This is a genomic window from Marinomonas transparens (assembly GCF_016463975.1).
In the GTDB taxonomy this organism is placed as follows: domain Bacteria; phylum Pseudomonadota; class Gammaproteobacteria; order Pseudomonadales; family Marinomonadaceae; genus Marinomonas; species Marinomonas transparens.
This window is the reverse complement of sequence record NZ_JAEMNX010000021.1, coordinates 56,686-107,526: the sequence shown is the minus strand read 5'-3', so window position 1 is coordinate 107,526 and position 50,841 is coordinate 56,686. Positions and strand designations below refer to the sequence as shown.

At 43.0% G+C, this 50,841-nt stretch carries 46 protein-coding genes and 1 riboswitch (1 of these 47 only partly in view); of the genes, 36 read left to right on the top strand and 10 right to left on the bottom strand.

What is annotated here, in order from left to right:
- Positions 1-236: 236 nt before the first annotated feature.
- The gene (locus tag I8J31_RS16100) at positions 237-1,400 is read left to right on the top strand and encodes an IS256 family transposase (protein ID WP_199469603.1); all 1,164 of its coding nucleotides are present in this window, start codon (positions 237-239) and stop codon (positions 1,398-1,400) included.
- A gap of 101 nt (positions 1,401-1,501) precedes the next feature.
- Here I8J31_RS16100 and I8J31_RS16095 read toward each other — a convergent pair whose 3' ends face one another.
- A complete protein-coding gene (locus I8J31_RS16095) occupies positions 1,502-2,113 on the bottom strand; it encodes a TetR/AcrR family transcriptional regulator (protein WP_199469602.1) in 612 nt (203 codons plus the stop codon).
- A gap of 113 nt (positions 2,114-2,226) precedes the next feature.
- Here I8J31_RS16095 and I8J31_RS16090 point away from each other — a divergent pair, with 113 nt between their 5' ends.
- Entirely contained in the window at positions 2,227-4,248 is a 2,022-nt protein-coding gene (locus I8J31_RS16090) for an oxidoreductase (protein WP_199469601.1), read from the top strand.
- A gap of 44 nt (positions 4,249-4,292) precedes the next feature.
- On the opposite strand, the gene I8J31_RS16085 is transcribed toward I8J31_RS16090, so the two are convergent.
- Positions 4,293-4,817 carry a hypothetical protein gene (locus I8J31_RS16085; RefSeq protein ID WP_199469600.1) on the bottom strand — a complete coding sequence of 175 codons (525 nt, stop codon included), beginning with the start codon at positions 4,815-4,817 and terminating at the stop codon, positions 4,293-4,295.
- A gap of 115 nt (positions 4,818-4,932) precedes the next feature.
- Entirely contained in the window at positions 4,933-5,247 is a 315-nt protein-coding gene (locus I8J31_RS16080) for an Lrp/AsnC ligand binding domain-containing protein (RefSeq protein WP_199469599.1), read from the bottom strand.
- A gap of 301 nt (positions 5,248-5,548) precedes the next feature.
- Here I8J31_RS16080 and iscR point away from each other — a divergent pair, with 301 nt between their 5' ends.
- From iscR to I8J31_RS15985, 19 genes are all read left to right on the top strand, one after another.
- Positions 5,549-6,037, top strand: a complete 489-nt coding sequence (gene iscR, locus I8J31_RS16075) for a Fe-S cluster assembly transcriptional regulator IscR (RefSeq protein ID WP_199469598.1) — start codon at positions 5,549-5,551, stop codon at positions 6,035-6,037.
- A 74-nt stretch (positions 6,038-6,111) separates the two neighbouring features.
- Entirely contained in the window at positions 6,112-7,548 is a 1,437-nt protein-coding gene (gene sufB, locus I8J31_RS16070; protein WP_199469597.1) for a Fe-S cluster assembly protein SufB, read from the top strand.
- A gap of 13 nt (positions 7,549-7,561) precedes the next feature.
- Complete coding sequence (gene sufC, locus I8J31_RS16065; protein WP_199469596.1) at positions 7,562-8,347, top strand: Fe-S cluster assembly ATPase SufC; 786 nt, start codon at positions 7,562-7,564, stop codon at positions 8,345-8,347.
- Positions 8,348-8,350: 3 nt separating this feature from the next.
- Positions 8,351-9,610, top strand: coding sequence for a Fe-S cluster assembly protein SufD (sufD, locus tag I8J31_RS16060; protein WP_199469595.1), 1,260 nt, complete (start codon positions 8,351-8,353; stop codon positions 9,608-9,610).
- A gap of 11 nt (positions 9,611-9,621) precedes the next feature.
- Positions 9,622-10,839, top strand: coding sequence for an aminotransferase class V-fold PLP-dependent enzyme (locus tag I8J31_RS16055; RefSeq protein WP_199469594.1), 1,218 nt, complete (start codon positions 9,622-9,624; stop codon positions 10,837-10,839).
- Between the two features lie 9 nt (positions 10,840-10,848).
- A complete protein-coding gene (locus I8J31_RS16050) occupies positions 10,849-11,199 on the top strand; it encodes a HesB/IscA family protein (protein WP_199469593.1) in 351 nt (116 codons plus the stop codon).
- Between the two features lie 6 nt (positions 11,200-11,205).
- Positions 11,206-11,736, top strand: a complete 531-nt coding sequence (sufT, locus tag I8J31_RS16045; protein ID WP_199469592.1) for a putative Fe-S cluster assembly protein SufT — start codon at positions 11,206-11,208, stop codon at positions 11,734-11,736.
- 98 nt (positions 11,737-11,834) lie between these two features.
- The gene (locus tag I8J31_RS16040) at positions 11,835-12,260 is read left to right on the top strand and encodes a SufE family protein (protein ID WP_199469591.1); all 426 of its coding nucleotides are present in this window, start codon (positions 11,835-11,837) and stop codon (positions 12,258-12,260) included.
- Positions 12,261-12,319: 59 nt separating this feature from the next.
- Entirely contained in the window at positions 12,320-13,474 is a 1,155-nt protein-coding gene (locus I8J31_RS16035) for an IscS subfamily cysteine desulfurase (protein ID WP_199469590.1), read from the top strand.
- Positions 13,475-13,628: 154 nt separating this feature from the next.
- Positions 13,629-14,036: a nucleoside-diphosphate kinase gene (gene ndk, locus I8J31_RS16030; RefSeq protein ID WP_199469589.1), complete on the top strand. Its 408-nt coding sequence runs from the start codon at positions 13,629-13,631 to the stop codon at positions 14,034-14,036.
- Between the two features lie 145 nt (positions 14,037-14,181).
- Positions 14,182-15,297 carry a dual-specificity RNA methyltransferase RlmN gene (gene rlmN / locus I8J31_RS16025; protein ID WP_199469588.1) on the top strand — a complete coding sequence of 372 codons (1,116 nt, stop codon included), beginning with the start codon at positions 14,182-14,184 and terminating at the stop codon, positions 15,295-15,297.
- 169 nt (positions 15,298-15,466) lie between these two features.
- Positions 15,467-16,045, top strand: coding sequence for a hypothetical protein (locus tag I8J31_RS16020; RefSeq protein ID WP_233402844.1), 579 nt, complete (start codon positions 15,467-15,469; stop codon positions 16,043-16,045).
- Position 16,046: 1 nt separating this feature from the next.
- Positions 16,047-17,108 carry a RodZ domain-containing protein gene (locus tag I8J31_RS16015; RefSeq protein WP_199469586.1) on the top strand — a complete coding sequence of 354 codons (1,062 nt, stop codon included), beginning with the start codon at positions 16,047-16,049 and terminating at the stop codon, positions 17,106-17,108.
- A gap of 8 nt (positions 17,109-17,116) precedes the next feature.
- The gene (gene ispG / locus I8J31_RS16010; protein WP_199469585.1) at positions 17,117-18,229 is read left to right on the top strand and encodes a flavodoxin-dependent (E)-4-hydroxy-3-methylbut-2-enyl-diphosphate synthase; all 1,113 of its coding nucleotides are present in this window, start codon (positions 17,117-17,119) and stop codon (positions 18,227-18,229) included.
- A 9-nt stretch (positions 18,230-18,238) separates the two neighbouring features.
- Entirely contained in the window at positions 18,239-19,540 is a 1,302-nt protein-coding gene (gene hisS / locus I8J31_RS16005) for a histidine--tRNA ligase (protein ID WP_199469584.1), read from the top strand.
- 52 nt (positions 19,541-19,592) lie between these two features.
- On the top strand, positions 19,593-20,234 hold the full coding sequence (locus I8J31_RS16000; RefSeq protein WP_199469583.1) for a YfgM family protein: 642 nt from the start codon (positions 19,593-19,595) through the stop codon (positions 20,232-20,234).
- A 2-nt stretch (positions 20,235-20,236) separates the two neighbouring features.
- Positions 20,237-21,370, top strand: a complete 1,134-nt coding sequence (gene bamB, locus I8J31_RS15995) for an outer membrane protein assembly factor BamB (protein ID WP_199469582.1) — start codon at positions 20,237-20,239, stop codon at positions 21,368-21,370.
- An 89-nt stretch (positions 21,371-21,459) separates the two neighbouring features.
- The gene (gene der / locus I8J31_RS15990; protein ID WP_199469581.1) at positions 21,460-22,800 is read left to right on the top strand and encodes a ribosome biogenesis GTPase Der; all 1,341 of its coding nucleotides are present in this window, start codon (positions 21,460-21,462) and stop codon (positions 22,798-22,800) included.
- Positions 22,801-23,025: 225 nt separating this feature from the next.
- A complete protein-coding gene (locus I8J31_RS15985; protein WP_199469580.1) occupies positions 23,026-23,646 on the top strand; it encodes a hypothetical protein in 621 nt (206 codons plus the stop codon).
- A gap of 79 nt (positions 23,647-23,725) precedes the next feature.
- Here the strand turns inward: I8J31_RS15985 and I8J31_RS15980 are convergent, their stop codons facing one another.
- Both I8J31_RS15980 and I8J31_RS15975 read right to left on the bottom strand, forming a co-directional pair.
- Complete coding sequence (locus I8J31_RS15980; RefSeq protein WP_199469579.1) at positions 23,726-25,993, bottom strand: YgiQ family radical SAM protein; 2,268 nt, start codon at positions 25,991-25,993, stop codon at positions 23,726-23,728.
- A 149-nt stretch (positions 25,994-26,142) separates the two neighbouring features.
- Positions 26,143-26,781, bottom strand: coding sequence for a class I SAM-dependent methyltransferase (locus I8J31_RS15975; protein WP_199469578.1), 639 nt, complete (start codon positions 26,779-26,781; stop codon positions 26,143-26,145).
- Between the two features lie 162 nt (positions 26,782-26,943).
- On the opposite strand from I8J31_RS15975, the gene I8J31_RS15970 reads away from it, so the two are divergent.
- The 3 genes from I8J31_RS15970 (at position 26,944) to I8J31_RS15960 (ending at position 29,076) form a co-directional block, all read left to right on the top strand.
- Positions 26,944-27,111: a DUF2496 domain-containing protein gene (locus tag I8J31_RS15970; protein ID WP_199469577.1), complete on the top strand. Its 168-nt coding sequence runs from the start codon at positions 26,944-26,946 to the stop codon at positions 27,109-27,111.
- Positions 27,112-27,219: 108 nt separating this feature from the next.
- A complete protein-coding gene (locus I8J31_RS15965; RefSeq protein WP_199469576.1) occupies positions 27,220-27,762 on the top strand; it encodes a DinB family protein in 543 nt (180 codons plus the stop codon).
- 72 nt (positions 27,763-27,834) lie between these two features.
- A complete protein-coding gene (locus I8J31_RS15960) occupies positions 27,835-29,076 on the top strand; it encodes a leucine-rich repeat-containing protein kinase family protein (RefSeq protein ID WP_199469575.1) in 1,242 nt (413 codons plus the stop codon).
- Between the two features lie 75 nt (positions 29,077-29,151).
- Here the strand turns inward: I8J31_RS15960 and I8J31_RS15955 are convergent, their stop codons facing one another.
- Positions 29,152-29,640 carry a 6,7-dimethyl-8-ribityllumazine synthase gene (locus I8J31_RS15955; protein ID WP_199469574.1) on the bottom strand — a complete coding sequence of 163 codons (489 nt, stop codon included), beginning with the start codon at positions 29,638-29,640 and terminating at the stop codon, positions 29,152-29,154.
- A gap of 120 nt (positions 29,641-29,760) precedes the next feature.
- Positions 29,761-29,914, bottom strand: a riboswitch (FMN riboswitch).
- Between the two features lie 185 nt (positions 29,915-30,099).
- Between I8J31_RS15955 and I8J31_RS15950 the strand changes: the two genes are divergently transcribed.
- The 8 genes from I8J31_RS15950 to I8J31_RS15915 all read left to right on the top strand — a co-directional run bounded on the left by I8J31_RS15950 (position 30,100) and on the right by I8J31_RS15915 (position 41,078).
- Positions 30,100-30,474, top strand: coding sequence for an MliC family protein (locus tag I8J31_RS15950; protein WP_199469573.1), 375 nt, complete (start codon positions 30,100-30,102; stop codon positions 30,472-30,474).
- A gap of 110 nt (positions 30,475-30,584) precedes the next feature.
- Entirely contained in the window at positions 30,585-31,361 is a 777-nt protein-coding gene (cobJ, locus tag I8J31_RS15945) for a precorrin-3B C(17)-methyltransferase (RefSeq protein WP_199469572.1), read from the top strand.
- A 28-nt stretch (positions 31,362-31,389) separates the two neighbouring features.
- Positions 31,390-32,163, top strand: a complete 774-nt coding sequence (cobM, locus tag I8J31_RS15940) for a precorrin-4 C(11)-methyltransferase (protein WP_199469571.1) — start codon at positions 31,390-31,392, stop codon at positions 32,161-32,163.
- A 3-nt stretch (positions 32,164-32,166) separates the two neighbouring features.
- Positions 32,167-33,249 carry a cobalamin biosynthesis protein CobW gene (gene cobW / locus I8J31_RS15935; RefSeq protein WP_199469570.1) on the top strand — a complete coding sequence of 361 codons (1,083 nt, stop codon included), beginning with the start codon at positions 32,167-32,169 and terminating at the stop codon, positions 33,247-33,249.
- A 30-nt stretch (positions 33,250-33,279) separates the two neighbouring features.
- Positions 33,280-37,173 carry a cobaltochelatase subunit CobN gene (gene cobN, locus I8J31_RS15930; protein ID WP_199469569.1) on the top strand — a complete coding sequence of 1,298 codons (3,894 nt, stop codon included), beginning with the start codon at positions 33,280-33,282 and terminating at the stop codon, positions 37,171-37,173.
- Between the two features lie 99 nt (positions 37,174-37,272).
- Entirely contained in the window at positions 37,273-38,469 is a 1,197-nt protein-coding gene (locus tag I8J31_RS15925) for a sirohydrochlorin chelatase (RefSeq protein WP_199469568.1), read from the top strand.
- 115 nt (positions 38,470-38,584) lie between these two features.
- On the top strand, positions 38,585-38,734 hold the full coding sequence (locus I8J31_RS15920; protein WP_199469567.1) for a hypothetical protein: 150 nt from the start codon (positions 38,585-38,587) through the stop codon (positions 38,732-38,734).
- A gap of 295 nt (positions 38,735-39,029) precedes the next feature.
- A complete protein-coding gene (locus tag I8J31_RS15915; protein WP_199469566.1) occupies positions 39,030-41,078 on the top strand; it encodes an EAL domain-containing protein in 2,049 nt (682 codons plus the stop codon).
- Positions 41,079-41,133: 55 nt separating this feature from the next.
- Here I8J31_RS15915 and I8J31_RS15910 read toward each other — a convergent pair whose 3' ends face one another.
- The 3 genes from I8J31_RS15910 to nspC form a co-directional block, all read right to left on the bottom strand.
- Positions 41,134-41,904 (bottom strand): SHOCT domain-containing protein, encoded by a 771-nt coding sequence (locus tag I8J31_RS15910; protein ID WP_199469565.1) that lies wholly within the window; start codon positions 41,902-41,904, stop codon positions 41,134-41,136.
- Between the two features lie 279 nt (positions 41,905-42,183).
- Entirely contained in the window at positions 42,184-43,422 is a 1,239-nt protein-coding gene (locus tag I8J31_RS15905) for a saccharopine dehydrogenase family protein (RefSeq protein ID WP_199469564.1), read from the bottom strand.
- Between the two features lie 40 nt (positions 43,423-43,462).
- Positions 43,463-44,560, bottom strand: coding sequence for a carboxynorspermidine decarboxylase (nspC, locus tag I8J31_RS15900; RefSeq protein WP_199469563.1), 1,098 nt, complete (start codon positions 44,558-44,560; stop codon positions 43,463-43,465).
- Between the two features lie 205 nt (positions 44,561-44,765).
- Here nspC and I8J31_RS15895 point away from each other — a divergent pair, with 205 nt between their 5' ends.
- On the top strand, positions 44,766-45,353 hold the full coding sequence (locus I8J31_RS15895; RefSeq protein ID WP_199469562.1) for an NnrU family protein: 588 nt from the start codon (positions 44,766-44,768) through the stop codon (positions 45,351-45,353).
- A 315-nt stretch (positions 45,354-45,668) separates the two neighbouring features.
- Here I8J31_RS15895 and I8J31_RS15890 read toward each other — a convergent pair whose 3' ends face one another.
- Positions 45,669-47,579, bottom strand: coding sequence for a methyl-accepting chemotaxis protein (locus I8J31_RS15890; RefSeq protein ID WP_199469561.1), 1,911 nt, complete (start codon positions 47,577-47,579; stop codon positions 45,669-45,671).
- Between the two features lie 224 nt (positions 47,580-47,803).
- Between I8J31_RS15890 and yegD the strand changes: the two genes are divergently transcribed.
- From yegD to I8J31_RS15875, 3 genes are all read left to right on the top strand, one after another.
- Positions 47,804-49,168: a molecular chaperone gene (yegD, locus tag I8J31_RS15885; RefSeq protein ID WP_199469560.1), complete on the top strand. Its 1,365-nt coding sequence runs from the start codon at positions 47,804-47,806 to the stop codon at positions 49,166-49,168.
- Positions 49,169-49,424: 256 nt separating this feature from the next.
- Positions 49,425-50,417 carry a lipid A deacylase LpxR family protein gene (locus I8J31_RS15880; RefSeq protein WP_199469559.1) on the top strand — a complete coding sequence of 331 codons (993 nt, stop codon included), beginning with the start codon at positions 49,425-49,427 and terminating at the stop codon, positions 50,415-50,417.
- 60 nt (positions 50,418-50,477) lie between these two features.
- A protein-coding gene (locus tag I8J31_RS15875) for a VOC family protein (protein ID WP_199469558.1) crosses the window boundary here: on the top strand, positions 50,478-50,841 show its 5' portion. Its footprint extends 17 nt past the window's final position; 364 of the gene's 381 nt are visible here — the first part of the coding sequence; its start codon is at positions 50,478-50,480; its stop codon lies off the right edge, out of view.

Below are 50,841 nucleotides of genomic sequence, written 5' to 3'. Positions count from 1 at the left end.
TGAAAAGAGCCCCATCCTGCGAAGCAGGGTGGGGTTTTTTCATTTTGGAACCACGATACCTGACTCTACACTACTTCTGGATCCATTTTTATTCCATTGCTATATCTAACCCATTGCGATGCAAAAGCATACCGCCCCAAGAAGTGTGTCTAGTAGGAGCTTTAATAAGCGCCTCTCTTTCGTTAAATTTATTTTGTTCCGATCAAAAAACAAACGAAATAAACAAAAGAGAGACTATGGATACTTTAAAGCTAAATTCTAAACAAATACAAGTCGCGATTGATCAACTCACGGTTCAACCTGATGGCTTAAATAAGCTAATGGAGATGGCGCTTAATAGTCTGATGAAAGCAGAACGCTCTACCTATCTTGAAGCGGCTCAGTCTGGTAATAAAGCCAATGGCTATCGTAATGTAAGCGGTTTTGGCATTGGTGATTCATTGGCTTTGCAAGTACCAAGAGATCGTTTAGGTCTATTTAAGCCAATGTTACTCAATATTATGAAGGATCAAAGTGATACGTTAAATGAGCTCTGTTTTGATCTTTATGCCAAAGGGTTAACTACTCGTGACATAGAATCGATTACCCATCGTATCTATGGTCAGCAGCTCTCTAAAAGCCAGGTATCTCGTATTACGACGAGTTTGTGCGATGCGATGGCTTCTTTTCGAGAGCGAACGTTAGCGGACTACTATCCTATTGTTTATTTAGATGCCACTTTCGTAAAAACAAAACGAGAGCGAGTATCCAGCGAAGCGTATTATATTGTTTTAGCGGTTTTGCCAGACATGACGCGAGAAGTTATTGGTATCTATAATGCACCAACAGAGTCGGCAGGATGCTGGAATGATATATGTTTGGACTTAAAAAAGCGGGGCTTACAGCAAGTTGACCTCTTTGTGGCTGACAATTTAACCGAGCTAGACAGTGCCATAGAGCGTCATTTTGATAGCGCGATCCAAAAATGTGTTCTGCACTTAAAACGTTCTATTCTAAGAAAAACTAAGAAGCAACACCGATCAGAACTGGTTGAAGACTTAGCGACTATTTTCCAACTAGACAACAGGGAAGATACAAGAGAGAGTTTATATCTCAGGGCACAGCACACTTCTGAAAAGTGGTATAAACGCTACCCAGACCTCATTAAGCTCAGTGATCCAGAGTTTATGAGTTATTATGCCACCTATCTAGAATTTGAGTACGAGATTCGAAATATGATCTACACAACAAACTGGATTGAGCGACTGAATAAAGCGTTCAAACGAACCTTAAAAATCCGGAATTCGATGCCCAGTGTAGAATCAGTGTTAACGTTATTAAGTAAAGTGGCTATTGATATCAACAGCTCAACTTATCAATATCCGGTGAGTCGACTATCGAAAAGCCACCTGTTTAATTAACGGATAAGAAAAGTGAATTTATCGGAAGAAGACACACTTTATGGGACGGTACCTGCAAAAGGTTACGCAAAGACTAATTGTTATATAATACTCGTTCAAGCTTAAACGCGGGTTGATGAGTGCGAGCAAAGGTTCTTAATCATTTGCTCGCTCATTTGCGATAAATCTGTTTTATCAAGATATATTCCATCTATAAAAAGCCTCGCGAGACCATGTAGGCTTGCCCAAGTTGTTTGTCCTATTCTTAATGGTGTGTTGTTAGTTGCTAGAATATGCTGACCTTGTAGCTTGCTAACCCAGTCAATCCAGCATTTGAAGGTTTGTTTTGATGCTTCTTTAAGTGATTCACTCGGATAACCTGCTTTCCATATTGCTCTACCGTACATGAGGTCATATATCTCGCTGTGTTCTAGGGCATAGCTTAGGTATAAGTGTACATATTGTTTGAAGCCATCTTGCGCTGAAAGGTTTTGCTTTATTAGGCTAGTAAGCATTTTTTGTTGATCATGAAAGCCTTTTTCGGCTAGTACGCAAAGTAAGGCGTTTTTGTCTTTGAAGTGATGGTATGGTGCTGTTCTAGATACTCCTACCTTGTCGGCTAGTTTGCGCATGCTGAGATTTTCAACCCCTTCTTCTCTGATGATTTGAGAGGCTGAATCAAGTAGTGATTTGGTTAAATTACCATGATGGTAATGTTGTTTTGATGATTTCATGAGGGGATTAAATACTTTTATCTTGACAGTGTCAAAATTGAATTCTATCTTGACGCTGTCCATATCGTAATGGACGACTATATTTAACAATAATAATCACGGTGAGTCGTTTTATGAGCCATTCAAAGTACCCTCATTTATTTGAACCATTGGATCTTGGTTTTACTCAACTTAAGAACCGTATACTCATGGGGTCAATGCATCTTGGGTTAGAGGAGATGAAAGGTGGCTTTGAACGAATGGCTGCTTTTTATGCGGAACGGGCGAAAGGCGGTGTGGCACTGATTGTGACTGGAGGAATTGCTCCTAATCAAGAGGGGGCTGTTCATGCTGGTGCCGCAGTTATGGAGTCAGTGCAAGATGCTCATCATCATAGTGTTATTACCAATGCAGTACATGCGGCTGGCGGAAAGATCTGTATGCAGATATTGCATACAGGGCGTTATGCCTACAATGCTAAAGCGGTTGCCCCTTCTGCGATACAGGCGCCGATCAATTCTATCAAACCGATTGCATTAACCTCTGAAGATATTGAAAAGCAAATCTCAGATTTTGTGAATGCTGCTACCTTAGCTAAAGAAGCAGGGTACGATGGCGTTGAGGTGATGGGTTCAGAAGGTTATCTACTTAATCAGTTTATTGCTGCAAGAACCAATCATAGAGAGGATGAATGGGGGGGAGAGTATCCTAATAGAGTAAGACTGCCTATTGAGATAGTTAGGCGTATTAGGGAGGCTGTTGGTCATGATTTTATCATTATTTATCGTCTTTCTATGTTGGATCTGGTTGAGGGTGGCAGTGATTTAGGTGAAATAGTTTCTCTCGGTTTAGAGATCGAAAAAGCCGGAGCAAGCATTATTAATACAGGTATTGGTTGGCATGAAGCTCGAGTTCCTACCATTGCTACGAAAGTTCCGAGAGCGGCTTTTACTTGGGTTACAGCCATTTTAAGAAAGTCTTTGTCTGTACCCTTGATTACTTCTAATCGGATTAATATGCCGGAAGTTGCAGAGCAGGTACTTGCTCGCGGCGATGCAGATATGGTGTCTATGGCACGCCCATTTCTTGCTGACCCTGAATTTGTAGTAAAAGCTGAGCAAGAAAGATCGGATGAAATCAATACATGCATAGGCTGTAATCAGGCTTGTTTGGATCATATTTTTGTAGGAAAGCTTACTTCTTGTTTAGTAAACCCAAGAGCCTGCCATGAAACTGAGCTAGTTATTATTCCAGCAGAGGAGCCGAAACGAATTGCTGTGGTAGGAGCGGGTCCTGCTGGGCTGGCTTTTGCCACGACAGCAGCAAAAAGAGGCCATCAGGTGACCTTGTATGATGCGGCTAATGAAGTGGGTGGGCAATTTAATATTGCTAAGCGAATTCCCGGTAAAGGCGAATTTTATGAAACTATTCGGTATTTTAATCGGCAGGTTGAACTCACAGGTGTTGAGCTCGTATTAAATACTAAGGTTAATGCTAAAATGCTGAAAAAAATGGCTTTTGATGAAGTGGTATTAGCCACAGGAATTTTACCTCGAATTCCTCAGATTGAGGGTGTTAATCACCCTAAAGTATTAAGCTACTTAGATGTTATGAATGGTGCAAAAGTAGGCCGTCGTGTTGCTGTTATTGGCGCTGGAGGAATAGGCTTTGATATCAGTGAATACTTGATTCATGAAACCACTCAAAAACCGCAAACTATTGAGGCGTTCATGACTCAATGGGGGGTTGATATGACCTTAGGAGCTCGTGGTGGTGTCGAGGGTATGAAGCCGAACTTTGACCGATCCATTCGTGAAGTGTATTTGCTACAACGCAAAGAAAGTAAGGTTGGGGCAAATTTAGGGAAAACCACGGGGTGGATTCATCGTACTGAACTGTTGAAGAAAGGAGTTACTTTTTTATCGGGGTGTGATTATCAAAGAATAGATGATCAGGGGCTGCATTTAATGGTAAATGGTAAGGCAGAATGTTTAGAGGTGGATAATATTATTATCTGTGCTGGGCAAGAGTCTAATCGAACTCTTGAAGCAGAAATCGGTCAAGCTGTTCATCTGATTGGCGGAGCTGATGTGGCATCTGAGTTAGATGCCAAGCGGGCGATAAAGCAAGGGACTATTTTAGCGGCGAGTATTTGAAATTGGTTTAATATTTGAGTGAAGAGTCTTGCTGATATCAGATGTCATGGTGAGGCTTTTTCGTTTGGCTCGCCTGTTTTTAGAAGCTTTAACAAATTTTCTCTGTCCATACTTCCTTTTAATGCTAAGTCTAGCTGGTATTGGTATTTATTGTTCCAGTCTGTTGTTCTTGGATTTAGGTTAGACAGGTCATCTATAGCAGATTTCATCACTCTCAAGTAGGCCTGAATATTAAGTTCTTGGTCTAATAAAATGTTTTTGAGGGCTGTGGCACTGCTGTGCCTTAAATAAAGTTTAAGTACATCGCCTTCATCCTTGATCGCTTTTATTTTCTGGTCCTGTTCTAGGACTGTTTTTTCTATATCTGCTAATAAGGTTTTTGTTTCCGTGCTTTGTTTAACTAGGTCTTGGTCTGGTTGAGAGCTTAAAACGAAAAAATAGGTGATGCCAGATGAAAGGAATACGCTGATCATACAGCATAAAACAAAGGCGATAGGAAGCTTCCAAGCTTTTTTACTGGGAGCTGTTTCTTGAGCGTCTTCTTTTTTAGGTTCTTTGTTTGCTGGCATATTCGCTCCAGAACAAGCGCTTAATGAACAAAATCCTATCTATAGGTAATTTTGCCTATTTAGCAAGAAAGGGCAAGTGTTTAACTTTGAAAGATAGAGCTAAGCTCTCGTTCTTTTATTGTTCTTTCGGTTTGCCTCCAAGCGCTCTTTTTTCTAAGTCTGCTGTTTTAAATAGGCTAATTAGGTCGAATTGAGAGAAAGCTTGGAAGGCAATGAGTGTTTCTGTGTGGGTGATTCTGGTGTCATTGGCAATATCTATGTGAATCAGGTCAGCCAGGTCTTCATTACACGTGACACGACAAATGACCACAAGATCAACCTTCCCTCCTACTGAAAATACTTCTGATACACCTTCTAGAGATGCTAAAGATTGTGCGACGTGGTTTGTTTTTGTTCTTTCTACATTGAGTAATATGATGCCGGTGACCATTTGTGATTCCTTTTACTTAGTGGTTTAGGCGTTTTTTATAATCAACATTAAGTTATAGGTGGAATTTATAAAAAATGCTCGTTTTTCTTACTTATTAGGTGGTGATTATTTGGGGAATAAATGAGGTGCTAGGCGTTATTCGCTTGTTCAAAGGTTTAGTTTTGTGGCGACTACACGTAAAATATGCGCGAATTCATAGGATTGGCTAATAACCTACTAAAATAGTCGGGTAAATACTTGATCAAAACAGTAGGTTTTGTGTACTATCTGCTATCAAATAATTGTCTTAATTGGATAGCTTATGCGCCTGACAACAAAAGGTCGTTATGCGGTCACCGCCATGCTGGATTTGGCATTGCATTCAGATCACGGCCCTGTGTCGTTATCGGACATTTCAACGCGGCAGGAAATTTCTTTATCTTATCTTGAGCAGTTGTTCTCCAAGCTTCGAAAACAGGCATTGGTGACCAGTGTTCGCGGTCCTGGTGGTGGCTATCGCCTTAGTCGCTCGCACAATGAAATATTTGTTGCGCAAATAGTGGATGCGGTAAATGAGTCGGTTGATGCGACGGGGTGTAAAGGGCGAAGTGATTGCCAAAGTGGCAGCACCTGTTTGACCCATCATCTTTGGTGTGACCTTAGTGATCAAATACATGACTTTCTAAGCCAGATTAGTTTAGAGCAATTGGTCATGCGTAATGATGTACGACAAGTGGCTGAGCGTCAGAATTTTGAAGTTCAGTTGGGCTGTTCAGAGAAAGATAAGATCAGCGCGGCGATGGTTGATTAAAGAAGCAATGAAATTAGTAAGACTCAGTGCATCGATGCGCGGTGTACCTGTTCCAATAATGAGTGAGTTTTTATATGACTGAGCAGATAGATAAGGCGCTGGCACGGGAATACGAAGCCGGTTTTGTGTCTGATGTAGAATCAGAAACCTTTTTGCCTGGCTTGGATGAGGATGTCATCCGACGTATTTCTGCAATGAAAGATGAGCCTGAATGGATGCTCGAATGGCGTCTTAATGCATTTCGTATTTGGTCTGAGATGGAAGAACCTACTTGGGCTCATGTACATTATCCAGAAATTGATTTCCAATCTATTTCCTATTATTCAGCGCCTAAGAGTATGAAAGACAAGCCAAAGTCTTTGGATGAGGTCGATCCTGAATTACTCCGTACTTATGAAAAACTAGGGATTCCACTGATTGAGCAGCAAATGTTGGCAGGTATTGCGGTTGATGCTGTGTTTGACTCTGTTTCTGTGGTGACGACATTCCGCGAAAAGCTTTCAGAAGCCGGCGTTATTTTTTGCCCTATTTCAGAGGCTATTCAGAGGTACCCCGATTTGGTGAAAAAATATTTGGGTAGTGTGGTTCCAACAAAAGATAATTATTATGCGGCGCTAAATTGTGCGGTTTTTACTGATGGGTCTTTTGTTTTCATTCCTAAAAACACTCGTTGCCCAATGGAGCTGTCTACTTATTTCCGTATTAATGAGCAAAATACTGGTCAGTTTGAACGCACCTTGATTATTGCGGAAGAAGGTAGTCATGTGAGCTATTTAGAAGGGTGTACCGCCCCTCAGCGTGATGAAAACCAACTTCATGCTGCGGTGGTTGAGCTAGTGGCCATGGATAATGCTGAAATTAAATATTCTACCGTACAGAACTGGTATCCGGGTGATGAGAATGGCAAAGGTGGTATTTATAACTTCGTGACTAAGCGTGGTATCTGTCATACCAATGCCAAAATTTCTTGGACTCAGGTAGAGACAGGCTCTTCTGTTACTTGGAAGTACCCAAGTTGTATTTTGAAAGGGGATAACAGCATCGGGGAGTTCTATTCCGTTGCATTAACTCGTGGTCGTCAACAGGCTGATACTGGTACCAAGATGATTCATTTGGGCAAGAATACTCGCTCAACAATTATCTCTAAAGGTATTTCTGCCGGTAAGAGTAATAATAGCTACCGTGGCCTTGTACGAATGAACCCCGGAGCCCAAGGGGCACGTAACTTTACCCAGTGTGACTCTCTGCTGATCGGCGATCAGTGTGGCGCACATACTTTTCCCTATGTTGAAAGCCGTAACCCATCCGCGATTGTGGAACATGAAGCGACCACTTCTAAGGTAAGTGATGAGCAGATGTTTCTATGTCAGCAGCGTGGATTGGATCCTGAAAAAGCCGTTTCTATGATAGTGAATGGCTTCTGTAAGGAAGTGTTTAAAGAATTACCGATGGAATTTGCCGTGGAAGCGGGCAAGTTACTAGAAATTAGCCTTGAAGGCTCTGTAGGTTAAGGAATTGAGTGAAATGTCGAACACCAAAAGTTTGTTGACGATTAAGAATTTGCACGCCAGCGTTGAAGAAAAAAATATTATTAAAGGTTTAAGTCTAGATATTAAACCGGGTGAAGTGCATGCCATCATGGGACCAAATGGTGCTGGTAAAAGTACCATGGGGTATGTTTTATCTGGCCGTGATGGTTACTCTGTGGAAAGCGGTAGCGTGACCTTAGATGGTGAAGATCTATTAGAAATGGAAACCGAAGAGCGTGCTCGTGCGGGTTTATTTCTTGCTTTCCAATACCCAGTAGAAATTCCAGGTGTTAGTAATCTTGAGTTTTTAAAAGCTTCTGTGGACGCGCAGCGTCTTGCCCGTGGAGAAGAAGCCATTACATCGGCGAACTTCCTTAAAGAAGCCAAGGCGGCTTGTAAACAAGTTAACTTGCCGATTGCCTTTTTAAAGCGTGGTGTCAATGAAGGCTTTTCCGGTGGTGAGAAAAAGCGTAACGAGTTGATGCAAATGTTACTGCTTAAACCAAAGCTTTGCATCCTTGATGAAACGGATTCAGGTCTAGATATCGATGCCATGCAGGTGGTTGCGGCGGGGGTAAATAGTCAACGTACTGAAGATCGTAGTTTTATCGTGGTGACTCATTACCAACGTCTTTTGGATTATATTAAACCCGATTTTGTACATGTGCTTTCTGATGGGAAAATTGTCAAAAGCGGTGATGCTTCTTTGGCGCAAGAATTGGAAGCACAGGGTTATGCTTGGTTGCAGAGTGAACCTACGGAAGATGAGCTTGAGGGGTAATTCATGAGTGAATGGTTAACAGGTGCCATCGCCCGTGGGCAAGGTATTAGTGATTGGCTAGCACCAAAGCGAGCTCAAGCACTAGAGCTATTATCTCAAACTGCTTGGCCAACACGTAGAACAGAGGCATGGCGATATACGCCACTGCGTTCAGTGGAGCGTTCGATTGCAAAGGATCAAGTTCAAACAACTGGCTTGTCTCCTGTTGATATTGCTGACTTACACATGACCGAGTTGGTGTTTGTAAATGGTCGGTTTGATGTGCAGCAGTCAAGCAGTGAGCTACCAACAGGTCTTTCTATTGTCTTAGGTAGCGAGCTGAATAATGCCGATCAGGCTTTGGCGATCGAGCAATTTTCAAGCATTAAACCAAGTCGTCATTTATTTGGTTTGGTGAATGATGCGCTAGCAAGCGATGTCGTGGTGGTTGCTATTGCAGCTGGTGCAGACATTGAGAAGCCGATTCGCATTAGCTCATTGCTAAGCAGCGGAGCAGAGGCTCATACCCGAGTTCAAGTGAAGCTTGGTGATGGTGCGAAAGCGACGGTTATCGAAGATGTTCAGGCACAAGGCGATACCTTAAGCACGGCTTTTGTTGAATATGATATTGCTGATAATGCTCGACTTGAACATTACCGCTTTGCCCTACAAACCAACACCAATGTTGCCATTGGTGGTAGTCATTTCAACCTGAATAACAAGTCAAAAATGCACAGTACTATCGTGGCTTTTGGTAGTGATTTGTCGCGTTTAGATACCGATATTATCCATGCTGGTGAGTTCGCAGATGCTAAGCTGAATGCCATGTATTTATTGGATGGTAAAGAGCTGTTTGACCTTCACGCAACGGTTGAGCACGCTATGCCAAATGGCACCACAGAAGAAAATGTACGAGGCATTGTTGCTGACCGTGCTCGTGCGGTATTTAACGGTAGAATTCATATTCACCGTGATGCTCAAAAAACCTTGGCAGAGCTGAATAATCGTAACTTGCTGATGTCTGATAAAGCAGAAATTAATACCAAACCTGAGTTGGAAATTTACGCTGACGATGTGAAATGTGCCCATGGTGCGACCATTGCAGAAATTGATAAACAAGCTTTGTATTATTTGCAGACGCGTGGTGTTAGCCGTTCTAAAGCTCAGGTTATGCTCAACTTTGGGTTCATTAACGAGTTGATTGATTTAATGCCAAATGCGGCTCTTGCTGAGTGGGTTCGTCCTATTATTCGTGAGCGTTTTGCGCAGATGGAAGTAAAGTAAGCGAGAAAAAAATGAGCTTTGATGTAGCGGCGATCCGTGAGCAATTTCCGATTTTAAAGCGTGAAATCGATGGTAATCCATTAGTTTATCTCGATAATGCGGCGACGACTCAGAAACCACAATGTGTAATTGATGCCTTAGTTGATTATTACACGACATGTAATTCTAATGTGCATCGTGGGGCGCATCGTCTTGCGGATGAAGCAACACGGCGATTTGAAGCGGCGCGGGATATTGTCAAAGATTTCATTCATGCGCCGAAACGCGAAGAAGTGATTTGGACAACAGGCACAACAGAAGGCATTAATATTATTGCTAATGGCTTGAGTCAGCTTTTGTCTACAGGCGATGAAGTGATTGCCACTGGTATGGAGCATCACGCGAATTTGGTGACTTGGCAGCAGGCTTGCAAAGCGTCTGGTGCAACACTAAAAACGGTTCCTGTGACCGATGATGGTGAGCTGGATCAGACAGCGTATGAGGCCTTGTTAAATGAGCGGACTAAATTTGTTGCTTTTCCTCATGTTTCCAATGCATTAGGTACGGTTAATCCAGTTAAAGCCATGACGGCTAAAGCCAAAGAGTTTGGCGCTTGGGTGTTGATTGATGGTGCTCAAGGTGCGGCTCACTGTAAGGTGGACGTACAGGATATTGGCTGTGACTTCTATGTGTTTTCTGGCCATAAAATTTATGCTCCTATGGGTATTGGCGTGCTTTGGGGGCAGGCGTCTTTGCTAGAAAATTGGCCTGTTTGGCGTACTGGTGGCGAGATGATAGCTACTGTGACCTTGCAAAATGCCACATGGAATGTATTGCCTTATCGCTTTGAAGCGGGAACGCCTAACGTGGGTGATGCTATCGCGCTGGGCGAAGCAATTCGTTGGTTTAGTGCTCTAGATCACCATGCTGTTGTGGCTCATGAAAAGGCTTTATTAGATTACGCGACTGAATTGGCCGAGAACTTTGACGGTTTGACCATTATTGGTAATGCAAAGCATAAGATCGGTGTATTAAGCTTTGTAATGGATCAAGGACATCCAGCGGATATTGGCTTCTTGCTTGATCGGCAAGGGATTGCCATTCGAACGGGAGACCATTGTGCGCAGCCTTTAATGACGCGTTTTGGTGTCCCTGGAACCGCTCGTGCTTCTTTTTCTCTCTATAATACATTAGAAGAAGTTGATATTTTATTTGCCGCACTTAAAAAAGTGCGGTCCATGTTGGCTTAGGAGGTAGTGATGACAGCAACAACATTTGATCCTGTATCAAGCGTTTCTTTAACCGCTTCAGCGCAAAAATATTTTGCCTCTAAGTTAGTTAAGCAACCGGGTAAATTGATTCGTCTGAGTACTAAAGAAAGCGGTTGTACGGGCTTTGCTTATGTTTTGGATATGGTCGATAAAGCGGCCGATGATGATACTGTGCTGTCCTTTGGGAGTGTGATCTTTGCGGTCGATGCCCAGTCTTCGGTTATTCTTAAAGGCACTGAAATCGACCTTGTTCGCGAAGGCGTAAATGAAGTAGTGAAATTTAATAACCCTAACGTTGTGGCCGAGTGTGGTTGTGGCGAAAGCTTTAGTGTGAGTTAGTTCTGCATGCAAACAATGGTAGTAACACAGCGTGCATGTCCTGCGCGAAGGGTGCCGAGTGGCGAGCCTGTGAGTATTCCTGAAGGGCAGTTTATTACAATTAATCAAAGCTTGGGTGGAAATTATACCGTCACTTGGCAAGGTAACATGTTGCGAATTGATGGTACTGATGGAGAAGCAATAGGCCAGCAGCCAGAAGTTCTTGAGTTTGAAGATCTTGGCTCGGATTTAATTAGCGAAGAACAGGTTTGGCAGGCGATTGATACCGTATATGACCCAGAGATTCCAATTAGTTTAGTGTCCTTGGGGTTGGTTTATAAGGTGTCTTTAGATCAAGTAACTAAGTCTGTGCAAATTGATATGACCTTGACCGCACCGGGTTGTGGCATGGGGCCCGTCTTGGTTGGTGATGTGACATATCGTGTTGCTAAGGTTCCTAATGTGAAATCTGTGAAGGTCGAATTGGTATTTGATCCACCTTGGTCTAGAGAAATGATGAGTGAAGAAGCTCAATTAGAAGCCGGTTTGTTTTTTTAAGCGCTTCGCCTTATTGATATTTTTTTATACAATAGACTAATGCAGCAACGACTTTAGTGAATCCATTAAGGTCGTTTTCTTTTTTATAGCGAGGCCTTATGTCTTTACCTAGTACAGATGACATTATTGATGACATTTCTTTTTTTGATGATTGGGAAGATAAGTACAAATACATCATTGATCTTGGTAAGTCTTTGCCTGAGTTTGATGATGCATGGCGCACGCCAGAGCGATTAGTTAAAGGTTGTCAGAGTAGTGTGTGGATTCAGCCTAGCAGTCAGCAAGATGAACGTTATGGTGAAGTGTTAACTTTTTCAGTGGATAGTGATGCCATTATTGTGCGTGGCTTATTAGGGCTAGTATTGGCTGCTTATGATCAGAAAACACCGCAGCAAATTCTTGATTTTGATATTTCTAATTATTTTTCTGAGTTGGATTTGGAGCGCCATTTGAGTCCGACTCGTGGTAATGGCTTGCGTTCTATTGTTGGGCGTATTCAGAATATTGCACAGGCAGCGGCTTAGTTGTTGCTGGTGTTAGACGCTTCTGCTTTTTGTAAGACTCCCTTTTTATGGAGAAAGTAATGAACATTCCTGTCTATTTAGACAACTCGGCCACCACTCCTGTGGATCCAAGAGTGGCTGAAAAAATGATGGCTTGTCTAACTCAAGATGGTAATTTTGGGAACCCTGCTTCTCGTTCTCATTTATTTGGTTGGCGTGCAGAAGAGGCCGTTGAAGAAGCTCGACTTCAGGTGGCTCAGCTTATTGGTGCGGATACTCGTGAAATTGTTTGGACTTCTGGCGCAACAGAAGCGAATAATTTGGCTTTAAAGGGGGTGGCTTATGCTTATCGTCAAAAAGGCCGGCATATTGTTACCTCCATGATTGAGCACAAAGCTGTATTGGATCCTTGTAAGCAACTTGAAAAAGAAGGCTTTGAAGTTACCTATTTACAGCCGGATTCCCATGGGATGATTTCTCCTGCACAACTGGAAGAGGTGTTGCGTGAAGATACTATTTTAGTGTCTTTAATGCATGGCAATAACGAGTTAGGGGTATTGACGGATATTGCCGCGATTGGTGAGTTAACACGTCCACGAGGCATTTTTCTGCATGTCGATGCTGCGCAGACGACGGGGAAAACCGCTATTGATATAAATGCGATGAAAGTTGATCTGATGTCTTTAACGGCACATAAGACCTATGGGCCGAAAGGCATTGGGGCTTTGTTTGTAAGGCGTTCACCAAAAATCAAATTGGAAGCGCAAATTCACGGTGGCGGTCATGAACGTGGCATGCGCTCTGGTACTTTGGCGACGCATCAAATTGTCGGTATGGGGGAAGCCTTTCATTTGGCCGGTCAGGAAATGGCAACGGATTGCGCGCGAATAGTAGAGCTACGTAAACGCTTGTGGTCATCTTTGAGTGAGCTATCTGGTGTGTACTTAAACGGTGATTCAGATAATAGGGTTGCAGGGGTGATTAACGTTGGTTTTGCGGATGTAGATGGTGAAGTTTTGTTGATGTCTTTGAGCGATATTGCTGTCTCGTCTGGATCCGCTTGTACTTCGGCAAGTTTAGAGCCTTCTTATGTATTACGTGCGATTGGTTTATCAGATGATTTGGCGCACAGTTCGTTGAGGTTATCAGTTGGGCGCTTTACTACCCAAGAAGAGGTCGATTTTGCGGCAGAGACGATTAAAAATGCCGTCAAGCTTTTGAGATCTTCTGTATAAATTAGAAAAACCTCTCTTTTATAGAATTATGCCTAATTAATGTTCGTTTGAGCATACAATTTTAGCGAATTGATGGGTATAATCCACGCGCTGAACTTTTATGTCTCGGGCCATGTAGAACATCGCCCATTTTAATTAATTTTGGAGTTATACCATGGCGTTAGAACGCACTTTATCTATCATCAAACCTGATGCTGTTGCAAAAAATGTAATTGGCGAAATCTACACTCGTTTTGAACGTGCAGGCTTCAAAATTGTTGAAGCTAAAATGATTCAACTGGATGACGAATTGGCTGGCGGTTTCTACGCCGAGCATAAAGAGCGCCCTTTTTATAAAGATTTGGTTGCTTTCATGACTTCAGGTCCTGTGGTTGTTTCTGTTCTTGAAGGGGAAGGCGCTGTTCTTCGTCACCGTGAACTAATGGGGGCTACTAACCCTAAAGAAGCCGCTGCTGGTACTTTGCGTGCAGATTACGCTGAGTCTATTGATGCTAATGCTGTACACGGTTCTGATTCTGTGGAATCCGCTGCACGTGAAATTGCTTACTACTTCGGTAAGTAATTGACAGAAAGGACTTTTATGTCCATCTGATATTGTAAAAGCGGGCTTAAGCCCGCTTTTTGTCAGAGGCTTCTGAAAAGGTTTGGCTTTTTCAGAAGCTTTTTTCGTTTACACTTAATGCTATTAACGGCAAGTGATCTTTACTATGACAGACATTAAAAAAGTAAACCTGTTGGGTTTATCTCCAGAGAAATTAATTGAATTCTTCGAGTCTATTAACGAGAAGAAATTCCGTGCGACTCAAGTGATGAAATGGATTCATCAAAAGGGCGCGGAAAGCTTTGAGGAGATGACCGATGTTAGTAAAGTTTTGCGAGCTAAGTTAGAGCAGGTTTGTGAGATTCGAGCGCCAGAAATTGTTTCGCAAAATATTTCCTCTGATGGTACGAGAAAATGGATTATTCGTACTGAAGGTGGCAATAATGATTGTGTTGAAGCGGTACTTATTCCGGATGGCAATAGGGCGACTTTATGCGTTTCTTCACAGGTGGGTTGTTCTTTGGATTGTAGTTTTTGCTCAACAGGTAAGCAGGGTTTTAATCGTAATCTAACCCCAGCAGAAATTATTGGTCAGGTTTGGATTGCGATCAAATCATTTGGCCCTATGGATCCCAATGGTCCTCGTCGTGTGACCAATGTTGTGATGATGGGGATGGGTGAACCTTTAATGAACTTTGAACCTGTTGTTGATGCCATGATTTTGATGATGCATGACCATGCTTATGGCTTGTCGAAGCGTCGTGTTACCTTGAGTACATCAGGTGTCGTTCCTAAGATATACGAATTGGTGAAGCGTACTGATGTTTCGCTGGCGATCTCGTTGCATGCACCAAATAATGCTTTACGTGATCAGTTGGTGCCCATTAATAAAAAATATCCAATCGCTGAGTTACTTGAAGCCTGTCAGCACTATTTAGTTAACTTGCCTGATAAGCGTCATATCACCATAGAATACACCATGATGTCTGGCGTGAATGATATGGAAGAGCAGGCTTATGAACTGGCTGAGTTGCTTAAAGATTTGGAATGCAAGATTAACTTGATCCCATTTAATCCATTTCCACATTCAGGTTATGAGAAACCCTCTAATAATCGTGTACGTCGTTTTCAGAAAGTCTTGGCGGATGCTGGTTATACCGTGACAGTTCGAACCACTCGTGGGGATGACATCGATGCAGCTTGTGGGCAGCTGGTAGGGGATTTCCATGATAAAACCCGCCGTAGCCAAAAATATATCGAGCTACGTGAAATTAAAAGCTAATGATTAAGCTTTTATATATGACATGGATGTCTGTATGCGCTTATTGTTATTTTGTGTTCTTATTTTTGTGGCCGCTTGTTCTTATCGGTCATCACCAACATCGGCTGTCTTTTCTGATTCGCAGCGCTTACTTCTGATCCAAACTCATCTTTTATTAGGTCAATGGCCCTTGGCTAAGGGGCAGCTTGAGCAAATTAGAGAATCGGCTCGGGGGATAGAATATTGGCGATTACTGAGCTTGTATTGGTTGAGCATTGATCATATTGAACAGGCTTTGTTAATCCATAAGGAAGCGCTAATTGAGTTTCCTGATGATGATTTTTTGCTGAATAATTATGGTGTTTTGTTAGGGCAAAAAGAGCATTGGAAGGAGGCTTGTGAGTCGTTTAAAAAAGCATATCAAAACGGTGTTTCGAAACGTCAGTCTGTAAGTGTTAACCTCTCTAGATGTGCGATACGTCAGAATGATGTAAATTTAGCGAAGATCTACCTAAAACAGGCAAAAGAAATTGATGATTTGCCTCTGATTGGTTTGATGACAGAGCTCAATCTTGTTTTAATACAGGGTAACAAGGATAAGGCTCGCCTAATTTTTAATAATATTCAGGCCAATGAAAAAAATGTCCGAAAATCAGGATATTTTGATGAATACAATTGTCTGTCGCGGCATTTAACTGCACGCGAGATTGACCCTACACTGTATCCATCTGCGAGCAATTTTACCTGCCTGAATAATTCAAGGTATTGACATGACAACTGAACTTCAAACTGATGCTCCTGAGAATGTAATTGACGTTTCTGATAACATTGCTGACGCTCCTGAAAACACAACCAGCGTAGAAAAAATTAATGTTGGGGAGAGATTAAAAGCTAAACGGATAGAGCTAGGGTTTGATGAGAGACGTGTTGCTAATGAATTGAAAATCACGATTGAACAGGTTAGAGCGTTAGAGGCTAATAATTTTAGCTATTTTCGTTCAGTAACTTTTTCAAGAGGTTTTCTGAAAAGCTATTGCCGTCTATTGGAACTAGATGCAGCAGAAATCATTAATGCTTTTGACAATGAACAGATGGCGGTCGAGCCCACCATTAAACCTATCAATAAAGTGAATAGGCAAACCCATCTTGGTGACCCTATTATTATCGTTATATCCGTTGTGATTGTTGCTGTTTTAATATTTCTTGCCTTTTGGTGGCCCGCAACCTCGATTGACGGTGTAACGACGGTTGCTAAGCATGACGTTGTTGAGGTAACTGAACCTGCCGCAACAGCAACTGAGGCGGGGCCCCCTGAAGCGCTCGAAGCCCCTATTGTTGATTCAGTGAGTTCAGAGACGAATGCTTCGGCTTCTGAAGAGCTTGTGTCCACACCTAAATCTATATTGGAAATTGAAACTGCGACAGCTGAAGCACCTCAGGTAACTTCATCTACTAATGATGTTGTGACTGGGCTTTCTGCAGAAACTAAGGCGATTTTTGAAGACGCTGGCGTGAATGTGGATGATGTTGTTCGAGCAACAGAAGAAGCGGAGACTAAAGGCGTTGTGTTAGCACCTCAAGAGCCTGCTTATGGTGATGATATTGTGATTGCTTTTGATGCCGATTGTTGGAGTGAGATTCGCGACAGTACAGGTAAGATTTTGTATTCTGGAGTGAAATCCGCAGGCACTAGATTAGAGCTGACTGGAATTGCGCCATACCGTGTGGTACTGGGTTTTGCTAAAGGCGTGTCATCTTTGCAATACAAAGGTAAAGCGTTCGATTTTTCTTCTTTTACACGTCAAGATTTGGCTCGATTTGAGCTCAAGTAGAGATTTTTATGCATTTTGAATCACCTATAAAACGCCGCCAGTCTCGCCAAATTATGGTGGGCGACGTCCCTGTTGGCGGTGGTGCGCCAATTAGTGTTCAAAGTATGACGAACACAGAGACCTGTGATGTTGATGCGACAGTGGCTCAAATACGTGCCATAGCAGATGCTGGTGCAGACATAGTGCGTGTATCTATTCCCTCTATGGATGCGGCAGAAGCGTTTAAAAAAATACGTGAAGAAGTATCTATCCCCTTAGTTGCTGATATTCATTTTGATTATAAAATTGCCCTAAAAGTCGCCGAGTATGGTGTCGATTGTCTGCGAATTAACCCAGGTAATATTGGTAACAAGGACCGGGTGCGTGCGGTTGTTGATTGCGCACGAGATAAAAATATCCCTATTCGCATTGGTGTAAATGCTGGGTCATTGGAAAAAGATCTACAGAAAAAATATGGCGAGCCAACACCTGATGCCTTAGTTGAGTCCGCTTTTCGTCAAATTGAATATTTTGACGAATTAGATTTTCATGAATATAAATTGAGTCTAAAAGCGTCTGATATTTTTATGACGGTAGAGGCTTACCGAAAAATTGCGAGCCAAATAGATAACCCACTCCACTTAGGTATTACAGAAGCGGGTGGTTTGCGCTCTGGTACTGTGAAGTCTTCTATTGGTCTTGGCTTGTTGTTAATGGATGGCATAGGCGATACTTTGCGTGTCTCTTTGGCCGCCGACCCAGTTCAAGAAATTAAAGTCGGTTGGGATATGTTACGCAGTCTCAAACTGCGTAATCGTGGTATTAACTTTATCGCTTGCCCTAGTTGTTCACGGCAGAACTTTGATGTCATTAAAACCATGAACCAGCTAGAAGAGCGTCTTGAAGATGTGGTTATTCCTATGGATGTGGCGGTGATTGGCTGTGTAGTGAATGGACCTGGTGAAGCGAAAGAAGCTGATATTGGTTTGGCAGGTGGCTCGCCGAATAATTTGATTTATCAAGATGGTAAACCAAACAATAAAACGAAAAATGAAACATTAGTCGATGATTTAGAAAAAATGATTCGAGATAAAGCCGCTATTAAAGAGCGTGAGCTGGCAAATATCATCGCAAAAGTTTAAGGATCCATTGTGGCACGTAAAATTCAGGCGATTAGGGGGATGAACGATATTCTTCCTGAGCAATCTTCAGTTTGGCAGTATTTAGAAAAAACTGTTGCTGATGTAGTTAAATCTTATGGTTATCAACAGATTCGCTTTCCTATTGTAGAGAATACGGACTTATTTAAACGCGGTGTCGGTGAGACCACTGATATTGTTGAAAAAGAAATGTATACCTTTGATGATCGTAATGGCGAGTCTTTAACGTTACGTCCAGAGGGAACGGCAAGTTGTGTCCGTGCAGCCGATCAAGCTGGCTTGTTATTTAACCAAGTACAGCGTCTATGGTATACCGGCCCTATGTTTCGTTATGAACGTCCTCAAAAAGGCCGCTATCGTCAGTTTCATCAGATTGGCGTTGAATCCTTCGGTATGGCAAGCGCTGATATTGATGCAGAGCTCATTCTTCTGTCCGCCCACTTGTGGAAAAAACTGGGTTTGCTTGAGCATGTTGAGTTGCAACTGAATACCATTGGTCTGGCTTCCGAGAGAGAAACCTATAAAGCGGCATTAGTCGAATACTTAACGCAATTTAAGCAAGAGTTGGATGAAGACAGTCAGCGCCGCTTGATTACCAATCCGTTGCGCATCTTAGATTCAAAAGATGAGAAAACGCAAGCTGTGTTGCAAGGGGCTCCTAGTCTTGAGGATTTTATTGGTGACGAATCTCAAAGCCATTTTGAGCGTTTGAAAGCGATTTTGACGGCAAATGGCATTTCTTATGTGGTCAATTATCGTCTTGTTCGTGGTTTGGATTATTACGGCAAAACCGTCTTTGAATGGGTAACCCGTCACCTTGGTTCGCAAGCAACGGTTTGTGCTGGTGGTCGCTATGATGGCCTAGTTGAACAATTAGGCGGCAAAGCGACACCTGCGGTTGGTTTTGCGATGGGAGTAGAACGTTTAATCCTATTGCTTGAAACTTTGAACCTAGTTCCTGATGACGCGAAGTTTTCAATCGACATATTTGTTGTCAGCTTTGGTGATGAAGCCGACGTCGCCTCTTCTGTTTTAGCGGAACAACTAAGAGCAGCAGATAATGATTGGGTTGTATTACGCCACTGTGGCGGTGGTAGCTTTAAGAATCAAATGAAAAAAGCTAATAATTCTGCGGCCCGTTTGACTGTGATTTTAGGTCAGGAAGAAGTAGAGCAGGGCATTTGCCAAATAAAAGACATGTTATCTGGTGAGCAGGAGTCCCGCCAGCTTGAGTCTGTTGCTGATTATATTAGTGCAAAACTAGAAAACTTGAATAAAAAACAATCGAATTAAAAGTAGCGCTGTTCTCTATAGGTAGAGAAGGTGCCTGAATAAGGAATGAAAAGTGTCGGAATTAAAGACTGAAGAAGAACAAATTGAAGCCTTTAAAGCTTGGTGGAAAAAGAACGGTGTTGCCTTGATTTTGGCCGTTGGTGTCGGTGTTGGTGGCTATTTTGGTTGGCAAGCTTGGAAAACTAACGAAGCAAATCATACGGCGGAAGCGTCTGCTTTGTACCAAGATTTAGTGCAAGCCGCAGCGGATTTGAAAGATGAAAATAATCTTAAAACGGTTACCTTTATTGCTAAGCAATTAAGCGATGAATATAGCGATACCGGTTATGCTATGTTTGGGCAGCTATTTGTTGCTCGTGTGGATGCTTATCAGGGAAATTACGATGAGGCAATTAAAGCATTAGATAAGGCCATCGCGGAAACTGAAGATACTTCTTTTATTGCTATTGCCAATTTGCGTATCGCTCGTTTGATGCTGCAAAAGCAAGATTTTACGGCGGCGATGGCGCAATTGGAAAAAGTTTCTGAAGATGAATTTTCTGTTCAAAAACAGGAACTTATAGGTGATATTTCATTGGCACAAGGTAAGCGTGACGATGCCCGTGTTGCCTATGAAAAAGCCAGTGAAGCATTGGGAGCGGGTGCAAATCATCCGTTGCTTGATATTAAATTGAAGGACTTGGTGAAAGGCTAACTATGAGTAAGTCATTTTTCGCAAGCATGTTGTTAGCTGTCTTGATTATTCAAGGCTGTTCTAATGCTCGTCCCGCTTTGCCCTCTCCACCCGCGATTGATAGTGAAGTAGATTTACGAACCTCATGGCGTACCAGTGTAGATAGTAACTTCGGTGAGTCCAGTGAACGTTTTAATTTGGTTGCTGGAAATGGGTCTGTATTTTTTGTGACTGATAAAGGTTCGGTTTATCAAGTTTCTCAAGAAAATGGAAAAAAACAGTCCCATATTGAAACTGACTATGAGCCAAGTGCAGGCGTGACGTTAAATGGTGATACGCTTTATTTCGGCACTTATAACGCCGAGTTAGTGGCAATATCATTGTCGAAGAAGGCCGTATTGTGGGAAGTGCCATTAAGTTCAGAAGTGCTTGCTGAAGCGGCTTATGCAGCAGGTAAATTAGCGGTACAAACAACAGACGGTTGGTTAAGTGTTCATGATGCTGTAACGGGTGATAGCTTATGGCGTGCTAAAGAAGACTTACCTTCTTTGACCGTGCGTGGTACCAGTGCACCTGTTATTAGTAATGGTAAGGTGATTGCTGGCTATGCTGATGGTAAGGTTAAGGCATTTGATTTGCAGACGGGTAATAACCTCTGGTCTTACGAAGTTGGCAAAGCAGAAGGGCGCTATGAAATTGAGCGTTTGAGCGATGTCGATGGTCGTCTAGTGGTAAAAGGTGGCATTGTCTATGCTGCTGCTTATAATGGCACCCTGGTAGCGCTTTCTGTGGCAACAGGTCAGTTGGCTTGGCAGCGAAATATTCCAAGTTCTGTTGGTGTGGCTGTGCAAGATGATTTATTGGTTGTGACTGATATGAGCAGTAAAGTGATTGCTTTAAATGCTAAAAATGGGTCGCAGGTATGGGAAAATGATACACTGGTTGACCGTGATCTTATTACCCCAGAATTCTTTCAAGATTATGTCGCTGTGATGGATCGTGGTGGTTATGTCCATCTACTTGATCTGAAAACGGGTGAAGTGAAGGGCCGTAGATTAGCGGATAATGATGTCCCACCAGGTGGTCGTATGCTCTCCATTGGTGAGCAGTTATTTATATTGACGCCCAATGATGATGTGACTGCATTACATTACTGAAATCGATTTCCGACTTCTTTTAGCGATTTTAAAAGGCTGCCATCCCCATAGTGGGGATGGCAGCCATTTTGTATTTTATAGGTAAAAAAATGATTCCAGTTATTGCATTGGTAGGTAGACCCAATGTTGGCAAATCAACTCTCTTCAATCAATTGACGAGATCTCGTGATGCTTTAGTTGCCGATTATCCAGGCTTAACTCGTGACCGTAAATACGGTGACGGCAAGCTTGGTGAGCATGAATTTATCGTTATTGATACTGGTGGTATTAGTGGCGATGAACAAGGTATAGATGAAAAAATGGCGCGTCAGTCATTGTTGGCGATTGAAGAGGCGGATGCCGTTTTGTTTCTGGTTGATGGTCGCCATGGTTTAAATCCTGCGGATGAAATGATTGCTAATCATTTGCGCCGTTCAAATAAGCCAGTCTCTTTGGTGGTGAATAAAACCGATGGGATTAATGAAGACATTGCTTTGGCTGATTTTTATTCTTTAGGTCTTGGGGAGTTGCATCCTATTGCGGCGTCCCATGGCAAAGGGGTGCATGTATTAATTGATAAAGTGATGCTGCCATTTGCCGAGCAAGTTGAAGAGGCCAAAAACCAAATTAACTTAGAGTCGAAGGGGATTCGTATTGGTGTTGTTGGTCGTCCAAATGTAGGTAAATCAACATTGGTAAACCGTATGCTGGGTGAAGATCGAGTTGTGGTTTATGACATGCCTGGTACTACCCGTGACAGTGTTTATATTCCTTATATTCGTCACGATAAAGAGTACACATTAATTGATACTGCAGGTGTACGTCGTCGAAAACATGTTAAGGAAGCCGTAGAAAAATTCTCTATCGTTAAAACCTTGCAAGCGATTCAAGATGCTAACGTCGTGATTGTTGTCATAGATGGTCATGAAGATTTAGTAGAGCAAGATCTACACATGATTGGCTATGTATTAGATGCGGGCCGTGGTGTTGTTATTGCTATTAATAAATGGGATGGACTGCAAAAAGACGAGCGTGAACATATTAAAAGTGAAGTAGAGCGTCGTTTAGGTTTTGTGCCTTACGCTAAGGTGCATTACATCTCTGCTTTACATGGTACGGCGGTTGGTGACTTATACGATACTATCGAGAGCACTTATGAGTCTTGTTACGCTAAATGGTCAACAAATCGCCTAACGCGTATTTTAGAAGATGCCGTAGCTGAGCATCAGCCGCCTATGGTAAATAGTCGGCGGATTAAACTTAGGTACGCCCACCAAGGGGGCTCTAATCCTCCACGTATTGTGGTGCATGGTAATCAGACAAATTCTTTACCAGGTAGCTATAAGCGCTATTTGGAGAACAAATTCAGAACCGTATTAAATATCACTGGTACGCCGATTAGCTTTGAATTTAAGTCTTCTGAGAACCCATTCGCACCGAAGAAGAAATAGCTTTCCTTGTTATAAAAATCCCCGCTTACTTTCATTTAGCTAAAGGTTTGCGGGGATTTTTTTGCTTGAATACTTTCCTATGAGTAGCCAATTCTATTTATTTCCTAATAAGGATATCTCAAATGCTTTTTTTATTTATTTTGGAATAATGGTGTCATTTTAGATAGCTCATCGTTTTTTCATTTTTTTTTCACTAAACTCTCGCAGTCAAATAATGAGGTTCACATGTTTATTCTGCGTAGTTTTATTTATCTATTTTTGGTAGCGGGCGTAGCTCAGCTTATTTCTCTAGAAGGTTATCGAGTAATGACGTCTGCTCAGTACAATGAGCATAGTGTCACTGAGCATCTGCAAGACATATTTACCTTTTTCAGTAGTCTGCTTTTTTTATATGCCGCTAAATTAGATGCTAGGTTAAGAGTTGCGTCTACTCTATTGTCTGCACTACTAGCAATGATGTTTATTCGTGAATCTGATTCTTTATTGGACCTTTATCTTTTTGACGGGGCTTGGCAAACCCTCATCAGCTTTATTTTTCTGACCATTCTGGTGTTTCTGTGGGGGCAGTTTTCTTCTATCTATGCTTCTATGAAGCTTTACTCTGAGCAGGCTTGTTTTGGTACTTTTTTGGCAGGAATGGTGACTCTGTTAGCTTTTTCTCGTCTGATGGGGCGAGGGTCTTTTTGGGAAGCTGTGATGGGAAGTGGTTATATTCATACGGTAAAGAATATCGTTGAAGAAGGCATCGAAACCTTAGGCTATACACTCATCTTCATTTCAGCAGTTGAGTTGGTTGTATTGTGTATTAGCCAGAAAAGACAATTGACCTCAATTATTCAAGATTAATTATTTCATCTCTATACCCATTTAATAAAACGCTTCATATTAAGGCCAATATGAAGCGTTTTGTTAAGGTCGTGGCTTATTATCTTGTTCTTGCTTTAGGTTTTCGACGTTTTGTTGTTCTACTAGGTTCTGGTGAAGAACGCCCTGCTGTTACTGTTGTCACATTACTTTTATGCTTCTTACGGCGGGCTTTTTCTGTCGCAGTATTTTTTGCTATGGTCGGACGATTTGAGGTATGGGATGCCCCTATTGCTTGACCCGGTTTGGTTTTTTGAGGACGGCGAGGTACTTGAATGTCCTTGTCGGCGGAGGGAACCAGTTTGTTTCCACTATCGCCAATAAGGTCTGGTCGGCCCATTTGAATCAAAGTATTACGCAGGTCCTTCCAGTTGCTTGGATCATGATAGCGTAAGAAGCCCTTCTGTACCGTGCGCTGCTTATGATCTTTCGGCGTATAAACGTCCTCACTTTTGTAAGTCACAGGCTTCAATGGGTTTTTTCCTGAGTGATACATGGCGGTTGCCAGTGACATGGGGGAAGGGTAGAAGGTTTGTACCTGATCTGGTTTGAAGTCGTTGGTTTTTAACCACAGAGCTAGGTTCATCATATCTTCGTCAGAACTACCCGGATGCGCGGCAATAAAGTAAGGAATCAAGTGCTGTTTTTTACCGGCTTCTTTTGAATACTTATCAAACATGCGTTTGAAGCGATCATAAGTTCCCATACCCGGTTTCATCATTTTTGACAGGGTATCTTTTTCTGAGTGCTCAGGAGCAATTTTTAAAAGGCCGCCAACGTGGTGAGTTACCAGCTCTCGTACATATTCTGGGTCTTCAACTGCTAGGTCGTAACGCAAGCCTGAGGCGATGGATACTGTGTGAATGCCTTCTACTGCTCTGGTTTTACGGTATAACTGAGTGGTTGGACTGTGGTCAGTATTAAGATTTGAACAGATTGTGGGGTACACACAAGACAGTTTACGACATGATGCTTGGATTTCGTCGTCCTTGCAGTTCAAGGTATACATGTTTGAAGTGGGGCCGCCAAGATCCGAAATATGGCCAGTAAACCCTGGTACTTTTGCCTTGATATCTTCGATTTCATTCAAGATGGATTCATGTGAGCGAGATTGAATCACACGACCTTCATGCTCTGTAATCGAGCAAAAGGTACAGCCGCCAAAACAACCGCGCATGATATTGATTGAGGTTTTGATCATGTCATAGGCAGGAATGCGGGCTTTTTGGTACTTAGGGTGCGGAACGCGAGCATAAGGTAAATCGAATACGCCATCCATTTCCGGTGTTTCTAGAGGAATTGGTGGCGGGTTAACCCAGATTTCTTTTTTGCCGTGTTTTTGAATCAAGGCGCGTGCGTTGTGTGGGTTTGACTCAAGGTGCAAAATACGTGAAGTATGCGCGTACAACACAGGGTCTTTCGAGACCTTTTCGAAAGAAGGGATGCGGATATAAGTCTTATCTGGGTCAAGCTTTTCGCCACGCCGTAAAGGCGCAGGAATGACTCGAATCGGCATCACATCACTGTCCTTTTCGTCTTTAGTTTGACACTTGCCTTCAGGAATGTATTCGTAAGGGCTGTAGATTTTCTCGACCTTACCAGGCCAATCAACGCGTGTTGAGTCTATTTCGGTAAAACCACCTGGAGGCGTGTCCCTGATAATGGTCGTACCACGAATATTGGTTAATTCTTTCATGGTTTTTCCCATCGCGAGCTCATGGGTTACATCAATGATTGCTCGTTCTGCGTTACCATAAAGTAGGATGTCAGCAGTAGAATCTATCAGTACAGAACGGCGTACTTCATTGCTCCAGTAATCGTATTGGGCAATACGTCTTAGGCTGGCCTCTATACCGCCGATCATCACGGGCACATCTTGGAACGCTTCTTTACAGCGTTGAGAATAGACTATCACTGCACGATCTGGGCGTTTTCCACCCGCGCCATAGGGTGTGTAGGCGTCGTCGTTACGAACTTTTAAATCCGCTGTGTAACGATTTATCAAGGAGTCCATGTTGCCAGCGGTGACACCAAAGTACAGGTTAGGGCGACCTAGGCGTTTGAAATCTTCTGCGTTACGCCAATCTGGCTGGTCGATAATACCTACACGGTAGCCTTGAGCTTCCAATAAACGCCCCATTACCGCCATGCCAAAGCTTGGGTGATCCACATAAGCATCACCAGTAACAATGATAACGTCACAACTATCCCAGCCTAATGTGTCCATCTCTTCACGAGAGGTTGGCAAAAAGGGTGAAACACCGTAACACTCGGCCCAATATGGTGGGTAAGAAAAGAGCTGTTTGGCGGTTTTATGTCGTTTGATCATTAGCTACTCTTGGTATCGGCGACTGGGCGATGGCATTGTCAAATGCCTAGTGTGAGATACATGGTTTATCGGTAAAAAATCGAGCGTTATTATCCCAGAAAAACAGTCAAGTATATAGCTCAATCAATATCGACTAACGCTTGGTGTTTTTAGGGAGTAATACGCCATACTGTTTCATTGAAAAATTGATAGTTACCTTCTTTATATTGTGGGTTAGTTTGTGCTAAATCTTCGGAGGCTATTTTTTGAATGTTATTTCCCCACATGGTCATAACGCTTTGCTCATCGACCGAAAATGGTGGGCCTTGTTTGTCGCCTTCGTAATGTAAAGAGATTAGCAGTGTTGAAGCGGTTGGAGAGAGTCTTGATAAGGTGTGAGCGACATAATCCGCTCGTTTTGACTCCGGCATAGCGACCATGGCTGCTCGGTCATAGCAGGCATCAAAATTATCCTCGCTGAAGAGAAAATAATCGCCTTCTACGATGCGTAATGGCAAGTCGAGAACAGTATGGATTTTCAACTCACCTTCTTGGTGGGTTTCGTAGGACAAATCGTTATCGCCTAAAAACTGTACCACTGCCAGAGAGGAAAGCTCAACGCCCGTAACCTGATAGCCTTGTTCTGCTAGCCAAATCATGTCATTTGATTTGCCACATAAGGGCACAAGAACTTGGCTTCTTTGAGGGAGTATTGGCCAAAACTCGATAAGGCGTGGATGGACCCCCTCTTTATGGAAACCAATTTGACCTGCTTTCCAGCGATCTAACCAGAATTCATTTGTAATCATGGTTGCCTCATTAAAATCTGCTATTTTAAATGTTTAAGCTTTCTTTTGTTATCTTCTAGATTCAATATTAAAGTACACAGTATAGACATAGACGGAACTTTTACAGTGCCCATTTCGTCTAGTTTTACCTACAGATTACTTCATTTTTAGGTCGGAATTGTTATGACTTTAGAAAACGCTCCAAATCACATCCAGCTCGCTGTAGATTTAATCGAATTGCTCGAAACAAATGATGTTGAACCTAAAGTTGCGGTTGATGCTTTGGTTTTGGTGTTAAAGGACTTCCAAAGTAAACTCGACGTTAAGGTAGACCCATTAGAAAAGAAATAGTTTACTTAGATTTGGTTGTTTTATCGCAAACGAAAGTAATAAAAAATGTTCCTTTGGGTCAAGCGAATTGCTGTTTTGGCAGTGGCACGGAAAATGTGAGGTAGTAGCATGTCGGTAAAACCAAATATGCAGTTGATGGCTTCTTATAACCAATGGATGAACCGAGCCATTTATCAAGCCGCTACTCAATTAGAGGATGCGGACCTTAGAGAAGATAAAGGGGCTTTCTTTAGGTCGATATTGGGAACCCTCAATCATAATATAGTAGGCGATATTATTTGGTTAAAACGCTTTGCTGATCATTTCACTACATTGTTTTGTCTTGATGGTGTTCGTACCTTAGAGAGGCCTGCTCGTTTAGACAGTGAGCTTTATGCAGATTTTAACGATTTGCAAGACATGCGTTTTCACTTGGATTTAGTAATCATAGAAATGATAGATGACCTCACCGATGGGATGCTTGCTTCACTGTTATTGTATAAAAACACCAAGGGTATTGCTCATTCACAATGTTTTGCTTTGGTTCTGCAGCACTTTTTTAATCATCAAACGCACCATAGAGGGCAAATAACCACTTTGCTGTCTCAAATGGGCCTTGATGTGGGAGCGACGGATTTAATTTTGACGATTCCGAACCAAATAGAACTGTGACCTCTTCAGTTTTGCCCCTATTCAAAGTATGAATCGGTATAATGTGCGAAATTTTTGTAGACGAGATGTATTTTGCACACACTTGCCCAACTTTGCAGTGGAGAGTTAAAGGGAATTACCCGACTTCAACTGTCTGAAAATCTAACCGAATTCCCATCTGATATTTTTGATCTTGCTGATAGCTTAGAAATTTTAGACCTGTCAAATAATGCGTTGAGTGAGTTGCCTGATGACTTGCCTCGCCTGACAAAATTGCGCATTTTATTCTGTTCGAATAATCGCTTTACTAAATTGCCAGAGGTTTTAGGGCAATGCCAAAATTTAGAAATGATAGGCTTTAAAAGCAACCAAATTTCTACTGTCTCTGAGGCATCTTTACCTGAGATTACTCGCTGGTTAATTTTGACAGACAATCAAGTGACATCATTGCCAGAAAAAATAGGTCAGCTGAAACGATTGCAAAAACTGGCCTTGGCGGGTAATCGTTTAACTTCTCTTCCTGCCGCCATGTCGAATTGTCAGAATCTTGAATTGATTCGTTTATCTGCTAATCAGCTGAAAACATTTCCTGATGTATTATTAGGCTTACCTCGTTTGGCTTGGTTGGCTTTTTCTGGCAACCCTTTTTGCACTGAGCGAGATACCCATCCCGAATTTAGAAGGGTTCAATCTAAAGACTTAGCTTGGCATCAGGTGCTTGGTCAGGGAGCCTCGGGTGTGATTTCTAAAGCCAGTTGGAGACATAATCAATACGCTTTTCCTGACCCTATTGCGGTGAAGGTGTTTAAAGGGGAGGTAACCAGCGACGGGTATCCGGAAGATGAGCTTGATGCTTGCCTCACAACGGGCAGCCATCCTAACTTGGTAAAGCCTTTAGCGAAAATCACAGAACAAGATTGCTCAGCTTTAGTGATGGAGTTGATCCCTGACAACTATACTAATTTAGGGCAACCGCCGAGCTTGGTCTCTTGTACCAGAGATACTTTTACCCAAGGGCAGTCTTTTTCAATTAATCAGATTGAAGTTATTATCCAGCAAATGGACAGCCTCGTAGAGCATTTTAGCGAGCGTTGCATAAGTCATGGTGATTTATATGCTCATAATGTACTGATTAATAAAGAAGATCATATATTGTTTGGCGATTTCGGTGCGGCTTCTAAATATGGTCATCTTACTGATAAGCAAAAACAAGGCATTAAAATGATAGAAAGGCGAGCGTTGGCCTTTTTTATTGATGATATGTTGGGCTTATGCATGGAAGAAGATAGAGCGGGTGGGCTTTATCAAACATTGAGTACTCGTCGGTTGAATTAGCCAACTCGTTGTAAATAAAAATCCCCTCTAATCATTAGAATAGAGGGGATTGCCGCTGTTTAAATTAAGTTTTAATTACAGTGCTTTGGCGTTCTCTGTTAGTTGGATTGCCTGATCGCAAGCATTTGCAAGCTCAATGCCTTTTTTCACAAAGTGGTGGCTAAAGTAATTTTTATGCTCGTCATGTTCGTGAAAATTATGGGGCGTGAGTACGGCAGTTAGTACTGGTACTTCCGTTTCCAATTGAACTTGCATTAAGGCACTGCAAACGGTTTGTGCCACAAAGTCATGACGATAAATACCACCATCCACGACCAATGCACTGGCAGCAATGGCGTCGTATTTTCCGCTTTTTGCTAATAGTTTCGCTTGTAGCGGAATTTCATAGGCACCCGGTACGGAAATGGTATCGATCAAGGACTCGTTGTAGCCACGAGAAATGAGTTCGTTTTTAAAACTTTTTACGGCGTTCATAACGATTTCTTCATGCCAAGCTGCATGAAAAATAGCAATACGTTTTGTTGCTGGTGTGAAATCAATGTGATTCGTTGAGCTCTGATTCATTGTAAATTCCTAAATAAAAGGTGAATCAGGGCGAACGGGCAGGCAAATATGCCATACTTAATGGCATACCTTTTACACGGAATAGCTGTATAGATACAACTCCGCTTGAGGTTTTGTCTGACACGCTCTCTATCATCCGGACTATCACCGTCGGCTCTGGAGTTACACCAGATCTGCTGACCCCATCAGGAAGAATCCCAATGGGCGCTCGCGGGCTTAGAAATAATATTTCCTTACCGCCGGTGGGGAGTTTCACCCCGCCCCGAGAACGAAATCGAAATATTCGATAGGGCGAAATATACGTGTTTTTGCTGGTGGATGTCAAAGCTTCATAGAGATATAAAGGTTGCCTCTCTTTTTTTGTTCTTTTCATTGATTCTGGACAAATGGCCTATAGAATAATCTGCTTGTCATATCGAAGTATATTGGGTGACTGTGTACGAAAGGAGCTTTATGTTAATGATAAAAATAACAAAAACTGGTTTCCAAAGTGTGCTTTTAAGTTCTGTTTTTTTAGGTTTGGTATCTTGTGGAACATCACAACATACTGATTTTTTAAATGAATTAGAGAATGAATCTGCGCTTGAAGAAGTTGAACAGACCAATGCGGCTTATTATTCATGTGATCAAAAGCCTTTGGTGGTTTATTTTCACGGCGATAAGGCAAATATTTTTTGGCAGCAAAAAAACTATCATCTTACTCAAGTTACAGGTGAATCTGGATCTCTGTTTTTGGGCGAAGAATTGTCATTTTGGGTGCAAGGTGGGCATGGTAGATTAGAGTTTTATAATATGGCTAACTTTAGGTGCCAGCTGCTTCATATAGAGTCCTGACCTGAGTAAATCTCACGTTAAGCCTTAGTGTTTTCATCACTCAAATACACAATCCGTGTACAATACTTGCCATTCGCGCCGTAGGGCGCTCGACTGTATGTAGAGACTGAATGAGCAAGTTATTTGTAATGGGCATGGGCCCAGGTGATTTGGGCTTAGTGGCGCCCAATGCGACAAAAGCCTTAAGCGCGTGTAGCGATTGGGTGGCTTATGGCTATTATCTGGATTTATTGGGGGAATTGAGCGAAGGCAAGACCTTCCACGATTTGCCTTTGGGTGAAGAGATCGGTCGCGCTCGTTTAGCGCTGTCTCTTGCGGCACAAGGTAAGGCCACGGCGCTCATTTCCAGTGGTGATATTGGTATTTATGCCATGGCCACCTTGGTGTTTGAATTACTGGATTTACAGCTACAGGGCAAAGAAAACCACCCTGAATGGTTGGATGTTGAGATTGAAGTCATCCCCGGTATTTCAGCCATGCAAGCCGGAGCAAGCCGAGTCGGTGCTATGCTAGGGCACGATTTTTGTACCATCTCCCTTTCTGATTTATTAACCCCTTGGGAAACCATAGACAAACGACTCCATGCTTGTGGTGCGGGGGATTTTGTTGTGTCTTTTTATAATCCAGTGTCGAAAAAACGTGACTGGCAGCTTAATCATGCCCGTGATGTGTTGTTGCAATATCGACCAGCGAGCACGCCTGTGATGATAGGTCGCCAGCTCACCCGCCCAGAAGAGGAGATTACCTTTACGACATTGGGCGAATTGGACGCGAAAGACGTGGATATGTTCACCATGGTGAGTGTCGGGAACGCCGATACCAAGCATATAGTGAATGGCGAGAAGCATTGGATTTATACGCCACGTGGTTATTCAAAAAAACTTTAGGTTCTATAGAGCTGATTAAGAGAAAAATATGACAGTTTACTTTATCGGTGCCGGCCCTGGTGATCCTGATTTAATGACGGTGAAAGCGGTAAAAACCATCGAGCGTTGTGCGGTGATTCTTTATGCTGGCTCCCTCATTCCAACACAAGTGATCGACAGTGTAAGGGGCACGGCGGAAGCGATTTACGATACCGCTGAAATGAATCTTGATGAAACCACGGCGGTGATAGAAAAAGCCGCGAAAGAAGGCAAAGATGTCGCCCGTTTACAGTCTGGTGACCCTGCTTTGTATGGTGCCATAGGTGAACAAATCCGTCGTTTAGAATCGCTTGATATTGATTATGAAGTCATCCCCGGTGTGAGCGCCGTAGCGGCATCGGCAGCATTGCTGAAAAAAGAGCTGACGCTTTCCGGTGTATCGCAAACCGTGATTATGACTCGCTATGAAGGCAAAACCCCTTTCCCAGAAAGAGAGCGTTTACCGGCATTGGCACAAAGCGGTGCGACCTTGGCGATTCATCTTGGAATCACGCGAATTCATAAAATAGTCGATGAACTGATCCCCCATTATGGCGAAGATTGCCCAGTGGCGGTGTGCTATCGTACCAGCTGGCCAGATCAGGATTATGTGGTGGGCACTTTGGCGGATATTGTGGCGAAAGTGAGAGAGAAAAAATTCACTCGTACCAGTTTGATATTGGTCGGGAAAGTACTGGATACGGATGATTTTGATGATTCTTATTTGTATGACAAAGGGCAAGCTCATATTTTCCGAAAAATACACAAGCCTAAAAAGGATTAACCCATGCAATTAAATAAAATACCGACAACGATTGTGACTGGCTTTTTAGGAAGCGGTAAAACCACTTTGCTTTCTAATGTTTTGAAGCAAGCCGCAGGCAAACGTATCGCTGTGATTGTGAATGAGTTTGGTGAACTAGACATCGACTCTGATTTATTACGTTCTTGTCCATTAGATTGTCCAGAAGACGAGCAAGACTCAGGTTCGCGCGGTGACGATGGTTTTTATGAACTGGCTAATGGTTGCATCTGTTGCACCGTGGAAGAAGAGTTTTTACCTGTGATGGAACAGCTTGTGGCCCGTCGTGATGACATTGACCACATTTTGATTGAAACCAGTGGTCTGGCCTTGCCAAAGCCTTTGGTTCAAGCGTTTAACTGGCCGGGCATTAAAGAATATTGCACCGTGGATGCGGTGATTACTGTTGTTGATGGTGCGGCGGTTGCAGCGGGGCGTTTCGCTCATGATGAAGGTAAAGTACAAGCCCAACGTGAAGCCGACGAAAGCCTTGATCACGATCCGAGTTTACAAGAATTATTAGATGATCAACTTAGTGCCGCTGATTTGGTTGTGGTCACTAAAAACGATTTATTAGATGAAGAGTCTCGTACTCGTGTTCAAAAAGTCATCGCCCACGAAGTACCAAGTTCAGTAAAAACTGTTTATATCGAAAATGGTGAAGCGGCATTAGACGTTTTGCTTGGCATTGATGCCGCGTCGGAAACTCGTATCAACGACATACATAATCATCATGATCATCACCATGCCCATGGAGAACATCATGACCACGCCCATGACCATTTCGATTCGTTTGTGGTGAAGTTGGGTGAAGTACAATCGGACTTGCTCGAAGAAACCTTGAATCTGCTGGTGGAGAAATACAATATTTTCCGAGTAAAGGGGTTTGCTGCGGTTCATGGTAAGCCAATGCGCCAAGTGTTTCAGGTGGTTGGTTCCCGTGTAGAGCGCCATTTTGATCGCTTGTGGTTACCAGAAGACATTCGTCAAACTCAATTGGTCTTTATTGGTAAAGGCATTGATAAAGAGGTCGTAGAAGGCGCATTGAACGACGCTCTTAGCGCTTAATTAGGAAACCATGGTAGGGGAAAGAGTTAAGTGCATTTGCTGGCGGCTAAACCGGGTGGATTTGTTGACGACGAAGGCATTGTCGATTTAGGACAAAGCCCGGCGGACATTGTGGTTTTGGCCGCGGCGGATTCGGTTTTGGGGGCGTTAGGCAGTGCCCTTGATCAATTATCCGAAGCGCACACCTTGCCCAGTGTGCGCCTCGCCAATTGGATGCAGTTGGTGAAACCTGCCGCTTATGATCTGTATGAACATAAGGTGCTAGAGTACGCCAAAGTGATTGTGGTGTCTTTGCTCGGTGGTGAACATTATTGGGCCTACGGATTTGCGCAATTACAGGCTTGGTCTCAAGCCAAAGCAGGTCGAACCTTAATTCTAGTGCCCGGTGATGACACGCCAGACCCCGCATTGATGCAAGCCTCTACTTGCCAAATGGAAGACGCCCATCGAGTATGGCGCTATTTCCGTGAAAGCGGTCAGCGTAACAGTGAACAGTTTTTTCTCTTTTTAGCCTCTGAGTTTTTTCAATGCCAGTTTGATTGGCAAGAGCCCGCCCCTTTACCCAGTGCCTTGATCTACCATCAAGGTCATGCTTCTAGCTTGAATGAATGGAAACACTATTATCAGCCGGCATTGGCGGCTCAGCCTGTGGTGCTGGTGGTGTTTTATCGTTCCCATTTACAAAGCGGTAATACGGCCATGTTTGATGGTTTGCTAGACATTATTGAGCAAGAAGGTTTGGTGCCTTTGGCCATTGCCGTGAGTTCTCTAAAAGACGATGTGTCTGTGGGCTTAATTGAAACGCTGGCGGAACAAACCAATGCTAAGGTGATTTTGAACACCACAGGGTTTGCGGCCAATCGAGTGGGCAGCCCTGATCTTGCTTCTGAGCCGACGGATTTTCAGTCGGCCTTTGCCTCGCCGATTCCTGTGTTACAGCTTGTTTTATCTGGCAGTACCCAAGAAGACTGGCAGGAACAAAGCCAAGGTTTGCGTAGCCGAGATGTGGCCATGCAAATTGTGTTGCCAGAGATGGATGGCCGCATTATTACCCGCGCTGTCAGTTTTAAAGCCCTGAGTCATTATAATGAAGCCGCCCAAGTGGATTTGGTCCGTTACGAGCTTCACCCAGAACGGGCGATATTTGTTGCCCAATTGGCCAAACGTTATGCAATTTTGGCCAGTAAGAAAAATGCCGAAAAGCGCGTTGCGTTTGTGTTGGCGAATTACCCAACCAAAGATGGCCGTATTGGGAATGGGGTTGGGTTGGATACGCCTGCGTCTACGGTGAGTTTGCTCAAAGCATTAGAGCGGGAGGGGTATCCGATTAGCGATATTCCAGAACAGGGCAATGCCTTGATTGAAGCATTACTGGGGGCGGTCACCAACAACCCCAACACCTTGCACGAAAGAGGCTGTTGGCAAAGTTTGTCACTGGAAGATTATCTCCAGTATTTTTACCAGTTGCCGTTGGCATGCCAAACGGCGGTTTGGGATCGCTGGGGGCCACCAGAAGACGATCATAAATGCCGAGAACAAAACGGTCAGCGGCGCATTATGTTGGCAGGCATTCGCCTTGGGGAGACTTTCGTTGGTATTCAGCCAGCCCGTGGTTTTAACCTTGATCTTGCGGCGAATTACCATGACCCTGACCTGATTCCACCGCATAGCTATTTGGCTTTTTACTTTTGGCTTCGCCATGTTTATAAGGTTGATGCGTTTGTGCATGTTGGCAAACATGGCAACTTAGAATGGTTGCCGGGAAAAGGCACGGCTTTATCGGATCTGTGTTGGCCGGACATTGCCCTTGGCCCTATGCCGAATTTTTACCCTTTTATTGTTAATGATCCGGGGGAAGGGGCACAAGCTAAGCGACGTACTCAGGCGACGATTATTGACCATCTGATGCCACCGATGACTCGCGCTGAAACTTACGGTGATATGGCGGATTTAGAAAATCTAGTCGATGAATATTACCAAGCCATGGGTATGGATGTGCGTCGGGAAACCTGGCTGCGCGAGCAAATTCTCAAGAAAGTCCAAGAGTCCCATTTGCTTGAAGAGCTCACTGGCGTAACGAGTAAGGGGACGGAATCGGTTGATGATGATTTGGTCTTGGAAGAATTGGATACGTATTTGTGTGAGATAAAAGAGGCACAAATTCGCCATGGTTTGCACCGCCTTGGGGAGCTGCCTGAAGAGGATAAGTTGGCCGACACGCTGGTGGCTTTGCTGCGTTTGCCTCGGGGTAATGACTCGACAAGTCAGGGCATATTGCATGCTTTGGTGGACGATTTTGCGCTTCATCAAGCGGATTTCGACCCTATGTTAAGCGTTAGAACGCCTTGGTTAGGGGCGAAGCCTGCGCGGTTATTGTCTTTGAGTGATGCGGATTGGCGAACCCATGCGGACACCAAAGAACGCCTTGAATTGTTTGCCAAACAATTGGTTTTAGTCCATTTGATTCAAGGCCAGTCGGTTGATGAATTAGCCAACACTTTGCCACAAACGGCGATACTCTTATCTCACGCGAAAGTGACTTTAATGGCAGCATTGGAAAAAAGTGCTGAGGATGAAATTCAAGCGGTATTAAAAGGTTTGGCGGGTGGTTTTATTCCACCGGGGCCAAGTGGTGCGCCAACCCGTGGGCGTTTGGATACCTTGCCGACAGGACGTAATTTTTTCTCTGTGGATAATCGAGCCATTCCGTCACCTGCGGCGTGGGCCATTGGTCAAAAATCCGCTGAAGCTTTGATCCAGCGACATTTGCAAGAACATGGGGATTACCCAAAAGATTTAGGTTTGTCCGTGTGGGGCACGGCGACCATGCGAACGGGCGGTGATGATATTGCCCAAGCATTCGCATTAATGGGGGTTCGGCCTATTTGGGCACCGGGCTCGAATCGAGTGACGGACTTTGAGATTCTGTCGTGTATGCAGCTTGGTCGCCCTAGGGTGGATGTGACGCTACGCGTATCGGGTTTTTTCCGTGATGCTTTTGCCAATGTGATGCGCCTTTATGATTCGGCGGTGCAGGCAATAGCCGAGTATTCTGAACCGGGTAATGGCAATGTGATTCGGGCTAATGTACAAGCCAGAAAGCAGCGTTTATTAGACCAAGGGATGGAAGAAGAGCAAGCTAATCGACAAGCGTCGTATCGAGTGTTTGGTAGTAAACCCGGGGCGTATGGGGCAGGCTTGCAAGGTTTGATCGATGAACGCTGTTGGGATACCAAGGCGGATTTGGCTGAGGCCTATGTTAATTGGGGGGGCTATGCGTATGATGGCCGTTATTTGTCATCAGACAGTCAGTCATCAGGTGATTCAGCGTCAGGGAATCAAGATGGTGTCGAGGCGAAGTCCGCTTTTATTGAACGCTTGTCTCAATTGGATGCGGTGGTGCAGAACCAAGACAATCGTGAACACGATATTTTGGATTCGGATGATTACTATCAGTTCCAAGGGGGCATGACGAATGCGGTGACGGCCTTTAGTGGGCAAGCGCCGAGTGTTTATCATAGCGATCACTCGAACCCTAGTGCACCGAAGATTCGTACCCTAAAAGAAGAGCTGAATCGGGTGGTGCGGTCTCGGGTGTTGAACCCCAAATGGATTGACGCCATGCAAACCCATGGCTATAAAGGCGCGTTTGAAATGACGGCCACGGTGGATTATTTATTTGCCTACGATGCCACTACGGATTTAGTAGCGGATTATCAATATGAGCAGGTTACGGATCGTTTATTGCTCGATCCAGACAATCAAGCGTTTATGCGCGATAATAACCCCCATGCGTTGGAAGAGATGGGGGAACGTCTTTTAGAGGCGATTCAACGGGGCATGTGGCAAAATGCCGATGGCCATCGTGAAAAAATTCAATCCTTGTTGCTTGATTTAGATCAGCAACAGGAGCAAGGGCAGTGATCTACCATGAAGAATTCAATACAGAAAACTTGGGCAGAAGTTTGCTGAGATTACCATACATGACGGATGACGATCAGAGTCGATAAGAAGAGAGAAACAATGAGTGATACAAGACCAGTCAAAAAACAGGGCATTATGATTTGTGGCCACGGTAGCCGTGATAAAGATGCAGAACGTGAATTTGGCTTAGTGGCAAAAGGATTAAAAGAACGCTTTCCAGATTTGCCTGTGGAATATGGCTTTTTGGAATTTTCGGCTCCGAATATTCATATGGGATTAAACAGTTTGTTGGCCCAAGGGGTGGAAGAAATTTATGCGGTGCCGGGGATGCTTTTTGCAGCGACTCATGCCAAGAACGATATTCCTTCTGTATTGACGACGTATGAAGAAAAGAACCAAGGTCTTCATGTTACTTATGGTCGTGAATTAGGTTTGCAAGACGACATGATTGAAGCTTTCCAAGCGCGTATTTATGAGTCTCTTGGGCTGGACCCTGTTAACCCACCAGAAAACCTTTATGACACCTTATTGGTGGTGGTGGGCCGTGGTACATCGGATACCTCTGCCAATGCTGAAGCGGCCAAACTAACCCGCATTGTGAGTGAAAATATGGGCTTTGGTTGGTCTGATACTGTGTACTCTGGTGTGACTTATCCATCCGTTGGTGTGGGCTTAGAGAACCTCATGAAGCTGGGTTACAAGCGTATTGTGGTGGCGCCTTATTTCTTGTTCACAGGCCGACTCATTAAGCGTATTCAAGGCTATGTGGATAAAGTCGCACAGGCGAACCCTGAGATTGAGTTTATCCAAACGCCTTATTTAAGTGACCACCCACGAGTGATTGATGCGTTTCAAAACCGTGTGGAAGAGATCATGCAGGGGGAATTGCAAACGGGTGAAGAAACACTAATGAACTCCTTTAAACGTCGTCTTGCCGCTGGGGAGGTGGATGTTCACCATCATCATGCTGAATTTGTTGATCCGCAGGATGATACACAAGGTTTGTCTGAGTCTGATCATAGTCACTCCCATGATGATCATAGCCATGGGCATTCCCATAGCCACGATCATTCTCATAGCCATTCCCATGATGATCATAGCCACGACCATTCTCACTCCCATAGCCATGGGCACAGTCATGGTGTGTACAAACACATAGGCCACCCAATGGGGCCGAGAACCATGATAGGTGAAGGGGTATGTTGTTGTTTCATGGGGCAATTTACCGAAGAAATTCTTGAAGAAGAAAAACATCGTATCGATGGGGATTGTACGAAAACCGCATTGGCCCACTGAAGTGGTTTAATAAATCTGTACCAATCGATAGGTGTTAAAATCTACCCATTGATAGGGTAAATAGATTATGAACAGAAGAAACTTTAGTTCTGAATTTTAAATAGAGTCTGCCTGTTTGGTACTTGATCAGAGCTATAACATCAGTGAGGATTGCCACTCTGTTGGCATTGCTGAAACAGTATTCCTACACTGGATTACTCAACTGAAGCAGGAACGCCAAGGTGACATTTCCTTTGATAGTAAAGCTTTAACTCCAGAACAGTAAAAAAACCAAGAATTAGACGCTAAAATTAAATGAATAGAACGGCAGAAAGAAATTCTAAAAAGCTACTGCTTTCTTAATGTCGGGCGCAATGAAACCTTCATTCTAATGGACCATTTCAAAGATGACTTGAGAAGTAAAAAGAAACTTTATAGACTGCATAGAGAATTAGTTTACTCCGCTCGCTAATTTTCTATGCAGTCTGTACTTTTTTAAGAGCTGCCCAAAGCTAGGATAAACTGCATTTTTTGGGGGGAATTGATGTGAAATCTATAATAGCTTAGGTGTATCCCTTTTTATGAATAGCTTAAAAGCGCTTTCAAAATTAGCAAAAACGTATAATGTTTTTATTGCAATTTCGGTCCTTTTAAGTTTACTTGCTTTTGCCTTTCAAACATCTAGGTTTAATTGTAAAGAGTTAGACATCATTTCCATGGCTCGCGATGGTAATTTACTCGTCCATGCTTTGGGAGGGGAGCTTAAGCTTGATAAGACGAAGGGCACATTTTCAGTACATTGTGATGCTAGATTGAGTAAAAATAGAGACATATGTGGTCTTACATTTAGGGTTACTTCAGATAAAGCACTTGGTGTTTCTTTAGAAAGTTTCAGTGAACTTCATACACATGTAATAACCAAGTCTACCCTTCCTAATTATAATCAAAGAACTCGAGTTGTTATTAAAAGCTTGATTGACCCTGAGATAGTTAAATCTATCAAGTCTATTCAATCAGACAAGCACAAATATCATGCTGTTAGAGTACAGGGTAATGGTGATCTTATTATTCCTCTATCCCGGTTTAGGGTAGAAACCTGGTGGGAAGATGAGAATAATGTTCCTTTCGAACTCTCAGATGTTAATGTGAAGTCTGTTGTGAATATCGAATTTTTTGTTAATGAAATACCATTAAAAGCATCTGGAATATACAGCATAGATGTCTCTCAACTCATGCTGTTTGGTAAAATGGTAAAAGAGGCTGAATTTTATAAAACGCTTTCTTTGTTTTGGTTATTAATCGCAGGCGGTATGCTTTTTCGCTTCTTATACTCACAATTTCTCGCTTATAACAAGTTCAAAAAACAAGCGCTTAATGATCCATACTGCTCATTATTAAATACTTTTGGTTTTAAAATTCACTATGCTGATTTAGTAGGGAAAAATGCGACTGTATATCGTATTCGTATTACTAATTGGCATAACTTGGTCCAGCATTTTGGGCTTGGTATTGCACATGACTTACTTCAAGAAGTAGTAAAGAGAAGCCAACTTATCTTTTCCTCAAAATTTTTTTTAGGCTCCCGGTTAGCCAATGATGAGCTGGTATTTATTAAGAAGGGAGAGCGTTTTTCAAATGATAATGAAGCGGCTTTTCTAGAGGTTTTCTTGTCGCCTATTACGGTTCCTGAACTAGGAGACCTGTGCTTAGATATTAAGGTAGGGGTTAGTTCGGAAAAAAAATTGCCTAGGAATAGGAAGGAAGTACTTGAACGTGCAGCGCTGTCGATACAAGCGATTTTACATGAAAATATGAATCTACAAATTTACAGTAGTGAAGTTGGTCGTATAGCGGAAAATAAAGTACATATAGAAAGTCGGATAAAATTGGCTTTGGAGAAAGATGCCTTTAATTTACTTTATATGCCTATTTTTGACTCTTCAGCGAATAAAATAGTCGGGGTAGAAGCATTATTACGCTGTACTTTTCCAGATTTGAATGCCCTTTCGCCTGAGGTTTATATTTCTATTGCGGAAGAAACAGGCCTTATTCGTGATATAGATTTAATGGTGATTGAAAAAGCGCTAAAAGACTTTTCTATGGCAGGGTTTGATGAAGATTTTGAATTGTCTGTTAATATTTCTTCAAAAGAATTACTGGATACTTCCTTTGTTAGTCATTTTGAACGGCTGGTTAATAACAGTGGCGTGTCAGCAGAGCGCTTATGTATTGAAGTGACTGAAACTTTCTTATTAGATATTGACCCAGTTTCTATTAAGACGATTGAAAAAATTAGGGCGATAGGCTGTAAAGTTTCTTTGGATGATTTTGGTACAGGCTATACGTCTTTTCAACAGCTGGTGCATTTCCCAGTTGATGAAATTAAAATAGATCGAAGTTTTGTTAATGAAATAGGAAAGGCAGGCTACGATGCCATTATTAACTCCCTTCTCTCAATTGCTTCTGCATATAAATATAAAGTAGTGGCAGAAGGTGTTGAAAATATAGAGGTGTATCAGTCTTTATTGAAGAAAGGCTGTAGTTTGTTCCAGGGATATTATATTTCTAAACCGGTACCATTAGCAGAAATTATCCCGCTAGGAAAAAGAATTTCGGAAGAAGGTTTGTAATATTTCCGGAGAGGAGTGGAAGAGGCCTCTTCTACTCCTTTTGCTCATTATAAAGTTAAATGCGATTAAGCAATTCTGTTTTTTTCGAGTCGTATTCACTTTCAGAAATAGCACCCGCATCCTTGAGTTTGGCTAGCTTTTCTATTATCTGCAAGGTCTCATCGACGGACAATAGGCTAGGAATGCCAGTGTTTACTTGGGGGACATCATTGTCTTGAAGGCTATTTTGTATTGTGTTTTGCGTTGGTTCAGCAAAATTATTCTGTGGTGTTGATGCAATACCTGCCCCTGAAATTATAGGTAAGCTGTGCACGGCAATCGTGCCATATTGGCTACTAAAGGTAAGAGAGTCGTTATTACCTTGTTGCTGACTTACTCCACCTATATTGTTGTCTAAGGTATCATATACCGTGACTTGATTATTAAACTCAACGGCTAAACGATTTGGAAACACAGCATAGCGGGTGTTGTTTTGTGCGCCACTGCTAAAGGGTTGGCCTAAGTCGCTTGGCCACCATTGACTGCTTCCAGGTGTTCCAGCAGGAATAGGAATAAAGACTTGTAGGCTGGCAAGACCATGAGCAAGATCATTACACAAGTTATCTACCGTCATTTTTAAACCATGGTTAAACATATCACCCACCATGGTCATGCCACCGCGCATCCATTGACCTGAACCGCCCAGCTCCGAGCAATTAAACTGTGCCATGCTGCCAGATCCGTTATTGACAGAAATTAGCATATGCATGACGGCATCGTAACTGAGGTTGTATTTAGCGCTGAGACTATTGACGAGTTGTTGCCCGTCTTGAGTAAGGTTTTGCATAGTTATTGCTCTCTAAAATAAGTGGATGGACGGAGAGCTGGTCTCTTACAATAGGCGATTGTTGGCTTATTTTGAGAGGTGGTCAGCATCGTGCTGATGTGCAGGTTCCGTAATGCGCGCAGTCTACCATAATGCTGATGAACAAAATGCGGCTAAATCGTTTATTTTTCAAACAATTATTGTTGGCTTTATTTAACCAAGAAAAAGCGCTTAATGCTTTTAATAAATAACCCTGCTCTAATCTAACAAAGCAGGGTTATGGGTAACATATTGGAGGAATTAAAGAGTGAAAGGGCGGTCGCCGTCTTCGTCTTTAATGCGAGTTGGTAGGCCCATGTCGTTTAGCAAACCTAGGAAAGGTTTCGGGTCGAGTTGTTCGACATTGCGCATTTCTTTTGCGTCCCATATGCCATTGGCCACAAGGATGGCTGCGGCAACGGGTGGTACGCCTGCCGTGTAAGAAATACCTTGGCTGCCCACTTCGTTATACGCTTCTTTGTGGTCGGCCACGTTGTAGATGAACACTTCTTTGTCTTTGCCGTCTTTTTTGCCTTTGACCACATCGCCAATGCAGGTTTTACCTGTGTATTCAGGGGCCAAGGAAGAAGGGTCTGGAAGCACTGCTTTGACGACTTTTAACGGTACGACTTCTAAGCCTTCTGCGGTGGTGACAGGTTGCTCCGACAGTAGACCTAAGTTTTTCAAGACAGTGAACACGTTGATATAGTGCTCACCAAAGCCCATCCAAAAGCGTACGTTTGGCACGTCTAGGTTTTGTGACAGTGAGTGAACTTCATCATGGCCTGTCATGTAGGTGGTTTGAGAGCCGACAACTGGCAGGTCGTCAGTACGGCTTATTTCAAACATTTTGTTGGTTTGCCATGCGCTGTTTTGCCAAGAGTAGACGCGACCGGTAAATTCACGGAAGTTGATCTCTGGATCGAAGTTAGTGGCGAAATATTTGCCATGGCTACCCGCGTTTACGTCGATAATGTCGATAGAGTCAACAGAATCTAGGTGGTCGTTGTAAGCCAATGCAGCATAAGCATTGACCACACCCGGATCAAAGCCGACACCCAAAATAGCGGTGATGCCTTTTTCTTTGCAGGCGTCACGGCGTTTCCATTCGTAGTTAGCGTACCAAGGTGGGTTTTCGCAAATTTTAGCGGGGTCTTCATGAATGGCGGTGTCTAGGTAAGCGGCACCCGTTTCCATGCAGGCTTCTAGGACAGACATGTTAACGAATGCCGAGCCAACGTTAATCACGATTTGTGATTCTGTTTCTTGAATCAGTTTAATAGTAGCCGGTATATCAAGAGCATTAAGGGCGAATGCTTGAATGCGACCCTCAACTTTCATGCTACCTTTTTCGAGGACACTGGATACAATATCGTCGCATTTATCGACGCTGCGTGAAGCAATTGCGATATTGCCCAGTGTATCGTTGTGTTGGGCGCATTTGTGGGCTACGACTCTAGCCACGCCTCCGCCGCCTATGATTAGGACATTTTTTTTCATGGTTTAGTTCTCTCTAAAAAATTCAATAGCCTTCGGCTAATTAAGATAAATTCTGTTCAAAATCCTGATAATCAAACTCTCTTACCAGTTCGATATTGCCATCTAGTTGTCGTATGGCAATGGAGGGCATTTTCACACCGTTAAACCAGTTTTTCTTCACCATGGTATAGCCCGCCGCGTCTTGGAAAGAGAGTCGGTCGCCAACGTCTAGTGCGTTATCAAATTTGAATTCGCCAAAAATATCGCCAGCTAAACAAGATTTACCACATACCATGTATTCATGGTCACCTTCGCAAGGAGCCATTTTGGCATTTTCACGATAAATCAGTAGATCGAGCATGTGAGCTTCGATGGAACTGTCGACAATGGCTAGATTTTTGCCATTGAAGAGGGTGTCTAATACTGTGACTTCCAATGTGGTGCTATTGGTGATCGCCGCTTCGCCGGGTTCTAAATACACCTGTATATTGTATGTCTCTGAAAAGGCTTTTAGGCGTTGGCAAAAACGATCCAATGGATAGCCTTCGCCCGTAAAATGAATACCGCCACCAAGACTGACCCATTTTACTTTTTGGATAAGGTGACCAAAGCGTTCTTCTATTAGTGTTAACATTTCATCGAACCGTTCGAAGCTATTGTTCTCGCAGTTGTTATGGAACATAAAGCCGGAGATATCATGGATGACAGTTTCAATCTTTTCTGGGTTCCATTCGCCAAGGCGGCTAAATGGACGAGCAGGATCGGCGATGATGAATTCAGAGGTACTGACTTGTGGGTTTACTCGTAAACCGCGAATGGTGTTTGCGCTTTGGTTTTTAAAGCGATTGAGCTGGCTTATAGAGTTAAAGATGATTTTGTCGCTGTTTTCGAGTACTTCGGCAACTTCATCATCAGCATAGGCTACACTGTAGGCGTGAGTTTCTCCTTGGAACTTGCGCTTGCCAAGTTTAACCTCATATAGCGAAGAAGACGTGGTTCCATCCATGTACTCTTGCATTAAGTCAAACACAGACCAAGTAGCAAAACATTTAAGTGCCAGTAATGACTTGGCTCCAGAATGCTGGCGCACGTAAGCAATCTTTTCTAAATTCTTTAAAAGATTGGCTTTATCAATGAGGTAATAGGGCGTCTGGATCATGGCAAGCTGTCCGAATTTTAAAGGCGTGTATTCTAGTGCAAAGCTAGGGGTATTTTCTAGCTCTATAAGGCCATTCTATCGTGCTTTTGATGACACTTTATAGTGGGCACGGAGACATAGGGCTTGAGATATAAAATGACGGGTCTACAATGCAGGCAGATTTAAGTGTCGCGGCTTATTAATAGTATATAAGGAACATCTTAGTATGTTGATTTTGGTTATCGGGTTAGTAATCTTTTTTAGTCTGCATTCCGTCAGGATGTTAATGCCAAACTGGCGAGAGTCAAGTATGGCGCGTCATGGTGTGATGCGCTGGCGTATGCGTTATGGATTGATCACTTTATTAGCGGGCGCTTTTATTGTGATGGGCTTTATCCAGATGCGAGCATCACCTATTTGGTTGTGGTTCCCGCCTATTTGGACTTATCACCTGGCTGCCTTAATTATGCTTTTATCACTTTTTTTTGTGGGCTCTGCCATAGTGCCAAAAACCACAATGAAACGAAAACTGGGCTACCCTCTGTTAATTGCTATAAAGCTTTGGGCTTTTGCACATCTAATTAGCAATGGCTCTTTAGCGGATGTGATGGTTTTCGGTAGTTTTTTGATATGGTCTATTGCTTGTTTTGCCGTTTATCGTCGTCGTGACAGAAAAGCCGGTGTTGTTTATGATGATTTTGATGAATCCAGTATTCCGTTTAACTTAGCAGCGTTTGTTTTCACTATGCTTTCTTGGTTTGCTATTGTTTTCTTTCTTCATCTGGCGGTTATTGGTGTTTCGCCACTGATGTAATGTCTTTGATTCGTTAAAATCAAAAACGCCCTGTTAGAGTATGCTAACAGGGCGTTTTCGTTTGCAGTGAGACCTTTCCACGACGACTGTGCTTGCCAATATTTTGTTAAAAACAGACTAAAATTACTCCTTTATAACCCATAAACGCGGCTTTGGCATCCTCGGCAATGGCTCCTGCATTGCCCTATTAACCACATCCGTGTGGCTATGCATCGTCTTAACACTTACATCCATGTAAGTGTTTGCTTTTTCGTCTATTTTTGCCTTGTCTTGGTATCGCTCGTGACTTAGTGCAAAGGTCTCACTGTATTTGGATTATGTTCTGAAGTTGTTGATGTGTTTTATTAAGTCATCGGCTAGGGTTTTTAGTTCTTCGGCGCGGGAAGCACTTTCAGAAGCAAGCACGACCAGTGCAGAGGAGCCCTGTTGGATGTCTGCTGTATTCTGGTTAACTTCCGCAGTAACGCTGGTTTGTTCCTCTGTCGCGGTCGCGATTTGTGCAGCGCGATCATTGATGGTGGTTACTGATTGCTGAATCTTATCTAGACTCAATTTTGCTTCGTTAACATCCTCGACACTGCCTTCTGCCTTATCATGACTGAGCTGGATTTTTGCCACTGCATCCTTAGTAGTGCTTTGCAGGGCTTCAATCATTTTTTGGATTTCTTCAATAGAGCTGTAAGTACGTTGTGATAATACGCGTACTTCGTCGGCCACCACGGCGAACCCTCGGCCTTGTTCACCGGCGCGTGCAGCTTCAATGGCGGCGTTTAATGCGAGTAAGTTAGTTTGTTCTGCAATGCCGGAAATGGTCGTTAAAATGGCATTAATACCATCGGCGTTATTACTGACACTATTAATAACCTCGGCGACGCCTTGAATGTCTTCAGCGAGAGCTCGGATACTGTCTTGACTTTTTAATACCTGATTTTGGCCTATATTACTGGCCGCTACTGTTTCATCGGCGTTATTGGCGGTATTCGTAGCGTTACCTGCAATTTCTTGAGTGGCTAGTGACATTTCATGTATCGCCGTGGCCACCATAGAAATATTGTGCTGTTGCTCCTCCAGTTTTAATGCACTCTCTTGAGAAGAGTCATGGGCGGCATTAGCTTGACCGGATAGGTCATGACCAATTTTTTTTAAGTGTGTAATGGTTCCCTGTAGCAGCGCGACGAATTGGTTGAAATTGTCGACGAGTACGGCAATTTCATCTTTAGAACTGACGATTAGACGCTGGGTTAAGTCTCCGTCTCCTTCGGCAATCTGTTTCATACTATCTGACACACGGCGCAAGTCTCTCAATAAATAGCGCGTTACCTGCATAACGATGAGAGAAGCTAATATCAGCAGCACAATAACAGCGATGACTATACTGGTGCCGAGATTAATGAGTGGTGCATCTAGAATGTTTTTATTCATCATTAAACCCAGCACCCATGGGCTATTTTGTATTTGGCTAGCGTACATATAGGTATTGCTATCACCAAGCATGAGCTCGGTGAATTTGGCATTCTGACGCACATCGCTAAAAAAGTTTTTATTTAGGGTTGGAGATAACTCCACTGCGTCTTTTAGAATGAGGTCTTTTTGTGGGTGAGCAATGATTTTTCCTGCTCCGTCAAAGAGTGTGCTATAGCCATCACCCAACACATTCATCGCGGTAATTTTACCTAATAAATCATCTAGAAATACCAGGCCGCCAATAGCACCTTTGAATTCCCCGTTAATAATAATAGGTTCTACAAAGGTCATAGATAACTTTTTGGTTGAGGAGGAAATATAAGGATTGGTGACATAAGCTGTTTTCTTCGCCTTGGCGTCTTTATACCACCCACGAACACGAGGGTCATAGCCCGCACTATTAAGGGACGGGTCATGGCGATACATGGCACCATTTTCTAGCCCTAAAAAGGTCATTCCAAAACTCAGACTGCCTTGGGCTTGTTGAAGAATGTTGAGAACATCCTGTTCATTGACGTTAGGAGCTGCTTGAAGAGAGGCTTCTAGCTTTTCTCTGACGGTAGTCATTGTAGTGCTGCGATCATCAGACCAACTATTAATGTAGGTCGAAATAGCGTCAGCTTGAGAACTGGCTTCAGACTTTATGCGAGTGTTGCTGGAGTTAGTGAAATCATAAAAGGACACCCCTCCGACGCCAATGGCAATGATGATGGCGACAATGATGGCTTGTAACATGATTTTCGACTGTAGTGAGAGGTGCATAAAGTGCTCCAATGTTGGATGTTTTTGTCCACTATTTTTTGAAGTATAGTGCAAGACGCGCTCTAGATTTTTTGAACTAATAGACTCTAACAACTAAAATAGTATTTTCCTGTTAATTTTTTGTAACAAGAGCGAACGGTTGCCACTGTAGGCTGACAGTTTTTTTGTCTCTGTGCTATTGTCCGCGTCCTTTTTATTGTTAATGAATTGATAGGTAAAGCAAGATGATTTGCGGTTTCGATTATGGAACGTCCAATTGCGCGTTAGGTGTATCTCAGGGCTCGAATGTTCAATTGGTAACACTAGAAGGAAATCATACTTTTTTACCCTCGACTGTCTATGCTCTAGATCGTGACTTAATAACCGAGTCCGTAGGGCGAAATATACAGGAACAACAGGCTAAAAAAGCCTTTGTGGAATCTCGTCGTAATGCTTTAACTCGTGCGCAACGAGCGCGTTATGAAGAAGATATTGATGATAATGATCAGGTCTTATTTTTTGGCCGCGAAGCTTTTGAAGAGTACTTCCAATGGCCTGAAGATGGCTATTTTGTAAAATCCCCTAAATCCTTTCTAGGCGGCACAGGCTTGCGCACCGAGCACATCAATTTCTTTGAAGATGTAGTCGCCGCTATGATGCAAAACATCAAGCAAAGAGCAGAAAAACAACTCGGAGAAGAGATTACCCATACGGTGATTGGTCGTCCTGTTAACTTCCAAGGGATTGATGCCGAAGCCAGTAACCGTCAAGCGTTAGAAATACTGACAGCCGCAGGTAAACGAGCGGGCTTCAAAGAGATTGAGTTTTTATACGAGCCGATTGCTGCAGGTTTGGATTTTGAGGCGAAGCTCATCGAAAACAAAACCGTACTGGTGGTGGATATTGGTGGTGGTACAACAGACTGTGCCATGGTCCGAATGGGGCCAGAATATGTGGTTAAAGACGATAGGAGCCATGATTTTTTAGGTCATACCGGTGAGCGAGTCGGAGGGAATGATTTAGATATCCGTATTGCAGGTAAGCATTTAATGCCTTTATTCGGCATGGATTCTACTCTGAAAAACGGTTTGCCCATGCCAACGCAAATGTATTGGAATGCGGTGACGACCAATGATGTATCGGCCATTGCGACCTTTAATAGTATGGAAACTCGTAATCAAATAGAGCAATTACGTTTAGACGCGAGTGAACCGAAATTGATTGAACGTTTTCTGCTTATGAGGGAAGAAAAGCAGAATTATCATATTGTGAGAAATGCAGAGGAAGCTAAAATCGCGCTGTCTGAGATCATCGATCATAGGGTGCTGATGGATTATATTGAAGCAGGTTTAGAGACATCCATTACCCGCGAGGCTCTGGCAAAATCGATTGAGCCGCCATTAGAAAGAATGCTACAGCTAATGACATCCGTTATTGAGCAAGCGGGAGAACAGCCTGATTTGATCTATATGACAGGTGGTTCGGCGAAATCCCCCGTAATACGTGATGCAATACAGCAATGTATAGGAAATATTCCTGTTTTAGATGGTGATCACTTTGGTAGTGTCGCGGCTGGGCTAACGGTTTGGTCACAGCGGGTTTTTAGGTGAATCATTGTTAGCCTAGACTCAATCGATGGTTAACTAAGGCGTGATCAATAGGTCGTTGGTGTTTTTCCGTTTTCCAGTGAAAATGGGAAAAATAAGAGAAATTACACTATAACGTCTTTTTATTAAATTAGCCCGTGGTAAAGTTTTCTGGAATTGGCCTGTTTAATAATACAAGAGCTGACAATCTTTAAATTTGAGTGGATGCAGAATGGTTAACCAACAATTGGTACGGGGTAAGACTAAAACAGTGAGGAGCATGATAAGAAAATATCTTTTAGGTCTTTTTTTGTTGTCTGGAGGGCAGGCTTATGCTGTTGAGTACTTTTTTTCAGCGACCTTAGATAACGATCTTTTTGTTGGTGAGGACAGTGGTTACACGAATGGCATTTATTTTTCACTTTACGATGTCTACGGGCAGGGTGACCCATTAAAGAAGCCAAGTATATGGGTGTGGCCTCTGATGTGGAGCATGCCGAGTGGATCAACTTACGGCATAGTTAATGTTAATAGCTTAGGTCAGGTTTTAACAACGGCTGAGGACATATCACAAGTTAACCCTCCTGAAGGCTCTTTACCTTATTCTGGTTTGCTAAATTATACTAATGCCTATATTAAAATTGGCTCCAATTATGCGGATTGGGTAAGTACCTCTGTGGGATTGGTAGGACCCAAAGCAAAGGGTGAGCAAACGCAAAAAGCAGTTCATAAAGCAATTGGAGCTAAAGAGCCAAAGGGTTGGGATACCCAATTAAAAAATGAAGTTGTGTTTGGCTTTTCTCGCGGTCGTGCTTTGCGTGTTTTGGCATCCAGTTCGGATACATTTGATGTCGTAGCGGGTGGACAGATTGCGGTAGGAACGCTAAGAAGTGGGGCTAATGCTGGATTTATGTTGCGAGTTGGGCAGAATCTACAGGAGTCCTATTCAACGGTCTTGTTAGCCAATGCTAGGGCTTCTAATCCGATTGCGGTAAATAATGGTTGGTTTGCTTATGCTGGCGTCCTATTGAATTATGATGCCAATAGCATTTTTACTGACGGGAATACTTTTCGGGATAGCCGTTCTATAGATTATGATCATACCTACAACGTATTTACAACGGGATTGAGTTATTCTCTTGGAGGGCATGGCGCCATTACTTTCGCGTACAATACGTCATTTAACAAAAGAGACGAAGTGGATACCAATAATAGTATTCAAACTGAGAAGCTTAATCGCTATGGGACGTTAACTATAGCATGGCAACTTTAAATGGCTTGTATCTCGGTGTTAATGTATTCGAGTGTTTTTTAAGAAAATTAGAGGAAGATAATGTTTAGTCATGTGGTATTAGGGTCGAATGATGTAGACGCATCAAAAGTATTTTATGATGCGATTTTAGGGGCTTTAGGTCATCAGTCTGGCGTTATAGACCCTAAAGGGCGTGCTCTTTATTGGACAGATAGTGGCGTTCTTATTATCACCAAACCTATTAATGGTGAGCTTGCTACTTTTGGGAATGGCAGTACGTTTGGATTTTCGGCTAAATCAACGGATGAAGTTGATGCCTGGCACGCAGCAGGGGTAGCAAATGGTGGAACCAGTTGTGAAGATGCGCCGGGTATTCGAGAGGGCAACGGCAGAAAGCTATATTTGGCTTATTTGCGTGATCCATCAGGCAATAAAATTTGCTCAG

Bases quoted from the DNA above. Each gene is read 5' to 3' on its own strand.
- I8J31_RS16100 (WP_199469603.1), top strand. From the start codon at position 237: ATGGATACTTTAAAGCTAAATTCTAAACAAATACAAGTCGCGATTGAT.
- I8J31_RS16095 (WP_199469602.1), bottom strand. From the start codon at position 2,113: ATGAAATCATCAAAACAACATTACCATCATGGTAATTTAACCAAATCA.
- I8J31_RS16090 (WP_199469601.1), top strand. From the start codon at position 2,227: ATGAGCCATTCAAAGTACCCTCATTTATTTGAACCATTGGATCTTGGT.
- I8J31_RS16085 (WP_199469600.1), bottom strand. From the start codon at position 4,817: ATGCCAGCAAACAAAGAACCTAAAAAAGAAGACGCTCAAGAAACAGCT.
- I8J31_RS16080 (WP_199469599.1), bottom strand. From the start codon at position 5,247: ATGGTCACCGGCATCATATTACTCAATGTAGAAAGAACAAAAACAAAC.
- iscR (WP_199469598.1), top strand. From the start codon at position 5,549: ATGCGCCTGACAACAAAAGGTCGTTATGCGGTCACCGCCATGCTGGAT.
- sufB (WP_199469597.1), top strand. From the start codon at position 6,112: ATGACTGAGCAGATAGATAAGGCGCTGGCACGGGAATACGAAGCCGGT.
- sufC (WP_199469596.1), top strand. From the start codon at position 7,562: ATGTCGAACACCAAAAGTTTGTTGACGATTAAGAATTTGCACGCCAGC.
- sufD (WP_199469595.1), top strand. From the start codon at position 8,351: ATGAGTGAATGGTTAACAGGTGCCATCGCCCGTGGGCAAGGTATTAGT.
- I8J31_RS16055 (WP_199469594.1), top strand. From the start codon at position 9,622: ATGAGCTTTGATGTAGCGGCGATCCGTGAGCAATTTCCGATTTTAAAG.
- I8J31_RS16050 (WP_199469593.1), top strand. From the start codon at position 10,849: ATGACAGCAACAACATTTGATCCTGTATCAAGCGTTTCTTTAACCGCT.
- sufT (WP_199469592.1), top strand. From the start codon at position 11,206: ATGCAAACAATGGTAGTAACACAGCGTGCATGTCCTGCGCGAAGGGTG.
- I8J31_RS16040 (WP_199469591.1), top strand. From the start codon at position 11,835: ATGTCTTTACCTAGTACAGATGACATTATTGATGACATTTCTTTTTTT.
- I8J31_RS16035 (WP_199469590.1), top strand. From the start codon at position 12,320: ATGAACATTCCTGTCTATTTAGACAACTCGGCCACCACTCCTGTGGAT.
- ndk (WP_199469589.1), top strand. From the start codon at position 13,629: ATGGCGTTAGAACGCACTTTATCTATCATCAAACCTGATGCTGTTGCA.
- rlmN (WP_199469588.1), top strand. From the start codon at position 14,182: ATGACAGACATTAAAAAAGTAAACCTGTTGGGTTTATCTCCAGAGAAA.
- I8J31_RS16015 (WP_199469586.1), top strand. From the start codon at position 16,047: ATGACAACTGAACTTCAAACTGATGCTCCTGAGAATGTAATTGACGTT.
- ispG (WP_199469585.1), top strand. From the start codon at position 17,117: ATGCATTTTGAATCACCTATAAAACGCCGCCAGTCTCGCCAAATTATG.
- bamB (WP_199469582.1), top strand. From the start codon at position 20,237: ATGAGTAAGTCATTTTTCGCAAGCATGTTGTTAGCTGTCTTGATTATT.
- der (WP_199469581.1), top strand. From the start codon at position 21,460: ATGATTCCAGTTATTGCATTGGTAGGTAGACCCAATGTTGGCAAATCA.
- I8J31_RS15985 (WP_199469580.1), top strand. From the start codon at position 23,026: ATGTTTATTCTGCGTAGTTTTATTTATCTATTTTTGGTAGCGGGCGTA.
- I8J31_RS15980 (WP_199469579.1), bottom strand. From the start codon at position 25,993: ATGATCAAACGACATAAAACCGCCAAACAGCTCTTTTCTTACCCACCA.
- I8J31_RS15975 (WP_199469578.1), bottom strand. From the start codon at position 26,781: ATGATTACAAATGAATTCTGGTTAGATCGCTGGAAAGCAGGTCAAATT.
- I8J31_RS15970 (WP_199469577.1), top strand. From the start codon at position 26,944: ATGACTTTAGAAAACGCTCCAAATCACATCCAGCTCGCTGTAGATTTA.
- I8J31_RS15965 (WP_199469576.1), top strand. From the start codon at position 27,220: ATGTCGGTAAAACCAAATATGCAGTTGATGGCTTCTTATAACCAATGG.
- I8J31_RS15955 (WP_199469574.1), bottom strand. From the start codon at position 29,640: ATGAATCAGAGCTCAACGAATCACATTGATTTCACACCAGCAACAAAA.
- I8J31_RS15950 (WP_199469573.1), top strand. From the start codon at position 30,100: ATGATAAAAATAACAAAAACTGGTTTCCAAAGTGTGCTTTTAAGTTCT.
- cobJ (WP_199469572.1), top strand. From the start codon at position 30,585: ATGAGCAAGTTATTTGTAATGGGCATGGGCCCAGGTGATTTGGGCTTA.
- cobM (WP_199469571.1), top strand. From the start codon at position 31,390: ATGACAGTTTACTTTATCGGTGCCGGCCCTGGTGATCCTGATTTAATG.
- cobW (WP_199469570.1), top strand. From the start codon at position 32,167: ATGCAATTAAATAAAATACCGACAACGATTGTGACTGGCTTTTTAGGA.
- I8J31_RS15925 (WP_199469568.1), top strand. From the start codon at position 37,273: ATGAGTGATACAAGACCAGTCAAAAAACAGGGCATTATGATTTGTGGC.
- I8J31_RS15915 (WP_199469566.1), top strand. From the start codon at position 39,030: ATGAATAGCTTAAAAGCGCTTTCAAAATTAGCAAAAACGTATAATGTT.
- I8J31_RS15910 (WP_199469565.1), bottom strand. From the start codon at position 41,904: ATGCAAAACCTTACTCAAGACGGGCAACAACTCGTCAATAGTCTCAGC.
- I8J31_RS15905 (WP_199469564.1), bottom strand. From the start codon at position 43,422: ATGAAAAAAAATGTCCTAATCATAGGCGGCGGAGGCGTGGCTAGAGTC.
- nspC (WP_199469563.1), bottom strand. From the start codon at position 44,560: ATGATCCAGACGCCCTATTACCTCATTGATAAAGCCAATCTTTTAAAG.
- I8J31_RS15895 (WP_199469562.1), top strand. From the start codon at position 44,766: ATGTTGATTTTGGTTATCGGGTTAGTAATCTTTTTTAGTCTGCATTCC.
- I8J31_RS15890 (WP_199469561.1), bottom strand. From the start codon at position 47,579: ATGCACCTCTCACTACAGTCGAAAATCATGTTACAAGCCATCATTGTC.
- yegD (WP_199469560.1), top strand. From the start codon at position 47,804: ATGATTTGCGGTTTCGATTATGGAACGTCCAATTGCGCGTTAGGTGTA.
- I8J31_RS15880 (WP_199469559.1), top strand. From the start codon at position 49,425: ATGATAAGAAAATATCTTTTAGGTCTTTTTTTGTTGTCTGGAGGGCAG.